This window comes from Pseudomonas sp. (assembly GCF_049300855.1).
Lineage (GTDB): Bacteria > Pseudomonadota > Gammaproteobacteria > Pseudomonadales > Pseudomonadaceae > Aquipseudomonas.
Genome location: NZ_JBAQKH010000038.1, coordinates 1 through 52,560, shown reverse-complemented (window position 1 = coordinate 52,560; position 52,560 = coordinate 1). Strand labels below are relative to the sequence as shown.

Below are 52,560 nucleotides of genomic sequence, written 5' to 3'. Positions count from 1 at the left end.
GGGCTCGGGGTTCCTTCGCTCCGGGATCGATCCGGGCGCAGCGCCTACGGTTTGCTGCGCTGCACCTCCTCTCGCTGTGTTTGGCTGCGCCAAACGGTCGCTGCGCTCCCACGCCCGGATCAATCCCTCCGCTCAGCCTTCCGATGTCGCCTTACAGATCAAAAGCCGCAGCCGAGCTAACGCTCATCCTGTTGAGTGGTGAGGAGCAACAGCGTGCTCGGCTTTTGATTTGCGTTGTTGCTGCCCCTCATCGGAACGCCGCCCGCCCAGCCCTCTCCCGAGGGAGAGGGAGCCGATTTGTGGGCCTTTCAAAATCTGAGTTCAACGGGGTATCGCACGTCGGCGTACCTCTCCCAAACCACTCGGTCAGTCCCCTCTCCCTCCGTGAGAGGGCCAGGGTGAGGGGCTCTTGCTTCAACGCTTCAAAATCTGAGTTCAGCTCGGTATTTCACGTCGGCGTACCTCACCCAAACACCTCGGTCAGTTCCCTCTCCCTCCGGGCGGTCCGACGTTTCGGGAGGGTTAGGGTGAGGGCTGCGATTTGAAGTGTGTTTAAAGAAGTGTCTGAATCAGCGGAACCTTCCCACAAGGTTTTCAGGTTGTCCGTCGGACGTCCGGTCTCTAGCCTGTGTTCGTCGCTGCCAATTCAGTGACCGGGCGTGGAAACCCGAGTAACTACAGAGCGCACAAGCGCCATTCATAACGTATCCTTGCGCACCTGACTGTGTGCACTTTGTTATGGCGGCTGTGCGTGGGAGACCTTGTGTCTGCCGGGTTGCCTCTGTCCCGGGTTTCCAACCTGCGTACAGCTGCCACCTATTCGCTTGGAAACCGAATGGGGGGCCAGCTATAACCGTCATACAGGGTAAATAATCATGAAAAAGCCAACACCCAATCCCCCAGAATCAGACACCAACACCACATCCCCCTACGCCTCAGTCGACAGCAAAAAACTCCACGAAGCCGCCGACCGTGCCCTCGATTTCTATCTCAACCCCACACCTCACATCATGTCCAGCACCAACGAGCCGGAACCCATGTACCTCGCCAACCCCAGGTACAACACCGAATCCCTGCTCGCCAACGCCAGCGAAACCCTAGGCTCGGCCAGCGAAATGCTCATCAACTTCGCTGCCTCCCTGGAAACCTCACAGCGCAAAACCGCCTTGGGCATCGCTCAAGTCGTCATGCTGGGCGAACTTGCGGTGAATCAAGCGCTGGATCACGTCGAGTTGAAGGATGGCTAATTAGATCGTTCCCACGCGCAGCAAAGGAATGCCGCCCCTGACGCTCTGCGTCAAATTCGCAAGTTGGAACGCGGAGCGTCCCGAGAGGCATTCCCACGCAGAGCGTGGGAACGATCAATAACAGAGATTGCGTTTTTACCCTCAGTCCGGAGGCACCATGGATCCCCTGTTTTCCACAACCATTGCAGAGTTCGAAAGCGAAGAGCAGGCCGCCAGCTACGACCGCTGGTTCCGTGCCAAAGTCCAGAAATCGCTCGAAGACCCGCGCCCCAGCATTCCGAATGAGCAGGTAATGGCAGATATGAAGGCGTTGATGGCCGAGCTACGGATCAAACATGAGGCTCGTGAGGCTTTGCGCGAAGAAGCCACGATGCCCCACATTGATCGTTCCCACGCTCTGCACGGAAACGATCAAAACTTGAGACCTCGATCACGTAGAACTGCACGCTTAAGCGCCCTCGCCGTACGCTGGAACTCTTTTTACAGAAAATGACTGCAGGTTCTTAGAAAGAAACACAGGTTCCAAAGTAAACCTCGTCATTGATCATGTAATTGAATGGCTTTTTTTCACCATCCACAAACTCCATTACATTCAGGGCAGTGACGAGTGTCCCAGGAAATTTTTGAGAGGCTGTAATTGCAGAGACAGCCTTGAAGGAGTTTTCAGAGCTTCCGGGATCGATAACCTTTGGTTTTGAGTTCAATGAGTTTTTCAGGGTGCCGATGGTTGCTCCTGAGGCTCGATCAACAGTGAATTGTCGACCTACGAAGACTTTGTTGAGTAGTTCGTAAGTAGATCCGACATCACCTGTGGCCTGCGAAACCCGCTCTATCGTGCAGATATAATCATCCGTATCAGTTCCGGCGTTAGCGTTGCTGCTCAGTGAAAATAGGAGCAATGGACAGAGTAGGGTGAGTAGAGGCGCTCTCATCTTTGCTCCTTAATATTTGGTTTGACGAGAATAGATCACCCAACCATTCCCCGTTTCCTTTTGAAAAGTAGCTGCACAACATTATCTGTTCCCAATAAAAAACCGCGCTCCTGAAGGCAGCGCGGTTTTTTGTTGATGAATGGCTTAGAAAGAATCGCGTCTCGGATACTCCTGACGCGCATGCAGAACGTTCACGATCTCGATCCGATCCGTCACTCGGTAGATGATCAGATAGCTGGAATTGACTACGATCTCCCGAGTGCCGGTGATCCGGCCTGATCGATAGAGATAGGGATGATCAGGAAGATAAGCTATGGCCTTTCCAACTGCCTTCAAGATCTCTTTGGCTGCTCCAACATTCCTTTCGACTATGTATTCGAGCACTGTTACCAGCTTCGCCCGTGCTTCGGGCCTCCACTCAATCGGCCTCGAAACCATTGTCTTTTGCCTTGATCAAGGCATGTATCTCGGCCATTACTTGTTCATGCGAAAGATTCGGACGCGGATCATCGAGAGACGCTTGTACTTCCGCCCTGAACCAGCGGTCATAGCTCGCAGCCTGTTCTTCAGGATCAAGATCCGAGACGACTGGGCATAGCGGGTCAATCATCTTTGGGTCGCTCATGGCACCTCCGGGATCAATGCCTGGAAGTCTATTCGGTAAGGGGAATGTTGTCGTGGTTGTCTGGATGATTTGCACGTCGGTCGAGCTCCGTAGGGTTCAGGTTGTCCCGAAAAATCCTAGTCGCTGCGCTTCCGACGGCCAACCGCTAGACGTGGTAGGAAAACGTGCAGCTTTTCCATAAACCATTCATTTTTCTGTAGGACGTGGCGCGTCTGGGCTTTAAACAACGCGTGTCGTTGATCGGTCCTACGGACACAAAAAAACCGCGACCCCCCTCACCAGAGAATCGCGGCCCATCAACACCCAACCCCTACTGCTGCAACACCGTCGCCTGGTTAGCCGACCCGAACTGCTGAATATTCGCCGTCTGCGTCACCCCACTCTGATCGACATTGGCAATGTTCCCCGTGCCGCCCTGGGTCACGTACGCCACGTTCATCGTGTCCGCCTGTTTCACCGTGATCATGTTGTCACTGCCATACAACTGCGCGGTATACGCCTGGTTGCCAGACCCGGACTGATCAAACTCAGCACTGTTGCCGGTGCCATTCGAAGAACCCTGCACCAGGTTGCCCGTGCCGCGTTGATCCGAGATCAAGATGTTGTCGCTACCATTCTGATCAAAATACAGCTCGTTATACGACTCCGCCTGACTGACCGTGGTCTTGTTGCCAGTCCCGGTCTGGTGCGTGGTCATCACATGCCCGACGCCATCCTGAGTGAAGCTGGCAATGTTGCCATTGCCCGCTTGAGTGACGGTCGCGCGCTGGTTGCTGCCGAACTGTCCACCCGATTGCGGGCCTTTCCAGTTGCTGGCGTAGACCTTGTTGTCGTTGCCCACGGAGGTGGCGCTGAGCGTGTGGCCGTCGCCGCTCTGGTAGGTGTAGTGGACGTTGCCGTTGCCGACTTGATACAGCGCCAGCGTCGAGTTGACCGATTCAAACTGGTCGGCGTAGATCGCGTTGCTGTTGCCGACCTGGGTGACGGCGGCGTTGGTGTTTTCGCCGAAGCTTTGGTCGACCACGGTTTCGTTGCTGTCGCCGTATTGGTTGACGGTGGCCTGGCTTGCGAGTTGCGCGTCTTGCCAGATTTCGCTGCCGTTGAGGTTGCCGAATTGGTTGATGGTGATGTTGCCGCCGGTGCCGTTGCGCTGGTCGCCGTAGGCGTAGTTGCTTTCGCCGGCCTGGTTGATGCCGATCTGCCCGCCGTTATGGGTGACCTGTTCGGCGGTGCCGTAGTTGGCGGTGCCGTATTGGGTGATCACCGAGCTGTTGCCGCTGCCTTCATAGAGTTGTTCGATGTTGGCTTCGTTGCTGTCGCCGAACTGGAAAGTTTTGCCTTCGCTGCCGTTCTGCGAATCCTGATAGATGAACGAGAAGTTGCCGGTGCCTTGCTGCTGTTGCAGCGCGCTGTTCGGTGAGCCGAAGCCCAACGACTGGCTGGCGTGGGCGGTGTTGAAGGCGCCGACCTGTTGCTGGGTGATGGTGGCGTTGTCTTCGTAAAGTTGTTCGGCGTAACCGGCGTTGTAGTCGCCGACGGCGTCCTGGGTGATCACGCTGCTGGCGTGGTCTTGCACGGCGGCGGCGTCGTTGCCCTGGCCCAGTTGGGTCTGGGTGGCAGTGCTGAACGGCGCCTGGGTCTGTTTCACGTCGGCGATGTTGGCGGTACCGACCTGGCTTTGGTTGGAAAGGCTGTCGTCGGCCATCGCCTGGGCACTGATCATGACCAGGATGGCGGCGGTGAGGGGCGTCAGTTTGAACATGATGAACTCTCCGATGATGTGCAGTGCTTAGCGATATTGCTTGACCGAAACGCTCATGCCGTTGCCCGACTGGGTCACGGCGCTTTGCAGCCCCGCGCCGGCCTGCTCGATGCTGGCGTCGTTGTTGTTGCCGTTTTGCGAAATCTGCGCGCGGTTGTGGCTGCCGTTTTGGGTGATGGAAGCGGCGTTGCCGGAACCGTTCTGGTTGATCAGCGCCATCAGGTCGCTGCCTTGTTGCAGGATGTACGCTTCCTGATTGCTGCCCGATTGCACGATCTGCCCGAGCAGCGACTGACCGTTCTGTTGCAGCAGGGCGACGTTGGCCTGGCCGAGCTGGTCGATCAGGGCTTGCTGACCCACGGGTGGGGGCAGTTCGCCGAGGTCGCTGCTGGTCGGGGCCAGGTCGTCGTTGTCCATCAGGTCGTCGGCGCGCACGCCTGCCGTGCTGCACAGCAGAAGCAGGCAAAGCAGGGCGGCGGTCGGCGTGTTCATGGCTCACATCCTGTCAGGCGTTAACCGGTTTCAATTCAGCCCCAGCCACCCGCGAGTGGCTGGGGATCAGGCTTACAGCGTGGTCACCGAGACCGTGCGCACGGTGCCCTGGGACGAGCGGATCGTCGCGGTCGGGTTGGCCGATGGCACTACCGTCGTGTTGTTCAGCGTCAGCCGCCAGCGTCCGGTGACCGGTACGGTGGTGGTGCCGAGGGTGACCAGCCCGGTCGGGGTGGTGACCTGCACGGTGATGGTGTTGCCGGTGGTCACTGACGAGGTGCCGGTGAAGTCCCAGTTGAAGCGACCGCCGGAGCGTGCCTGCACCGTAGAAGCGGTGACGGTGAACGTTTCCGCTGCTGGCCGTGGCGACACCTGCACGGTGACCGTGGCTGGCGTCGACAGGGCGCCGAAGCTGTCCCGGGCGATGTAGGTGAAGGTCGTGGTGAACGCCGTGGTCACGGTGGCCGGTGGCGTGTAGGTGATCACCGTGCCGTCAGTGCTGACCGTGCCACGGCCGGCGGCCGGTTGGGTCAGGCTGGCGACGCCCAGCGGCACGTTGCCTTCCGGATCGGTGTCGTTGGCCAGCACGTTGATCGGGATCGCCACACCCAGCGTGGCGACGCTGTCGGCGACGGCGGTCGGTGCCCGGTTCGGCGCGACGGTAATCGTCACGGTCGCCGGGTTGGCCGAGGCCAGGCCTTTGGCGTCCTGCGCTTTGTAGGTGAAGGTGGTAGTCAGTGGCGTGTTGACCACGGCTGGCGGCGTGTAGACCACGGCGGCGGTGCCGCTGAGGGCGACGGTGCCTTGGCCGGCCGCGGGTTGGGTCAACGCGGTGATGCTCAGCGGATTATTAGCGTCGGGATCGCTGTCGTTGGTCAACAGGCTGAGGGTGATCGGCACGCCGAAGCTGGTGCTGCCGGTGTCGGCATTGCTGATCGGTGCCTGGTTTTCACCAGTGTCCGGTGCGCTGCCGACCACGACAACCGGCTCGGTGTCACTGCCGCCAGCGGCGGATTTCACCGTCACGGTAGCCGGTGGCTGGGTCAGGTCGGCGACGGTGATGCGCTGCAGGGTGCCGGTTTTCGACAGGCGTCCGTAGCCTTGCGCAACCATGTCCGGGATCGCCACTTCATCGGTCGATGTCGCTTCGATCAACAGGGTCTTGTTGGCCCAGTTGTAGCGCGCAGTCTGCACTTTCACCACGTCGGTGAGCTTGCTCGACACCGAGGTCGGGCGCGTGGTCCCGGCCGGGTTGGTCGCGGTCACGACGACGACTGACGGCAAGGTGCCGTTGCCCAGGCGCTGGCCGAAGAACAGCCCGGTGTTGTCACCGGTCAGGCTGGTCTGGCAAGGCGTTGGTGGTGGGCCAGGAAGCAGCGCCACAGTTTCGCGGAAGCACAGGGTCGAGCTGCTGTCAGCCTTGGCGAACACTTCGGCACGCACACCCGCCGAAGTGCGGCGATAGGTGGCGCGGTCGATGTCGACATGGGTTTGCTGACGACTGTCGAGCACCTTGCCGGCGACGGTGAACAGTGTGGTCTGAATGGTACCCGCGCCGGACGGCCCGACGATGCGCACGAAGTTGGTGTTGAAGGGGCTGCCGGTTACCGCCTCAGTGAGGTTCGGATCGCCGACGAAGGTTTCGACGCCGCCGGTGTCCGGGTTCACTTCAGTGTAGGGGCCGTTGACGCTGCGCAGGAACGGCCCAATAGCGCCGTTGAGCGTGCCGCTGAAATCGCCCGGCGCACCGATGCCGATGTCCTTGGTGATGTTGATCGCGCGCCGCCCTGGGGTGGTGACGTTGACGGTTTCGACGCCATACGGGTGAGTGATGACGTAGGTGCCGGCCACAGGGACGTTCACCCGGATACGAATCCGCGCGAAGCTTTGTTGATCGCCGTCAGCCGGATTTTCCGAGGCAAACGCCGCTTCTATACCGGCCACATAAGCGTCCATGCCAAAGCCGGCGCCGTTGTTGGCGATAGCGGTTTCGGCGAGGAACCAGAAGGCTTCCGGCGGCCAGTTATCGGGGAACACCATCGGCAGGCTGTCATCGAAGATGCCCGGTTCCGGCAGCAGGGTGCACATGTAGGCCGGTGGCGTGGTGACGCCGACGCGCGAACTGGCGGCGCGCGACTGGCACAGTTCCATCGACAGGTTATTGCTGTCCTGATACCACATCGGGAATTTCCCGGTGGCGAAGGTGTAGGGGCCGGGGTCGACGGCGGCGAGTTGCGCATAGGCACTGCCGGTCAGCGAGAGAGCGAGCCCGAGCGCGTTGAGCGCAAAGCGTGGCCACTTGTTCATGATGCCTCCTGATGCGGATCTGGGCATGTGAGCGTTCATTGCACGATGACCACTTCTTCGGTGTCGCTGCCGCCGTTGGACGACGTCACGCGGACCTTGGCCGGCGGTATCGGCGAGATCCCGGTGGCCAGGCTTTTCACCGCGCCGTCGCCGCTCAGCGCACCGATGGCGGCGCCGCTGCCGGAAGTGGCGGTGAGTACCGGTGGCGAGGTTTCGTCACTGGTCGAGGCCACCACGGTCAGTTGTCCGGAGCTCAAGCTGTATTGGGCGCTCTGGATCACCACCAGGTCAGTCAGGTTCATGGGCAGGGTGGTCGGCGTGCTGCTGGCGATGGCCAAGTGGTTGTCGGCGGTCACTTGCAGGACGCTCGGCACGGTCGGGTTGGCCGACGATTGCGCGTACCAGGCACCGGTGGAGTTGGCTTCGGTCATGTTCAGCACCGGGGTGAAACTGGTCACGGCGACGGTGCCGGGCGCTGGTGGTGCGAGGACGAATACATCCTGCTGGGCCACCGGTGCGCTGGTCCCGGCTTTGCGCGAGTAAGTGCTGCGTTGGGTGATCATCGGCGTTGGCCGCACCACGGTGGACAACTTGCCGGAGACCGCGAACGTGGTGGAACGCAGGTCGAGACCGTTCGGGCCTTCGATGCGCACGTAGTTGGTGTTGAACGGACTGCCGGTCACTGCTTCGGACAAGTTAGGGTCGCCGACGAATTGTTCGGCCGCACCGGTCACCGGGTTGGTCTCGGTGTACGGACCGTTGACGCTGCGCAGGAACGGGCCGATGTCACCCTTGAGCGCGCCGTCGTAAGTTTTCGGCGTGCCGATACCGATGTCGCGGGTCATGTTGATCGCGCGGCGACCGGGGGTGTCGATGTTGAACACGTCGACGCCATACGGGTGGGTGATGACGTAGGTGCCGGCAGTGGGCACGTCAACACGAATGCGGATTCGGGCGAAGCTGACTTGATCGCCTTCCACCGGTTCTTCGGCGGCGAACGCGGCTTCGATGGCGCTGACGTAGGTCAGATCAATCCCCCGTGCGGCATCGACGAGCGTGGTTTCACCGGTGAACCAGAACGCTTCATCGGGGAAGTTGCTCGGGAAGACGATCGGCTGGGCGTCATCGAACACGCCGGGGGTGGGCAGTAGCGAACACATGTACGAAGGTGCGCCGGGAGCACTGGGTACTCGGGAGCTGAGCGCTTTGGACAGGCACAGATCCAGCGTGCGACCGTGAGTGTCCTGATACCAACTGGCGAAACCGCCATTGGCCGGTGCGTACGGGCCGGGGTCAACGGCAAACAAAGCGGCCTGAGCAATGCCCTGGGCCAAGGCGCTCACGACCAGGACAGTCGCGGTTTTGGACAGTAAAGGGTGCATGAGTTAATCCCTCTATCAAAGTACCTGTCCCTTGGGGATGGGTCAGTTGCAGAGGGCCTGTACACCTTCCATGCCAAGGTGCGGTGGATGGGCGGGAGATGGCCGGGTTAGAGGGGTTGGCGGGTATGAAAGTGAGATTTTTGCTCAGCGGGGAAAGGGCGTCATTCCCCAGGATTGGGGAAGGTGGGGGGATGACCACTGAACATCTGTCGGATAAAGAACCTGTGGGAGCGAGCCTGCTCGCGAAGGCGGACTTCCTGTGATGAAAATGTCGACTGAACTGCCGCCTTCGCGAGCAAGCTCGCTCCCACAAGTTTCTTCGGTGAACACCAGATGTGTGAACGACCGAGAACCCTGTGGGAGCTGGCTTGCCAGCGATGACGGTGGATCAGTCGACATCCTCGGCACAGACAAACCGCCATCGCTGGCAAGCCAGCTCCCACAAGGTTCTTTGGTGTTCGTGGGGGCGGTGTTATCGGGTCGATATCCCCGCATCCGGGCAAACCCCCATCCGTGGGCTATAACCCTATAGGGACGTAAAGAGAAGTCGCCGCCATGAACATGCAGTCGAAATCGCTACCGGTCGAGGAGGGCAATCTACGGTTGGGCTCGCGCAAGCAGCCGTTCAACCTGCTGGGCTGGTTTTCGCTGATCAGCATGGCGGTGATCGGCACCGTGGCCGTGGCGCTCGGGGCGGTGTCGACGCGGTTCGTGATCGAAGAAAGCGTGCAACGCGATGCCTTGCTCACGGCGCAGTTCATCCAGGCCATTGCTGCGGCCGAAGTGCGCCACGTGTCCATTCCCAACATCCGCACCATGGGCGAATTGCTCGATCCACGCCAGGACAAGGATTTCCCCGATGTCGACCCGCAGGCCCGGGCCGGTGCGCGGGGTGAATTTCTCGATCACATCGAACACTTGCCGGACGTGATCCTCGCCAACATCTATGCGCCGGACCGCCAGGTGATCTGGTCGACCAACCCGGTGCTGATCGGTACCAGCATCCATGCCGATGAAGACCTCGATCGCGCCTTCGACGAAAAGATTCCGGTCTCCGCCAGCTACCACGACGTCGACAAGGCCCGCGAGGAACAGAAGTTCATTATCCCGCCGGATTACATCTTCATCGAAAACTACATCCCGCTGTTCGACGCCGAGGGCCAGAACGTCACGGCGATGGTCGAGATCTACAAGGAGCCCAAAGACCTGATCGCCCGCATGGAACGTGGGCTGACGCTGATCTGGCTGGCCACCGCGCTTGGCGGCGGGCTGATTTATCTGGGTTTGTACTGGATCGTGCGGCGCGCGGCGATTCTGCTCGCGGCCCAGCAAAAGCAACTGATTGCCAATGAAACCTTTGTCGCGTTGGGCGAGATGTCTTCCGCCGTGGCGCACAGTTTGCGCAATCCACTGGCGACCATCCGTTCCAGCGCCGAACTGGCGCTGGAGTTCGACGCCGGCCCGGCCGAGAAGAACATCAAGGACATCATCGGTCAGGTTGACCGCATGTCGAAATGGGTGCGCGAGCTGCTGCAGTCACTGCGTCCGCTCAACGATGAGCCGGAACCGGTGAACCTCGTCGCCGCGCTGCACGAGAGTCTTGTCGCCTTCGAGCAGCAGATTGCCAAGGCCGGCGTGCAGGTGGTGTTCCATCCACAAAATACGCCGATGGTGCTGAGCCAACCGGTGCAGTTGACGCAGATTCTCAACAGCCTGCTGGCCAATGCGCTGGAGGCGATGGACAAGGGCGGCACGCTGACCGTCAGCCTTGAGCCGAGTGATGAACGTGGTGTGTGCGTGGTACTCAGCGACACCGGTAAAGGCATGAATGAGGAACAACGCACCATGGCCTTCCGGCCGTTTTTCACCACCAAGTCTGGCGGCCTCGGTGTCGGCCTGGTGCTGGTCAAACGCATCATGGAGCGCTTTGGCGGCGGCGTGACCCTGGACAGCCGCGAAGGCGAGGGCACCACCGTGCGTCTGGCCTTCCAACGCGTCCCCTGATAAACACATTCCCCCTGTAGGAGCTGCCGAAGGCTGCGATCTTTTGATCTTGATCGTTCCCACGCTCTGCGTGGGAATGCCTCAAGGGACGCTCCGCGTTCCAATGGGACGCAGAGCGTCCCGGGCTGCATTCCCACGCAGAGCGTGGGAACGATCAACGGGGCCCGAGCCTTCGTCAGTTGGTACGCAAGTTTATAAACGCCGCAAAAATTTATGAACTTCCCCCATCAGTGGGTGTCAAGCCCCGGTCACCGGGGAGTGGGGAAGCCCACAGACCTTGCAAGTCCCTGTTACAACTGGAAATAATTTCTTGGCGCACTAGTTGCAAAACACCATCACCCCTTCCTTGATGAGGCGGCTGGTGATGGACAGAACAACGCGTAACCCAAGTAACACCTTTCTGCTGACGCCCCTGAGCGTCTTTCTGATGTTGACCCTCGGCACCATGGCCGGCGTTCGCGCCAGCCCGATCGATGACGAGCGACAGCCTGAAACCTCCGATCCGTCGGCGTACTACGACGAGCCGGCAGACGAACCGACGGCGCTCAACGCCATTCTGACCCTGCCCGAGGCCAACGAAGATTCCTTCGACTTGCCCGACGGCGTCAAAGGCAACCGCGCTGAAACGCGTATCGAAAACGTCCTGCCACCGTCCGTGCAGACCAGTTTCAACTACCCCACCAACGGCAAGCCGAGCCCGCTCTATGGCGCGCAGCCGTTCACCCAGCAGTTGACCCTGTTCGAAGAGTTTGGCCCGGAAAAACTCGACCCGACCACCCCGGCCGCGCCACTGCCATTTCCGCCGGCGGCGATTGGCCCGGCCCCCGCGCAGGACCCGAATAATGTCGCCCGCAGCGCACCACCCGGCACCGCCCTGGATGCATTCCTGCGACAACCGGGACTGACGCCATTCCCCAGCCAATTCTCTAACGTGGTCGACCGCAACCCGTGGCAGGCGCAGATCGAAGTGTTCCTCAACCGGCACATCGGCTCCTCCGCTGAAGGTCGGCCGCCAGGAAAAGGCTGGGCGCACCAGCGCTGGAACGAGTTCTACCCGCAAGTCGCCTACAAAACCGCGCAAACCGGTGCGCGCCTCAATGGTGGCTTGCGTGACAACGTGCAAATGCACCATTACGCCGTGGGCGAGTTCGGCCCCGGTGGCCTGTACCACAACGTCGCGGGTGTGCCGCTGACTGACGGTACTGCGAAAGGCGTCGATCCGCGTTTCCACCCGAACATGCCGGTGCAGAACCACAACGCGGTGTGGACCTTCGACGGCACGCTGCCGCCGAAACTGTTGATGGTGCGCTACGGCCAACCGGTGATGATGCGTCACTACAACGGCTTGCCGATCGACCCATCGGCCAACCGTGGTTTTGGCCTGCACACCATCAGCACCCATGAGCACAACGGTCACGCGCCGGCGGAAAGCGACGGCTATGCCAACGCATTTTTCTTCCCCGGCCAGTTCTACGACTATCGCTGGCCGATCCAGCTCGCCGGTTACGACAGCATCAACACCAAGGCCGAAGACCCGCGCGCGGCGTTCCCGTGCGCACCGGGCGAAACCCTGTGGGTCAACGATCTGGCCCCCGCGAAGAAGACCTGCGACAACGGCACCATCAAGATTCGTGGCGACTGGCGCGAAACCATGAGCACCCACTGGTTCCACGACCACATGCTCGATTTCACCGCGCAGAACGTCTACAAGGGCAACGCGGCGATGATGAACTACTACAGCGCCCTGGATCGCGGTAACGAGTCGGTGAACGACGGCGTCAACCTGCGCTTGCCCAGCGGCAGCGCCTTGCCGTGGGGCAACCGCGACTACGACGTCAACCTGGTGTTCGCCGACAAGGCCTGGGATCAGGAAGGTCAGTTGTGGTTCAACCCGTTCAACACCGACGGCTTCCTCGGTGACCAGGTCCTGGTCAACTGGCAGTGGAAACCGACGCTGGACGTGCGCGCACGCAGTTATCGCTTCCGCATCCTCAACGGCTCGGTGTCGCGCTACTTCAAACTGGCTTTAGTGCGCGAAATCAAAGGCAGCGGCGGCGAGTTCCAGGGGCCGAAAAATTCCGGCCTGACGTACAGCCGCGTGCCGTTCCACATGATCGCCAACGACGGCAACATCATGGAACACAGCGTGCCGTTCGACGGCTCGATGGATCTGGACGCCGATGGCGATAAACAGAACCACAACGCGATCCTGCCGACCCAGGGCATCGCCGAGCGCTTCGACATCATCGTCAACTTCTCGAAAAACGGCATCAAGCCTGGCGACAAGCTGTTCTTCGTCAACCTGCAGGCCCACGACGACGGCAAGGGACCCAAAGAAGTCATTCCATTGGGCGATATCCTGTCGGAGAAATACCTGGCGGTGATCAAGCAGACCAGCAAAGGCCCGCAGTGGGACAAGGGCGATCCAGCGGTGGGCAAGGTCTTGCAGCTCAACGTCAAAGCCTATACCGGTCAGGATCTGGCGATGAACCCGGCAGCCTACGAACCGGCGAAACCCGGCAAGGCTGAAGGGCTGGTGATGATTCCGCTGAAGCTCCATCGCGACAACGCCGCCGATAAAGCCGTGCTGGCCAAGGCCCGCCACCGCACCTTCACCTTCGGCCGTTCCGACGGCACCGATGAAGCGCCGTGGACGGTCAAGACCGATGGCGGTTTCGGCTTCCACATGGACCCGCGTCGGCTGAACGCCTCTACCCAGTTGTCCAGCGGCCCGACCGACGCCGGTGTTACTGGCTTCGGCACCCTGGAAGTGTGGAACATCAAGGCCGGCGGCAAGGGCTGGAGCCATCCGGTGCATGTGCACTTCGAGGAAGGCATCATCCTCAGTCGCGGCGGCAAGGCACCGCCAGAGTGGGAAAAATGGGCGCGCAAAGACGTCTATCGCATCGGCTCGGAAGCGGATGGCCTGGACAGCGTGGAAATGGCGATCAACTTCCGCGAGTTCGCCGGAACCTACATGGAGCACTGCCACAACACTCAGCATGAGGACAACTCGATGCTGCTGCGCTGGGACCTTGAGAAGCCCGGGCAACTGCAACTGATGCCAACCCCACTGCCAAGCTGGGACGGGGTGCGCTACGTCAACTCCGCCGCGCTGCCGACCTTCCGCAACGGTGACGGCATGGGCCCACAAGTGGTGGTCAAGCCATGAACCGCCGCCACGGTGACAGCCAACCCGTGCATACCCCGCGCTCCCGGGCGCTGGGCATGCACCTGGTGCTGATGCTGGTGGTCTGTGTGCTCGCCAGCCGCGTGCTGCTGGCACACCAGGCCAGCGTCGGTGAGCCGCCAGCGTCCAGTGAATCCGCCACCCCGTGGGGTGGCGACTATTTCCCCAATACCCTGCTGACCGATCAGGACGGTCGGCAGGTGCATTTCTTCGATGACCTGATCAAAGACAAAGTGGTGGTGATCAACTTCATCTTCACCTCGTGCAGCGACTCCTGCCCACTGGAAACCGCACGCTTGCGTCAGGTGCAGAAACTGCTCGGCGATCGGGTTGGGCAGGACATCTTCTTCTACTCGATCAGCATCGACCCGCTCAGCGACACCCCCGAAGTGCTCAAGGCCTATTCGCAGCGCTTCAAGGTCGGCCCCGGCTGGAAGTTTCTCACCGGCGAATTCGAGGACGTCACCGACCTGCGCAAGAAACTCGGGCTGTTCATCGAGGGCGTCGACAACGGCCGCAACAAGGATCACAACCTCAGCCTGATCGTCGGCAACCAGACCACCGGGCGCTGGATGAAAGCCTCGCCGTTCGAGAACCCGTGGATCCTCGCCGATCAACTGGCCAACACCTTGCAGAACTGGAAGCAGCCAAGCATCGAGGAAAGCTACGCCAACGCCCCGGACATTCGTCCGCCGAGCAATGGCGAAGAACTGTTCCGCACCCGCTGCGCCTCGTGCCATAGCCTCGGCCCGCAGGACGGTCAGGGCATCGGCATGCGCAGCATCGGCCCGGACCTGATCGGCGTGACCCGCAAACGTGACAACAAATGGCTCAATCGCTGGATCCGCGAACCGGATCGCCTGCTCGCGGAAAAAGACCCGATTGCCCTGCAACTGTACGAACAGTTCGAGCGAATTCCGATGCCTAACCTGCGCCTCGACGAGCAGTCCGCGCAGTCGATCATCGACTTCCTCAACGATGAAACCGAGCGTCAACACCCGTCCGCCAAAGCCTTGGCCGACGGCGCTTTGACGCCAGTAAAACCGGGCGATCCAGCCGCGACGGTGAGCCAGATGCGGTAGCGGCGAAATAGCATCATTGAACCGTGTGTCGCGGTCAGAGCCACCTACACTGATGGCTGTAACTGGCCCGATACAAAAACTCCAGGGCACTCCCATGCAGCGACTGGAAGCACAAAAAACATCTGCGCCGGACACGCCGGCGGCAATGGGCAAGAGCTGGCGCGAACAGTTCAATCTGCTGCGCTGGTTCTCGCTCGCGAGCTTTTTCATCATTGCCGCCGTGGCGGTGGGGCTGGGTTACATCTCGACGCGTTTCGTCGTCACCGAAAGCGTTGAGCGCGATGCGTTGCTGACCGCGCAATTTGTTCAGGCCATCGGCGCGGCGGAAATACGCCATGCCGGTATCACCCCGGCGCGAACCATGGGCGAAATGCTTGACCCGCGCCAGGACAACAACTTTCCCGATGTCGATCCGGGCGCCCATGCGGCGGCCCGCGCCGAGTTTCTCGACCACGTCGAGCACTTGCCGGACATTCTCCTGGCCACGGTGTATGCGCTGGATCGCACGGTGATCTGGTCGACTAACCCGGAACTGATCGGGGTCAAATTCGAGGATGACGACGAGCTCGACGAGTCGTTCGAGATGAAGGTGCCGGTGTCCTCCAGCTACCACAAAATCGACGATGAGAAACCCGAGCAGCAATTACTGCGCGAACCGAAATACCTGTTCATCGAGAACTACATTCCGATGTTCAACGCCGACGAAAGCAAAGTCATCGCCATGGTCGAGATCTACAAGGAACCCTCGGATCTGGTCGACCGCATCGATCGTGGATTTGCCTCGATCTGGGCGGCGACGTTTTTTGGTGGCGCGGCGATCTTCCTCGCCTTGTTCTGGATCGTCCGCCGCGCGGCAAAACTGCTGCAAAGCCAACAGCAACAACTGATAAGCAACGAAACTTTTGTCGCCCTCGGCGAGATGTCCTCGGCGGTCGCGCACAGCCTGCGCAATCCCTTGGCAACCATTCGCTCCAGCGCCGAACTGGCCCAGGAAGTGGCCAGCCCCGGCGCACAGCGCAACATCGGCGACATCATCAGCCAGGTCGATCGGATGTCGCGCTGGGTCCGCGAATTGCTCGTTTCGCTACGGCCGATGAATGACGACGGTGAGGCGGTCGATCTGGTCATGGCGGTCGAGGACACCCTTGGCGCGTTCGACGCGTTGATCAAACGCAGTAACGTCGAAGTGCGCTTCACCGCACAAAACTGCGCGCCGGTCGTCAGTCAAAAGGTGCTGCTCACGCAAATCCTCAATAGCCTGTTTGCCAATGCCCTGGAAGCCATGCCCAAGGGCGGTGTGCTCAGCGTCGAATTCGAATCGCCGCAGCCCGACAGCGTGCGCCTGACCGTGAGCGATACCGGCAAGGGCATGAGCGCGCAGCAGCAACTGTTGGTGTTCAAACCGTTTTTCACCACCAAACAGGGCGGCCTCGGGGTTGGCCTGGCGTTGGTCAAACGAATCATGGAGCGTTTTCAGGGCTCGGTCGTCTTGACCAGCAAAGAGCAGGAAGGAACCCGCGTCAGTCTCAACTTCAAAGTGGCATCGGGAGGGGAATATGGAACACAGCATTCTGCTGGTCGAGGATGACGAACTGCTGGCCGAAAATATTCAGACCTACCTGGAGCGCAAGGACTTCGAGGTGACGGTCTGCCATTCGGCTGAAGACGCGCTGGAGCAATTGGGCAGCTTCATGCCTGACATCGTGCTGACCGACAACTCGCTGCCGGGCATGAGTGGCCACGACCTGATCCAGAAGCTGCGCATCAGCGCGCCGGATCTGAAAGTGATCATGATGACCGGCTACGGCAACGTCGAAGACGCCGTGGTGGCGATGAAGGAGGGCGCCTTTCATTACGTGACCAAACCGGTCGCGCTGCAGGAACTCAAACTGCTGCTCGACAAGGCGCTGGCCACCGAACGGATGGAGCGCACGCTGTCGTTCTATCAGGAACGCGAGGCGCAGAAATCCGGGGTGCAGGCGCTGATCGGCGATTCGGCACCGATGCAGTACCTGAAAAATACCATCGGTCAGTTGCTCGACGCCGAGCGGCGCATGGCCAACACCGATCTGCCACCGGTTCTTGTGGAAGGCGAGACCGGCACCGGCAAAGAGTTGGTGGCCCGGGCGTTGCACTTCGACGGCCCGCGCAGCAAGGGGCCGTTCATTGAATTCAACTGCGCATCGATCCCGTCGAATCTGGTCGAGTCGGAGCTGTTCGGTCATGAGAAAGGCGCGTTCACTGACGCCAAGGATCGCCGGGTCGGACTGGTGGAAGCGGCGGATGGCGGCACGCTGTTTCTCGATGAAATTGGCGAGATGGATTTGCTGTTGCAGGCGAAGATTTTGAAGTTGCTGGAGGATCGCACCATTCGCCGGGTTGGTTCGGTGAAGGAGCGCAAGGTCAATCTGCGGGTGATCAGCGCGACCAATTGCAACCTGGAGCAGATGGTGCAGCAGGGCAAATTCCGTCGTGATCTGTTTTTCCGCTTGCGGATCATTTCGATCAAAGTGCCGCGGTTGTATGCGCGTGGCGAGGATATTTTGCTGTTGGCGCGGCACTTCCTCGCCAGTCACGGCAAGCGCTATGGCAAACCGAATCTGCATTTCAGCCAGCAGGCCGAAGAGCTGCTGCTCAGTTACACCTGGCCGGGCAATGTGCGCGAACTGCGCAACATGCTTGAGCAGACTGTGTTGCTGGCGCCGAGCGACACCATCGCCGCGCATCAGCTCAACGTGTGCATGAGCCTGGTCGACGAGCCGCCGCTGCATATTCATGAAGCACCGATGCACTACGAACCGCGTCCGGCGAGCAACACTGAATCGATGAACCTGCCGGAAGTCGAGCGCGACATGGTGCGCAAGATGCTCGACAAGACCGACTGGAACGTCACCAAATCCGCGCGCCTGCTCGGCCTGAGCCGCGACATGCTGCGCTACCGCATCGAAAAACTCGGCCTGGCCCGGCCGGATAAACGCCAGTGGTAAAAATGCAGATGTCCACGTCGATACACCCCCCCCTGTGGGAGCGAGCAAGCTCGCTCCCACAGGGTTTTGTGGTGTCTGGTTAATACTTGGTCGTCAGAATCAATGCTGCTGCCGACTCAAACACTCCAGCAAACAACCCGGATCCAGCACCTCGTCATTCACATAAATCCCGCGCTCGGCATCGTACGTGCGGATAAACACCCGTACCGTCGCATCCGCAACGGTTGGCAATTGCGAATCGTAGAACTCGTGATCACCCGGGATCACCAGAAAATCCTGTGGCGCGGTATCGTCGTAAGGCTTGGGCGGCGTGGAACTCAGTGAATACGGGGCAGGGTGGGCGAAGGGCTGGTTGGGCCCGTAATAATTGAAATTGCTGTCCAGCGCTTGCGCCTGAGTGGCAGCAAGCAGACAGCCAGTCAACAACAGCCGAGCGAGCATATGCATGGCGGCACCTGCGAGTGCGGTTTTCCCCAAGGCTATTAACTATAGCTGCCCTGCATTCAAGCAACCGGGTGATTGATCACGTGCCCCGGTTGTACACAAAGATCAATGCCAAGGGCATGGATGACTTTCAAAACCGTGTCGAAACGCGGTTTTGCACCCGGTGCGAACGCCTTGTAAAGACTCTCGCGACCCATGCCTGACGTTTTGGCTATCTGCGTCATTCCACGCGCCTTGAGCACATAGCCGATTGCACGAAGAAACTCTTCGTTATCCCCGTCTGCGAGTACCTGAGACAGGTATTCGCTGATGGCTTCGTCACTGTCCAGCAGTGCTGCCATGTCGAAATTTGTCAAAGTCTGGCTCATGGTTAAACCTCCTTAGCCATTTTTTGTGCGCGTCGGATGTCTGCGCTCTGTGAGGACTTATCGCCTCCAGCCAATAGAACGATGATTGCACCGTTACGCACCGTGAAATAAACCCGAAAGCCCGCACCCACATCTACGCGCATTTCCGATACGCCATCACCCACCGATTTAACATCGCCGAGATTTCCTGTTGAGGCCCGATCAATGCGACGTGCGATGGCTACTTTTGCCCGCAGGTCTCGAACAGAACGGTGCCAAGCCTGGAAGGCTGCTGTTTGTTGAATAAGATAATCCATTGCTTGACTGTATCCAAGTGGATACTTCTGCGCAGTCAGCCAAGTCGTCCATCAAGCCTTGAAATATCGTTGATATTTGTAGGCAATAACTTCCTCATTTGTAGGAGCTGCCACGAGGGTTGGCTTACAAGTTTGCAACAACCGCAATTACCGGGCTGATCTAGACTCGGATCCGCTCAATCACGAGCATCGTCCGGAGTGCGCCATGGAAGTGCCCAACAATAAAACCGCCATCGAGAGCAATCGACAGGCGTGGAACGATTCCGCCCGCCATCATCAGGAGTCGCCTGACTGGCAGGCGTTGCTCGGCGAGGTCGCGCAGGCGGATTTCTCTTGCCTTGATGAGACGTTGAGCGGGTTGCTGGAGGTCGACGGCAAAGAGGTGATTCAACTGGGCTGCAACAATGGCCGGGAGAGTCTGTCGCTGTTTGCGCTCGGTGCCAGAAGCGTGGTCGGTGTCGACCAGTCGGCGGCGTTTCTTGAGCAGGCCCGCGAGCTGAACAAGCGTTCACCGCACAACGCCGAGTTCATCGAAAGCGATATCCATCATTTGCCAGCGTCCTTGCACAATCGCTTCGATGTGGCGCTGATCACCATTGGTGTTTTGAACTGGATGCCGGACATCGGCGAGTTTTTCCGCCACGTCGCCTCGACCCTGAAACCGGGCGGCAAACTGGTGATCTACGAAACCCACCCGTTTCTGGAAATGGTCGATCCCGACGCTGAAGATCCGTACCGGCTCGCCAGTTCGTACTTTCGTGCCGAGCCGTTTGTGCAGGAAGAGCCGATTGTCTATGTCGGCAAGGTTGAGCAGCAGGCGGCGAAGTCGTACTGGTTTGTGCATAACCTTGGCGCCATCTTCAGCGCTGCCATTGCGGCGGGGCTGAACATTGCGCACTTCAAGGAATATGCGCATTCGAACCGGGAAGAGGTGTATGACCAGTATTTGAATCGAGAGGCGCAGATGCCGATGTGTTTTACCTTGGTCGCCAGCAAGGTCTGAATGTTCATTGCCTTACTGGCCCCTTCGCGAGCAAGCTCGCTCCCACGTTGAATGTGTGCATGACGCAGATCCAGTGTGGGAGCGAGCTTGCTCGCGAAGGCGGCCTCATGACCGCCACAACCTTTCAGAGTTGAATCAAGCCTGCGCCGCCGCACTCACCACCGGCCGCCCCGGTTTGCGCAGCGGTTCCAGTCGTGAACCCTCATACCGCGTTTCGCGGAAAAACTTCCAGCGACCGAACAGGCAGTAAACGTGCATCACTCGGCCCTGCTCGTGGTAACCCATGCGCAGATGCAGCTTCAGCGCCGGAATATTGTGAGTCTCGCAAACATCCACCACCTTGTCGCAACCCTGCGCCGCCATTGCCTCCCACAGCGCCACCTGCACGTCCACCGACAGGCTGCTGCCGAAATACGCGCGGGTCATCTCGCCGCCAAACTCAAAGAATTCACCGGGTTTGACCGGGAAGGTGCAGCCGTAATAGTGCCGGTCGTGATAGTCACGAATGCTGCCCCAGATAAATGCAACGGCGTGGTCATCCTTATCGAGGTACATGTGCCCGGTGTGACCCTCGGCCGCCAGCTCCGCCATGGTCTCGACACGATCACCAAAATGCTTGGTAAACGCGATGGCATTTTCCGGCGTGATATCGACTTTGCGCAGCCCGTCGTAGGGACGCAATTTGTGCGGCGGCACCGGGCTGACCAGGTCGCGCTCCATCCACAAGAGTTCCCAATGGAAGAACACGTAGCGTTTCCACAACGTGCCAAACGTGCGGCCGAGGCCTTTTTGCCGGATGCGTTCTTGTAGTTTTTCGATGACGCTCATGATGCCCTCCGTGGCCGTAGCCCGGGTGTTGTGGATGGTGCTTTTGAGGGTATAGATCACCCTTGCCAATTCATTTCAAAGTGCCATCTTGGAAAGTATTGCAAGGTATGTAACTCAATCGAGTGCTGTAGCACCGCGTAGAAATTCCTTGTTCAGATCGGTGTAGGAAACCCGTGGAATACCCGCCAGCCGCAGCTCTAAAACGCGGCTCAGGGATTGCTCGGGGTTGAGATAGGCATCACCAAAATCAGCGCCGAGTTGCGTAGGGTGCGCGACGACTTCCAGCACGCCGTCGGTCGGCGCGCTGTCGTTGCGCAAGTCGATTGGCGTGCACACATAATCAGCGGTGATACCGGCCAAGCTCTGCAAACGCCAGTTGAGCAAACCCTTGAACACGCGCTTGGGCAAATTGAGGTTTTGCCCCAGGTTGCGCGCCAGCCGAATCGGCACCCCTTGATGCGCGGCAAACCGCGCGACGATCTCGCCGATCGGCCAGATGTTGTGCACGTGCTGATGCGAATCGATGTGGCTGGGACGTACACCGTGATCGACGCAACGCTGCCACTGCGCCTGCAACTCTTCGCGCACCGCGTCACGATCCTCGCGGCCCAGCCAGAAGCTGTGGCGTGGCAGGCTGAGGTCGAACACGCCGAAGTCATCGCAGAAGGTGCGCCGGGCCACAATTGCCTGACTCAGCGGGCGTCCGTAAGTCAGGTTGAAATGCAGCCCGACCCGGCCCTGCAAGGTCGGATGCCGCGCCATGGCACACGCGGCTTCAAACGCCGGCATGTTGGCCATGGCGGTGGCAGAACTGATGACCCCGGCCTGAAACGCGGCGAAGATCACTGCGTTTTCGTTCGGGCTGAGGCCGAAATCGTCAGCGTTGACTATGACTTGGCGAGGCATGTTCGCCCTCCGTGGTGATCGCGACAGGTTTCAGTGCAGGTTTGGCTGGTTCCGCACGGCGTGCCCGCCACGTTTGTACGTGCGGTTTGAGCCGATGCCACAGACGCAAACCCAGGCCAAGAACCAGGCCACTCGGCCGCCAGGAATAAAAACTCCAGCGCCAGTGCTCCAGTTGTCCGGTCATGCGCTCGTGCAGTTGATGGCTGGAGTTTTCCAGGCTGACCCGCGAGGCATCGATCCAGCGCCAATGTTCGTCCAGCCCCCAGCGAATCCATTCCTCCAGCAACACCCGGCCGCTGCCCAGATCGGCGTATTGCGGCAGGAAGGCGAGGTTGTAATCGTAGAGCCGACCCTGCTCCAGCAGGCCGAGGCGATAGCTGATGCAACGGCCGTTCAGTTCCAGTGTCACCACCCGCACCAAACCTTGGCCGGCGAGGGCAATAAAGGCGCGCTCGATCAACTGGCGGCTGCGCTCGCTGGCAAAAATCCCCACGCCTTCGTCACCTTTCCAGCTCACCGCTTCGACTTCGCTGATGGTTTGCAGCAATGGGCCCATGCTCAGCGCATCGGGAATGATTCGCCGCACCTCGGCCCCGCATGCGGCAATCCGTTTGCGCGCCCGGCGCAGCTTGTAACGCGGGTCGCCGGAGACTTCCTGAAGATCGGCCTCAGTGATCAGGTGCACCGGCACCCGACAACTCAGGCGTCGCTCACCGGTGGAGCTGCGCGCCATCCACTCGGTCAGCGCACTCTCCTCACCGGCAGGTTCGGACAATTCATTGAGTTGCAGCAGTGCGTGGGGCAGCCGTTGGCGAATCACGTTCAGCGCCTGACGCATGTCTTCGCTGCCAAGCAAAGACAGCAGCGCCAAGCGATCGGCCAGCGGATAACCCAAGTGATGCAGCACGCGAAACGGCACGCCGGCAAAGCGCTCGCGACTCGCCACCAGTGGCAGGCACAGACGCAATTCGTCCGCTTCCCACCCCAGCAGAATGTGCAAACGCTCATCCGCGCCAAGGGCCTGCTCGGCCGCGCACAACCAACCGAGGTGGTTGAACGGCGTGTGATCCGTCACCCGCAGGCGCAGCGCTTCATACGCTGCTTCCGGGAAATCGGCAGCGCACATTGATGTGCGCCATTCGAATCGCATCACCATAGGCTCAGGCCGCCGTGGCTGTTACGGGTGGACGGGACGGTTTGCGCAGCGCATCCAGACGCGAGCCGCTGTAGCGACTTTCGCGGTAGAAGCGCCAGCGACCGAACAGGGTGTAGACATTCATGATGCGGTTTTGCTCGGTATAGCCCATGCGCAGGTGCAGCTTGAGCGCGGGGATGTTGTGGAACTCGCAGACGTCGACAACCTTGTCGCAACCTTGCGCGGCCATGGCTTTCCACAGCTCCAGTTGCAGATCCACCGACAACTCGCTGCCCCAGTAGGCGCGGGTCAGTTCACCACCGAATTCGAAGAACTCGCCGGGTTTCACCGGAAACATGCAGCCGTAGTAATGGCGGTCGAAATAGTCCCGCGAACTGCCCCAGATAAACGCCACGGCATCACCCTGATCGTCCAGGTGCATGTGCCCGGTGTGACCCTCGTTGGCCAGTTCGGCCATGGTGCCGACGCGGTCGCCGAAGTAACGGGCGAAGGCGCTGGCGTTGTCTGGCGTAATTTTCACCACCCGCAACGGCGGGTACGGTTTGAGGCTGTGCGGCGGCACCGGGCTGACCAGATCGCGCTCCATCCACAGCAGTTCCTGATGGGAAAAGATGTAGTGTTTCCACGCTTTCTTGACGGTGGCAGTGAGTCCTTTCTGCCGCAGATTTTCAGTCAGTTTGCTCAACATGTTCATGGTCTTGGCTCCTGATGACGAGGCATCGCGCGGCCAGAAACCCGCGCGGCTGAACATCAACGGACGGTTCATGAAGCGTTCCAGCCGAGGGCGAACAGGGTTTGCCCCGGCAACTCGAAACGCACACGCCCGTCCTGGCAGGTAAATGGCGCGTCGCGACTGCGATTGTCAGCGCCGAAGTAGCGCAGGGCGCCGTTGTTCAGCGGGCACTTGGCGCCGCTCAAATCGACCCGTTGCAGGCGCGTGCCTTTGTTGACGCCGAGCAAACCACGCTGATCGTCGCCGGCCATCGCCAGCACATCGACTTCAAAAGAATCGTTCTCCAGCCACAACACCCGATGCAGCCAGTGCTGGGCAATGAACTGCTGGGCCAGACCGACCGGTTTCAGCTCGAAACGATCGCCGCCCAAGACCCGCAACATGCCCTTGGGATACTGCGGCTCATCGGCGGCCTGGAACCAGTTGAGCATGCTCAACAAGCCGTCCTGCGAAGCGTTGATCACCACCGACGCCCACCACAGAGCAGCGTAGTGGGTGTCCTGATCGTAGGGGCTAAGGCTGGAGCCGCTGGACATGTTGGTCTGGTCGAGCAGCAAGGCTTTGCGCGGCTGACCCTGGCTGTCGAGGCCAACCAGTTCGGCGGCGCGGCGCACGCTGTCGCGATAAACACGCGTGGCGAGCAAATCGCGGATCATCCATTCGTGCCACGCCAGCGCGTCGACCTGATCAGCGGATTCGCTGAGCAAACGCCGCGCCCAATCAATCCCGCGCTTGTCTGCCGCGTTGTTGGCGAAAGGCCCGTTGACCAGCCGCGAACTGGCCGGCATGGCGATGCGCACGCCAGCCTTGGCATTCGCCGGATCGCTGCGCACCTGCCGCGCCATGCTGGCGAAAATCGCTTGATACTGCGCGTAGCTCGAATAGTTGAGGTTCGGCTCATCGGCAAAACCGATGTAGTGCGTGCCTTTGCCGCCCAGCGTACGCGTGCTGGTCAGCCACGCATCGAGGCCGCTGTTGCTTTGCACATCGGCGCGCAGATCGGCCTGACGCTGACTGCCGGCCAATAGCGTGATGTCCTGCCTGATGCCGAAGCGCTCCTGATACACCCGGCGGAACGCATCTTCGAACTGCGGATTCTTCGCCGTCACATCGACAAAGCTGTAGTAACTCGCCGCCGTCGGTTTCAGCGCATCCAGCGCGGCATGACTGGCCGGTGGCGGCATCACGTAGGGCAGGGCGATGCCCAGATCCGGCGTGCGCCCAAGGAGTTTGTCGTGCAGGGTCAAACGAGTTTGCCCAGCGTCTTCACGCAACGGTTTGAGTTGCTGCGCAGTCTGCGCAAACAGATTGGCCGTGCCATCGAGCCAGAACGCCGCTTTGCCGCTGCCCTGCAAACGCAGGCGCCAGACCTGTTCGCGTTCGCTGACCGGCAGGGCGACCTGATCGAACTGCCAATAGGCGCGATAGGGTTTCAGCGCCAAGGTCAGTTGTTGATCATCGCCGACGCGCTGCGCCTGCAAGCCGCTGACGCCACCATGAAACTTGCCCGCCAGCACTGCGTGTTCACCCGGTGCGACTTTGAAATACAACTCGTCGCCATTGTGCGTGTCGGCGCTGAAATGCACTTTCGCCGGGGCGAACAACGCGACCGTGCGCTCGTCGTGTTCGACGCGGTAATTACGAAAGCTGTAGCCGGGAATCTCCAGCCGATAACTCGCCGCCCCGGGCAGCAATGGCCAGCTCTGAGTGCCCCGTACTTCGCTGGCCTTGATGAACCGATCAGCCGCCAGTTTGCCCTGACCATCGAGCAGATACAGATGCTCTTCATTGGCCTCGGCCTGCCACGCCGGGGTCCAGCGCACCGTTACCGTGTCCGGGCGATCCGCTTGCAGGTACAGGCTGCCGTCACGGATCTCGCCCCAACGCATCGACGCGGCAACGGCGTCCAGCGACAGGCCGAGACCGAGCAGCAGGGCCAGGCCTTTCATGCGGTTTTCCGCCGTTGCAGCATCAGCCACATCGGCGTGACGTCGCGAGGGAGAATGATCAACGTTTGCCAGAACGGCACGCCGCTCAAACGGCAGTACAACACCAGCATCGCCACGGTGACGGCCAGATAGGCAATCGACGAAGCGGCCGCTGCACCGACGATGCCGTAAGCCGGAATCATCACCAGGTTCAAAGCCAGATTAAGCAGAGCGCCCAAACCCATCAGCAACGACACAGTGCCGGGACGATTCTTGCCCAGCAGATCCAGACGCAGAATGCTCGCGTAGCACAGGCCCAGCAGCCCCGGCAGCAAGGCGAGCAGCGCTGGATATGCAGGTTGGTACGCTGCACCGAACAAGGTGACGATCAGCCACTCGCCAATCACCGCCATGGTCAGACAGGCGCCGAGCATCACCGTCGCGGTCAGGCGCAGCGCCAGCGGGGTAACCTTGTCCATGCCTTCATCCTGTTGCAGCAGGCGTTTCATCAGCGGTGTGGTCACCGCTTCCGGGACGATCAGCAGCAGTTCGGCGGCCGCGCTGGCCATGGCGTAATGACCGAGGGCGGTGCTGCCGAGCAGGGCGCCAATGAACAGATAATCCGAGCGCAGAATCACTTGCTGGAACAGCAGATCGGGATGGCTGCGCGCGCTGTAGCGCAGCAGTTCTTTCTGGCTGGCGCGGTCCCATTGCAGTTGCAACGGTTGCGCGCGTTTGAGCCAGACCCAACCGACCAGCACCACCAGACTGATGCCGGCCAGCCAACTGATCAGCGCCGCTTCGAGGGCGGCGCTTTTCCACATCCAGAACAGCGCAAGAAACAGCAACAGCGGCGCCAGCGACTCGACCAGACGCAAGGCATTGAACGCGACCACGCCACCGGAGGCGTTGTGCAACGTCAGCAAGCCGCTTTTCAGTACCGTCAGCGGCACCGCCAGCAACAACAGCCAGGCGAGCAAGCCGAGTTGTACCGTCACATCCAGCTCAGTGCCGAACTCACGCACCAGCGCCACCACCAGCAAGGTTAACAGCGCCGCCAGCAAACAGCCGAACACCAACACCTGACTGAGCAACAACCCCATCGGCCGCTGCTTGGCTGCCTGATAACCGACCGCCGAATTCAGCCCGCCACTGGTGGCGGCGCTGATCAGGTCCGGCAGCGTGCTGAGCAAGGCAAACAAGCCACGTTCACTTGGTCCGAGAATCCGCGCCAGCAGCACATTGCGCAGCAAACGCAGGGCGATCATCGCCAGTTTGGTGCCCATGCTCAGCGCCAGATGCTTGAGGTAGTTGCCTCGGCTCATGGCCGCGCCCCGCGAAAAATCCGCCACGACAGCAATTCCGGATTGCGTGCGGTGCGCTGGCTGACGCCGAAGCGCGGCAGGTTCAGCGGGTCGCCTTCGCCACGATAAATGCCGGTGCCGGTGCCCAGCGCAAACGGAAAGTCGTGATTGGCAATCTGCGCGCGCACGCGTTCATCGTTGTCGCCATTGGGGTAGCAATACACCGGCAGCGGCCGGTTGCAGCCGTTGTGCAGGGCATCGCGGCTGCGGCTGATTTCTTCGCTCAGGCGCACATCGTCGAGGCCGGTGAGAATCGCGTGACTGGCGCCGTGCGGGCCGAAACGCACCAGCCCGGAAGCCTCCAGCGCGCGCACCTGATGCCAGTCCAGCGCCTGCGGTTGCGACTCTTGCGGGCATTCATCGGTCAGCCGTTCCAGCTCCTGCGGATCAATCGACTTCAGACTTTGCAGGTAATGCAGGAGCGCCAGGCTGCGACGGTCGACGTCGATGTCATCGAGCAGCACCGGCAACGGGTGATGCAGCGTGTGCAGGCATTCGATCAAATGCATCCGCGCCTTGTCGCCGTGGCTGCCCCACAGGGTTTCGCCGAGGCTTTCCCACCAGAAGCGCTGACGGCTGCCGATGAAATCGGTGGAGAGGAAAATGCTCGCCGGCACCTGATGTTTTTGCAGCAGCGGGAAGGCGTTGACCGCGTTGTCGCGCCAGCCATCATCGAAGGTCAGTGCCACCCGTGGGCGCTCGGTGCGCAGCGAATTGGGCTGAAGGATTTCCATCAGCGGCACGCAATCGAAATGCTTGCGCAGCCACACCAGCAGATGCTCGAAGGCTTTCGGCCCGACGCACAGTTCGTTGCGATGCGGCAGGTCGGCGGCGCGGTCGTTGGCCAGCACCCGGTGCAGCATCAGAATCACCCCGGCGCCCTGCAACTGGTTGCGGCCCACGGAAGAGTTGAGATAGAGCCAGCCACTGGTGCGTTTGAGTAATTGTTTGATCGCCATGGCTTCGGTCCTCTTAACGGTTCTGTTCAGGATTCCACTGGGCATACCGCTGACCGCGCAGGAACTGCCACAGACCGAGACTCATCCCGGCGAGGGTGACCAGCAGAAACGCGGCGAGGCGGAAGGGCTTGGGCAAGCGGTGTTGCGAATCCAGCAGGCCGGCAATCGCGATGGCGTAGCCGAACAGTTGTGCGATCAGGGCCAGGCGATAGAAACCGTGGTCGTCCCACAGCCAGAAGTTGCTCAGCAACAGCGGCAACAACAGGATCGGCGCCAGGCGGCGGATCAGTTTGTGGCTGATCAGGGCAATCGAGTACAGACCATATTTCAGCGGATTGAGCAGCTCGCGGCGCTGCGCGAGGCTTTGCAAACCACCGACGGTGACGCGCTGACGGCGGCGGAATTGCTTGTCCGCCTCATCGACGCCGTGGTCGATCACCTGCGCCTCAGGCACATAGACGATGCGTTTGTGCGCGACCGGTGCGCAGGTGCTGATAAAGAAATCGTCGTTGACCTCGGCCGGCACGTTCTGGAACAACTCGCGGCGCAAGGCGAGCAGGGCGCCGTCGGCGGAGACCATGCAGCCGGTGCGGTTCTCGACCCGGCGCAACCAGCCTTCGTAATGCCGATAGAGGCTGTCGCCGACGCTCAAGCCAGCGCCAGTCACGGGGATGACCATGTGCCCGGCACAACCACCGACGTTGGGATCATTCAACGGCGCCAGCAGGTAACCGAGGGTCTCGCGCGACCATTGGTTGTCGGCGTCGGTGAACACCAGAATGTCGCCGGTACTCAAGGCGACGCCGGCATTCAGCGTTGCGGCTTTGCCCTGGCGCGGCAGGTCGAGCACGGTGATACGCGGGTCAACGACTTTGTGCGCGCAGGCCACGGTGTCGTCGGTCGAACCGTCACTGGCGAGAATGATCTGCAGCGAGGCCGGCTGATAATCCTGGGCCAGCAACGTACGCAACTTGTGTTCGATGTGCCGTGCCTCGTTGTGCGCGGCAATCACGATGCTGACGTTCAATGGCGGTGCCGGTGTGTGACGCCAGGCCGGGAACAGCGGCGCCAGAATCGTCAGCAGCAGCGGGTAGCCAATATAGGCGTAGACCGGCAGCAACAGGCACATCCAGAAAATGAATTCAGCCACGGGCAGGCCTCCTGGCGTTCCAATGACACAGACTCAGTATGAACGCGGCGCCGGCCAGGTGCAGACGCACCCAGTGCAGGCCCCACAGTTGCAGGGTCAAGCCGATGTCCCGATGTTTGGCACTTTGGCGCAGGCTGAGGACGAGCCCCGGTATCAATGTCAGCGTGACCATGACGATCGCGTGATGGGGAAAGCCATCGAGCAGCGCCGAGATCGCCAGAAAGTCCAGCAACCACACCAACAGCGACAGCATCGGGAAACGCAGCAAACGCAGGCTGAAACCGTGGGTGCGCAGCAGTTGCAGATGGCTGCCCTGACGCCACAACTCCTTGCCCATCCACTCGCGCCAGTTCATTTCGTAACCCCAGTGCAGGGCGATGTTATCGTTGATCGACAGCAGCCGCGCGCCCTGTTCATGCAGGCGCAGGGTGAATTCCTTGTCCTCGCCGGTGCGCAGGCTCTCGTTGAAACCACCGACCTTGTCGAACCAGCGCCGACGCATCAGCAGGTTGGCACTGGGCAGCCAGTCAACAACGTGGGACGCCTGCGACGACACGCGTGTGGTGCGGCGTTGCCAGGCGGTGGCGTACCACGGCGCTTCGGCGGGGGTGTGCAGATCAAGGCCGAAGACATCGGCCTGACCGCTCGCCTCAATGTCGAACAGCGGCTTGAGCCAGTTCTCCGGCATTTCAATGTCGGCATCGATGAACGCCAGCCATTCACCGGTGGCGATGGCTGTGCCGCGATTGCGCAGGGCGCCGATCAGCAATCCCGGCAATATCAGCACCTGCGCGCCGAACTGGCGGGCAATGTGCGGGCCCTGATCGGAGGAGCCATTATCGACCACGATCAGCTCACACTCGACATTGGCCGCATGCGCGGCTTTCTGCGCAGCGAGCAAGGTGCGGCCAATGTGCCGCGCCTCATTGAACATCGGAATAACGATGCTGATCCGGCTCATGCTGTGGCCTCCGTGGTCCGTGGTGCCTGCTCGGCTTTCAGGCGCAGGACGCTGGTCAGCGCGAGCATGATCCACACGTACTTCTGGTTCGGCGCGCTGAGAAACATCAGGAACAGCGTCAGCGACAGAAAACTCACACCGAGGTGGGTCATCAGATCTGTCTGATACGAATTGCCGCGCAACATCCACGCCGCCCGTGCGCGAATCAGGTTGTACAGACCGAGGCCGAGCATGCCGACGAACAACAACCCGGCAGGCACGCCCAGCTCACTGAAGATTTCCAGATAGGTGTTGTGCGCCCGGCGATACAGGTCGCCGATCTTGCGGTTGGCCGAGAATGCCTTGGCGTAACCGGTGGTCGCGTAATGCAGCGGGAAGGTGCCGGGGCCGGAGCCGAGCAGCGGGTTCTCGCGGATCATCTGACTGCCGACGACGATGTACGAGGCGCGGCGGCCGAGGGATTCGTCGTTGTGACCCTTGGCGCCGGCGCTCAACACACTCAGCGACTGAATGCGCGCGAGATACCCGGCGGGCATTGCGTAAATCGCCAATGGAATCACGATGGCCGCGCCGAGCATGGCGAAACCCAGATGCCGTGGCCGAATACGGGTCAGTTGCGTGCGGTAGTGCCAGCAGCCGATCAGCAGGCTCAAGGCCAATACCACCAGACCCGAGCGCGATTCGGTTTTGGTCATGCCGCCCAACAGCAGCAGGCAGCAACCGCCCCAGAACAAGCGGTGCAGCAGGTTCGGGCTGCGGATCACCAGCAACAGCCCCATCGGCACAGCAAAAGCGATCAGCAGGGCGAACGCGTTGGGGTCTTCGAGCAAACCCGCTGCACGGCCCTGATCCTGGAACTTGGTCGAGAACATCGCCATCGCGCAGGTAGTGCTGACGGCGAGGGTGACCAGACGGGCAAACAGATCAAGGTTCAGCTCGCGGCCGATCAGCAGGGTGATGACAAACAGGATCAGCCCGACACTCAACTCGCGAAGGTGCCCGAGCGACATGCCCAGGTCATCGGTGTTGAGCAGGCTCAGGAAGTACAGCACCATGAACCAGATCAAGTAGCGCCAGATATTGCTGCGCAGGCGCTCCGACGGAATCTGGTGCAGCGCCAGTTGCAGCATCAGGATCACCGCCAGCGAAGCACCGATGAGCTTGCTGCCGGAGAACGACGTGTCCTTGAAAAAGCCCTCGAACGGCACCAGTGCGGCAATGCCGAGCAGGCCCCAGGTCGGCTTGCGGTACAACACCGCAAAACCCACCAGGCCCAGCACCGCCCCCGGCGCCAGAAACGGATAAGGGCTGGCCAGCAAACCGATGCAGACCAGGCCGAGCAAACTGACGATCGAGAGCGGGAAAATCATGCGCGTGTCTCCCGTGCCGTGCGGATGTACAGCTGCGACCAGCGTTCGGCCAGGGCCTTGAGGTCGTAGCGATCCTGTTGCGTGCGTTTTGCGTTGTCGCGCAGTTGCCGGGCCAGTTTCGGCTCGCTCAGCAACGTGTCGAGCTGGCGGGCGAGGGCGGCGCTGTCGGTGGGCGTGGCAAGTAAACCGTTGTGCCGATGTTCGAGCACATCGGGAATCCCGCCGACCGCGAAGGCCACCACCGGCACCCCGGCCTGCATGGCTTCGAGCAAAATCATCGGTGTGCCTTCGGTGCGCGAGCTGATCACCAGCGCATCGAGTTGTTGCCACCACGGTTGCATGGCGATCTGGTAACCCGGCAAACGAATCCGTTGCTGCAAACCGGCGCTGTCGATTCGCGCCTGCAACGCCTCGCATTCCGGGCCATCGCCGAGCATCACCGCATCCAGTTGCGGATGCTGATGACACAGCGGGATCAGGGCATCGAGAAACAGATCCGGGCCTTTCTCACTGCTCAAGCGACCGACGTAACCGGCCAGCCAACGTTGCCGATCGGCGTCCGGCACCATCGCGGCAGCGGCCGGCAGACCATTGGGAATTACCTGCAATTTTTCTGCTCGCACGCTGGCCTGACGGTGCAGCGTGGCGATGCTTTCCGCGACGCAGACGACGCGATCCACCGACGCCGTGCGGCACAGTTGCAGGCTCAGCCAGGTGTAGAACTTCTGCTTGCGGCTGCGCGGCGTAAAACCGTGCTGAGTGATGACCAGCGGCAGGCGCAACAGCGTCGCCCCGACCCAACCGAACAACAGCCCTTTGAAATTGTGCGTATTGATCAGCGGCTTTTCACCGCGACGCTGACGCAAGTGCCGCAGCAAATCCCCCAGCCCGGCACAGCCGCGACAATCCACCCCGGCCTCACGAAAGCGCGCGATCAGTTCTGGCGGCGCGTCGAGGAACAGCACCTGATGCTGTCCCGGCGTCGCCAGACAATGATCCAGCAACATCCGCTCGGCCCCATAGAAGCCGCCGCTGCTGAGCAAATGAATGATCGGCAGCGCGGCAGTCGGGGAGGATGCGCTGCTCAATTGCGCACCCAGTGCAGGAAGCTTGGCACTGTCCAGTTCTTGTGCGGATTGCTCGGCAGCGCGTTCTGGTCGTTGATCACCAACAGCACCGGTACGCCCAGTTCGTGGCTGATTTGCGCCGGGTGTTTGAAGCGGTGATCGAAGAACTCACGCACGTAGACCAGAGCAATCGCCAGCAACAACCCGGTGAACAAACCGAACGGAATGATCAGGCCCGGTTTCGGGAACGCCGCTTCGGTCGGTTCGAACGGCGGGCTGAGCACCCGGGCGTTGGACAGATCGTCGTTGAGCGCGCCGGTGGTGCTGCTTTCGGCGAAACGCTGGGCGTAGGTCGAGAACGCGGCGTGCAGTGCGTCGATTTCGGTGTCCATCTGCCGCAGCTTGCTTTGCGTTTGCTGCAACTCGTGGATGCGGTTCTTGAACTCGGCGATACGCGCGGTTTTCTGCTCGATCACTTGCTTGACCACCGCCAGATCGGCGGTGCGTTCCTGGATGCGGTTGCTCACCACTTTGAGGAACTGGCCACGGGTGCGGGCAATCTGCTCGCGGGTCAACAGCATCGGTTCGCTGCCAGGCTGGAACACCGCCAGGTCATTCATGTAGCGGCTGACCTGGGTGGTCAGTTGCTCGCCCATCTGTTTGATTTCCCGATCTTCGAACGCCACGTTGTCGACAGTGGTGGTGAAGGTGTAGGGGAAGGTGTAGTCATTGAGCTTGTTATTGCTCGCGGCGGCCAGTGCGGTTTTCAGGTATTCGAGCCAGCGCTGGCTCTGCAACAGGCGATCCTGATACAGGTTCAGGGCTTGCTCTTCGGTGTTGATGGCGTTGAGGCGGAAGGTGATTTCTTCCTTCGGATCCGACGAGCCGACACTTTCCAGCAAGGCTTGACGATTGCCTTCCAGGCCATCGAGACGCACTTGATACAGGTGTTTTTTGCTCTCGTAGAAGGACTGCGGCAAGTCGATCGACTGCAAGGCCTGACGGCTGAACAGATAGTTCTGCAGCAGCGCCGAGACAAACGTCGTGCCCTGATGCGGATCGGGGAAGCTGTAGACGATCGAGATCACGTTGGAGCCGGGCAGGGTCTCGATTTTCAGGCTGTCGATGGCTTGTTGGGTCAGCGCGTCGAGCGCGGTGTCGCGCACCGGATCGGTCTCGAGCCCGAGCAGATTGCGCAGCGGGTTGATCACGTACTGGCGCAGCGGTGAAGTGACGTAACGCTTGAACGGCTCGGCCACCAGTTTGCTGAAGATGCCCGGCGAAGGTGTGTATTCACCCTTGTCGCGCAGTTCGCTGATGGTCTGGCGGATCAACGCCGGCGAACGGAGGATATTGCTCTCGGTTTCCATGTCCGCCAGCGATGGCGGAATGAAGGTGGCGTTGTCCACCGTGAGCGACGTGGTGGCGTCACCCTGAGAGAGTTTTTTCGACTGCACGATGACCTGCGCGGTGATATCGAAGCTCTGTTTGAGCACCAGCGGCAAGAGCAGGGCGATGACTGCAAAGATCAGGAAGACCCGTTTCACCAGTTGCTTGTTGGCGAAGAAGATCCTGAAGAACTCATGCAGGTAGTTTTCCTTTGGATTCATGTCGGTCACCTGAGAGTCAGTTGTTGTTGCTGTCTTTGTTGTCGACGCGGTAGCCGAAGCTGAACCCGACGCCCTGGAACAGCACCACGTCAGCCAGTTGCCGGGCGAGTTCGCCGGCGCTGGCCAGTTTGGTTTTCGGCACGTAGAGCATGTCGTCCGGTTGCAGATACGCGATCTGCGAAGCATCGCCGGACAGCGCTTTCTCGACGTCGTAACGCACCGCCTGCACCTGATTGCCGTTGCGGCGCATGATCACTACCGAATCCAGACGTGCCTTGACGTTGGTGCCACGGGCCAGGGTCAGCGCTTCCAGTACCGAGACCGGCCGGCGTATCGGGTAGGAGCCCGGCTGGCCGACTTCGCCGAGCACGTAGATCTCGTTGCCGGCGGTGGATTTCAGCAGCACATCGACGGTCATCCGGCCCGGCAGTTGCGCGTACTTCTTGTTGAGGAAGGTTTCCAGTTGATTGACGGTCATGCCTTGCAGCGGCACGGCGCCGATTTCCGGGAAACTCGCGTAGCCGTCAGTGCCGACGGTGATTTCGCGGCTCATGCCGGTGGCCGGGTGATTCAGCGCGCTTTTCAGGTTTTGCTCATTGGTCAGCGGGCTGATGATCTGCACGGTCAACTGATTGCGGTTGGGCTGGAACAGTTGCTTGCGCTGATAGGCGCGCTGGATTTCCTCGCGCGCCTGATCGCTGGTCAGCCCGGCGATTTTCACTGAAGTATTGGCGCCCGGCAGTTCGATGGTGCCGTCGGGCAGCACCAGCTGGTTGCCGTTGAGTTGGCTGGCAGCGGTGAAGTTCAGGCCGATCTGGTCACCCGACTGCACGCGGTACGCGTCCGAGCCGCTGGTGCTGATATGGAAGATCACATCGAGCACATCCTGCGGACGCAGGGTCTGCTCGATCTTCGGCATATCGGTTGCCTGAGCGTTGGCCGGGCTGGCGGTGAGAATATTCACCGGCATGTTCTGGGTTTCGGAGGTGCTGGAGCAACCTGCAAGCGGCAGCATCAGCAGCACAAGAATCTTGGCGTTCATGGCGTCATCCTTCGCGTTCGCTTAGAGGTTTTTGTAAAGCCATTTGGGCATGTAGTACTTGCGCCGGTTGAACACGCTGCCGACCACTTTCGCGCCAGCCTGAGTCAGGCGTTGCACGGCGGCCTGGGCGACTTCCCAGCGGGTGTCTTCGGCGCGCACGACAAACACCACGCCATCGACCTGAGTACTGATGACCAACGTGTCGGCGGCGGAGTACACCGCATCGCCGTCGATCACCACGAAGCGGTACTGGCTGCCCAATTGATCGAGCAACGGGCTCAGGCGCTCGGCGGTCAGGTGTTCCATGGTGCGGATCGGCCGGCCATTGGGCAGCACGTGGAAGGGCAGGCTCGACACCTGCACCACGCAGTCCTGCAACAGCGGCGGGTTGTCCGGGTTGAACAGCAGGTCGCGCAGGCCGCGCTCCTTGCTCAGGTTCAGTTGCTGAGTGAGGTTGCTCGCCGATTGGCTGGCGTCGACCAGCAACACCTGGCCGCTGCTCATTTGTGCCAGTTGGCTGGCCAGCGCCAACGCACTGGTGGTGGTGCCCGCGCCGGGGTTGGCGGCGGTCAGGAACAGGATCCGCAGATCAAGATCCAGCACGGTCGAGGTCAGGTTCGATTCGCTGGGGTTGGCAATGCTCAGGCTTTTGTTGGTTGAACCGTCCATTAGCTTGCTCCGTGGCCGCTGAATACTTTGAAGGGGGTTTTCAACAGAATCTTCAGATCAAGCAAAAGGCTCTGCTCGGCGATGTAGCTGAGGTCCAACTCAACGCGCTGGTCGAAGTCGATATTGCTGCGCCCGGAGATCTGCCAGAGGCCGGTCATGCCGGGGTAGATCGCCAGACGGGCGAGGTGACTGTCCTTGTAGCGGTAGGCGTTGAACGAGGTCGGACGCGGGCCGACCAGGCGCATGTCGCCGGTCACTACATTGATCAGGTTGGGCAGTTCATCGAGGCTGGTACGCCGCAGAAAACCGCCGATGCCGGTGATGCGTGGGTCCTGGTCAATCTTGAAGTCGATGGCGTCGGCACCGTGCTTGTTGAGGTGGCGCAGCGACTCTTTCAATTCTTCGGCGTTGGCGACCATGGTGCGGAATTTGTACATGCCGAACTTGCGACCGCGATAACCGGTGCGTTTCTGCACGAACATCACCGGGCCTTTGCTGGTGAACTTGATGGTCAGCGCGAGGCCGATCAGCAGCGGCGAAATCAGCAGCAGAATGGTCAGCGCACCGAGGCAGGCGACCACACGATTAGTGCGCGACAGTTGCCATGGGCGACCACCATCGCGGCCGGTGAACCAACCGCGACCCTGGCGGTGAATCGCCGCGTCGAGGCGCATTCGCTGTTCCGGATCCATGCGCTTGTCACGCTGCAATTGTTGGATCGGCACACCTTTTTCATGTCCAGTCATAGAGTCCTCCGCTGATGTTCAGCCGCGAGCGGCGCGTGGGCGATAGGCAGTGGGGTAGTAGTCGCGGAACCAGGCGATGAACCGCCCGAGGCCCTCATCCAGCTCTATCCGGGGCTGAAATCCGGTGGCCTGGACCAGGTCGTCGGTCTCGGCACAGGTGTTGAGCACATCGCCCGGTTGCAGGGGCAAGAGCTCGACAATGGCTTTCTGACCGAGGTGTTTCTCCATCAGGGCCAGATAGGTTTTCAGTTCCACCGGGTGGTGGCCGCCAATGTTGAACAGGCGCCACGGCGCCATGCTGGTGCCGGCATCCGGGTGTTCACGATCCCACTCCGGGTGGGCATGCGGCGGGTGATCGGTGAGCCGGGCGATGCTCTCGATGATGTCGTCGATGTAGGTGAAGTCGCGCTGGTGTTCGCCGTAATTGAACAGTTTCAGCGGCGTGCCGTCGCTGATCGCTCGGGCGAACTGGATGGGCGACATATCCGGCCGGCCCCACGGCCCGTACACGGTGAAAAAGCGCAACCCGGTGCTGGGAATGTCGAACAGATGGCTGTAGCTGTGCGCCATCAATTCATTGGCTTTTTTAGTCGCGGCGTACAGCGACAGCGGGTGATTGACGCCGTCCTTCACCGAATAAGGCGTGTGCTGGTTGGCGCCGTACACCGAACTCGACGAGGCGTAGATCAGATGTTCGACCGGGTGATGCCGGCAGTTCTCGAGAATATTCAGGAAACCATTGAGGTTGCTGTCCAGATACGCCCGTGGATTGTCCAGCGAGTAACGCACCCCGGCTTGCGCGGCGAGGTGAATCACCACTTGTGGGCGTTCGCGGACGAACAGCGCTTCGATGGCCGAGGCATCGGCCAGGTCAACCGTGGCGAGCTGGAAATCGCCGACCTGCTCGCGCACCCATTGCACGCGGTCGTGCTTGAGTTGCGGGTCGTAGTAGGCGTTGAAATTGTCCAGGCCGACCACCGAGTGCCCGTCGCGCATCAGCCGCAACACGCAATGGGCACCAATGAAACCGGCCGCACCGGTGACCAGAATCTTCATGGCCGCGCCCCGTCGGGGGCGATGTGGCGCAGGCCAATGCCGCTGTAGTGCAGGCCGGCAGCAGCCACTTGCTCCGGGTTGTACAGGTTGCGGCCGTCGATGATTACCTTCGAACGGAGTTTTTCGGCGAGCAGTTCGAAATCGACCACGCGGAAGTTTTTCCACTCGGTGCAGATCACCAGGGCATCGGCGTCTTCCAGGGTGTCGTCGCGGGTGGCGCACAGGTGCAGATCGTTGCGGTAACCGTAAAGGCGCCGGCATTCGGACATGGCTTCCGGGTCGTAGGCCTGCACGCTGGCGCCTTCGGCCCACAGCGCATCCATCAGATAACGGCTCGGTGCTTCGCGCATGTCATCGGTGTTCGGTTTGAACGCCAGGCCCCAGATGGCAATGGACTTGCCGGCCAGGCCTTGGGGGAATTGCGCTTTCAGTTTGCTGAACAGGATGTGCCGCTGCAGGTCGTTGACGTCGGTGACGCTGCGCAGCAATTTCAACGGCATGCCGTTGTGTTCGGCGGTGTGCAGCAGGGCGCGCAGATCCTTGGGAAAGCACGAGCCACCGAAGCCGCAGCCCGGATAGATGAAGTGGTAACCAATGCGCGGGTCGGAGCCGATGCCTTTGCGCACCGCTTCGATGTCGGCGCCGAGCAGTTCGGTGAGGTTGGCCAGCTCGTTCATGAAACTGATGCGGGTGGCGAGCATCGCGTTGGCGGCGTACTTGGTCAGTTCGGCGCTGCGGTTGTCCATGAACATCAGTTTTTCGTGGTTACGGCAGAACGGCGCGTACAACTCAGTCATCTGCTCGCGGGCGGCGTCATCGCGGGTGCCGACGATGATCCGGTCGGGACGCATGCAATCGGCGAGGGCGCTGCCTTCCTTGAGGAATTCCGGGTTGGAGACCACACGCACGGTCAGACCGGTTTTGTCGCGGCGCTGCAATTCGCTGTTGGCGGTGGCCAGCACTTGATCCGCCGTGCCGACCGGCACTGTGGATTTGATGATCAGGGTGCGATCGGCCTCCATGTGCGAGGCGATTTGCCGGGCAACGTTGAGCACGTGGCTGAGGTCGGCCGAGCCGTCTTCATCGGCCGGGGTGCCGACGGCGATGAAGATCAGCTCGGCGTGCTCGACCGCATCGCTGGCCTGGGTGCTGAACAGCAGACGGCCGGCCTTGATGTTCTCCTCAAGAGTGCTGGACAAACCTGGCTCGCTAATAGGCGGCACCGCTTGTTGCAGTTGTTTAATCTTGTTCGGGTCAATATCGACGCACAAAACCCGATGACCGACATCTGCAAGTGCGGCGGCTTGAATAAGTCCAACATAGCCCGTGCCAAATACGCTCACGTCCATTTGCGCACCCTCGATAGAGCGAAAAGAAGAAGTTCAAAATGAGACTGTCAAAAGGGGTATAGCGCAGGGTTTGAAAAGCGTGTCAGCAAAATGACATGTTGCACCTGTATAACAGCCCCATTTTTGGGGGCGATTGGCCATCAAGTGCTTGCTATTGCTGGATTTGTCCCGTCCTTGACGCTTTTTTCACAATCCAAAGAAAACGATGGACGGTCGGAAGCCGCGAATTTAAAGGCTTTCAGCAACTTGAGTGTGTCAGATTTGAGTCATCGGTTTTTTGACGCTTTGTAAGAAAGTCAGCCATTTCTTGCGCTTTGATGGCCGGGTGCTAGTGTCAGATTTTGACCGACAAACGATTGACTCAACGCCGTTTGGCGCGACCGGAATTGCCATGTTTCGATATTTGAAAGAACTGCTTTTAATTGTTTATTTGCTGCTTTATTCCGAATATTACATTGAGCGGTTAAATGCTATCGGGCTCGGTTTTGCTGTACTTCTTTTTGGCGCGATGTTTTTGGCGCTAACTTTAGCGTTATATCTAACGGCCTATATAAGGCACAGCCTCATCCGACATTTGTTCGCATTGGCGATGTTCGCTTCGGCGGTGTTTTTTGACGTGTACACCCGCGTCACCGCGGATTACCTGAGCTACAGCAGTTTTGTCTCGCTGGTGTATTCCGGCGGGTTCATTCAGGAAGCGGCGTACCAATATCGGGACGCGATCCTGCAGGGCGCCTTCAGCGGTTTGCTGTTGTTGTTCGGCATCGGTCTCAAACCCCGGCATTCGCTAATCGTGCCGAACGCCTTGCGGGTGGCGGCGCCTTTTGCTGGCGTGCTGCTGCTCAGTGCCGTGCTGTTTTTACGCGCGGGCGAGGGCGCCCGTGGTTTGCCGATCATGTACACGCCGCTGGCCTACCTGAACCTGTTTGCCTATGAAGCACTGCAAAACACTGTCGGCCCGCGTGAACCGGTGACACTGGCGCGCAGCTCGCAAGCTGTCGGCCATGACATCGTGCTGATCATCGACGAAAGCATTTCCGGCAATTATCTGGACATCAACGCGCCGTTCGGTGTGCACAGCAACCTCAAGCAAGCGCACCCCGGCGTCGACATCTTCAATTACGGCTACGCCGCCTCCATTGCCAATTGCAGCGCCGACACCAACGTGACCCTGCGTTACGGCGGCACGCGCGCCGACTACATGCGCATCAACAGCACACTGCCGTCGATCTGGCAGTACGCGAAAAAGGCCGGGCTGCGCACGGTGTACATCGACGCCCAGCGCACCGGCGGCAATCTGCAGAACCTGATGACCGACACCGAGAAGAAGGACATCGACCAGTTCGTGCAATTCGACCAGACCAGCGTGCGCGACCGCGACATGGCGGCCGCGGCGAAGCTGATCGAGTTGCTCAACGATGACACGCCGGAGTTAGTGGTGATCAACAAGGTCGGCGCGCATTTCCCGGTGCACGACAAATACCCGGACGCGTTCATGGCGTACCGCCCGACCTTGCCACGCGGGCAGTTCACCGAGGTGGCGGACACCGGCGAGCGCACCGGTTTCAACGGCCAGCCAGATGACTGGCTGCTGTACCGCAACGCCTACAAAAACACAGTGCTGTGGAACGTCGGCGAGTTTTTCGCGCGGGTGTTCGCCCAGGGCAATCTGAACAATGCGTTGCTGATCTACACCTCTGATCATGGCCAGGATTTGCATGAGCGCGGTAATCCGGGATTGAACACCCATTGCGGTGGCGATCCGGTGGAAGAGGAGGGGTTGGTGCCGTTGGTGGTGATTTCCGGCAGTGATCTGAAGACGCTGGACTGGCAGGCGCAACTGGCGACCAACAAGGATCGCTCCAGCCACTACAACATCTTCCCGACGCTGTTGCAGTTGATGGGTTATGACCTGCCGGGGATCGAGGCGCTGTATGGCAAGCCGCTGACGGTGCCGACGGCGGATGAATTCACCTTCAACTACCGCTTCAATGCACGGCTGGGGGCCAAGCCTGAGTGGAAGCATATTGATCTGGGCAGCATTGTCACGCCGGCGCAGGCGCCCACCAGCGTGGCGGCGGGGCAGTGATTTTCGCGTTGGTCTGCTGGCCTCATCGCTGGCAAGCCAGCTCCCACAGGGATTGAGGTTGTTCACAAATATTGAATTCACCTTAAAACACTGTGGGAGCTGGCTTGCCAGCGATGAGGCCGTTGTGTTCACCGCAAGATTCTGAGCTGTCATCGGCATCCGCTATCCTTGCCCCACACTGACCGATCAGGTGGCGGCATGCTTTACGTTGAAAACGTCTTCAAAAGTTATCTCACCCCTCAAGGCGCATTGCCGGTGCTGCAAGGCGTCGACCTGACGCTGGAAGCGGGCAGCAGCTTGGCGCTGATGGGCGAATCCGGCAGCGGCAAAAGCACATTGCTGCACCTGGTGGCCGGTCTCGACAAAGTCGACAGCGGCAGCATTCGCAGCGGCGAACATCGGCTGGAGGCGATGAACGAAGCGCAACTGGCGAATTGGCGGCGCACAGAAATCGGCCTGGTGTTTCAGCAGTTCAACCTGATCGGCAGTTTGCGCGTCGAGGACAATCTGGCCTTTCAGGCGCGCCTGGCCGGGCGCCATGAGCCGCGTTGGCAGGCGCATCTGGTGCAGCGTCTGGGCCTCGGCGATTTGCTCAAGCGTTATCCCGAGCAGCTTTCCGGCGGCCAACAACAGCGGGTTGCACTGGGCCGGGCGCTGGCCTCGCAGCCGAAATTGCTGCTCGCCGATGAGCCCACCGGCAGCCTCGATGAAGCGACCAGTGATGAAGTGCTGCGCTTGTTGCTGGAATTGCTCGATGACACGCCGACCACTTTGTTGATGGTCACCCACAGCCAACGCGTTGCGGCGCGTTTGGCCCAGCGCGTGGTGTTGTCCAACGGGCGGCTGACGTGATCGTCTTTCAGCAAACGTTACGCGCGCTGCTCAGCCATTGGCGGCGCCATCCGGTGCAGTTTTTCAGTGTGCTGACCGGGCTGTGGCTGGCGACCAGTCTGCTCACCGGCGTCGAAGCGTTGAACAGTCAGGCGCGTGACAGCTATGCACGGGCCAGCCAGTTGATCGGCGGTGAACCGCAGGCCAGCCTCAGCACGCCGAATGGCGCGACATTCGCGCAACAATGGTTCGTGGATCTGCGCCGACAGGGTTGGCCGGTGTCGCCGCTGTTGCAGGGGCGCTTGTTGCTCAAAGGTCAGGACAATCAGCGATTGCAACTGATGGGCATCGAGCCGGTGTCGTTGCCGGCGGACTCTGCGGTGGCCGGGCAGACACTGCCGATCGAGCGCGTCGTCTCGTTATTCACGCCGCCGGGAAGTACCTGGATTTCTCCAGATACCCTGCACGCGCTGAATCTGCGCGAAGGTGACACGCCGCCAACGCTCAACGGCATGAAACTGCCACCGTTGCTCGCACAAAAGGACATGGCACCGGGCATGCTCTTGGTGGACATCGGCGTCGCACAAACCCTGCTCGAACAACCGGGACAGTTGTCGCGGCTGTTGCTGCCCAAGGATTTTAACGCGCAGTTGCCGGCCTCTTTCAAAGGTCAGTTGCAGCTAAAAAGCAGCGGTGAGGAAAACAATCTGGCGCGACTGACCGAGAGTTTTCACCTCAATCTGGACGCCTTGGGTTTTCTCTCGTTTCTGGTCGGTCTGTTCATCGTTCACGCAGCCATTGGTCTGGCGCTGGAGCAACGGCGCGGTTTGTTGCGCACCCTGCGCGCCTGCGGAGTCAGCGCACGAATGCTGATCGCTTGTCTGGTGGTAGAACTGGGGGTGTTGGCGCTGATCGGTGGGTTGTTCGGTGTGCTCAGCGGCTACTGGCTGGCGAGTGTGTTGCTACCGGATGTCGCCGCCAGCCTGCGTGGCTTATATGGCGCGGAAGTGGCGGGGCAGTTGCGTCTGAGCCCTTGGTGGTGGTTCAGCGGCATCGGTCTGAGCCTGCTCGGCGCTTTGCTCGCCGGGGCCAACAGCCTGTTGCGTGCCGCCCGTTTGCCGTTACTGGCGGTGGCCGATCCGCAAGCCTGGCATCAGCAATATGCGCGTTGGCTGCGGCGTCAGGCTTGGCTGGCCGCAGCGTTGGGGTTGATTGCACTGGTGGCGTTGATCTGGGGCGACAGTCTGGCCAGCGGTTTTGTCTTGATGGCCGGGCTGCTACTCGGCGCGGCACTGGCGCTGCCGGTGTTGCTCAGCGCGCTCCTCAATCAACTGCTCGGGCGCAGTCGTTCGGTGCTCGGTCAATGGTTTCTCGCCGACTGCCGCCAGCAATTGCCGGCGCTGAGTCTGGCCTTGATGGCGTTGCTGTTGGCGCTCGCTGCCAACATCGGCGCAGGCAGCATGACCGCCGGTTTCCGCCAGACCTTCACCGATTGGCTGGAGCAACGCCTGAGCGCCGAGTTGTATATCAATCCGAGCAATCCGGCGCAGTCGCGGGAAATGTACAGTTGGCTCAGGCAGCAGCCGAAGGTCACGGCAGTGCTGCCCAACTGGCAGGTCGCCGTGACGTTGCAGGGTTGGCCGGCGGAAGTGTTCGGCATCATCGATCACGCGCATTATCGCCAGCACTGGCCGTTTCTTGATGCGATTGGCGGCGACCCGTGGGCGCATCTGGCGACGGACGATGCGGTGATGCTCAGTGAACAACTGGCCCGGCGCCTGAAACTGCACGCGGGCGAACACCTGGCGATTCCCACGCCAAACGGCACGTGGTCGCCGCGCATCGTCGGCATCTACGCCGACTACGGCAATCCCAAGGGGCACTTGCTGGTCAACATCAATCACCTGCTGCGCGGCTGGCCGCAATTGACGCCGAACCGTTTCAATCTGCGTATTGAACCGCAGGATATTCCGGGGTTGTTAAGCGCATTGCAGACGCGTTTTCAACTCGATGACAGCCGCATCGTCGATCAGGCGCGGCTCAAGGGTTGGTCGGTGCAAGTGTTCGAACGGACTTTTGCGGCGACGGCTGCGTTGAACAGCCTGACCCTGGCCGTCGCCGGTGTGGCGCTGTTTATCAGCCTGTTGACGCAAAGCCAGAGTCGCCTCGGCCAGCTCGCGCCGTTGTGGGCACTGGGCGTGACGCGACGGCAGTTGATGCTGCTCAATCTCGGTCAGACCTGGTTGTTGGCGGTGCTGACGCTGGTGCTGGCGTTGCCACTGGGCATCGCGCTGGCGTGGTGCCTGGACGCGGTGATCAATGTGCAGGCGTTTGGCTGGCGGCTGCCATTGCGGGTATTCCCGTGGCAATTGCTGCAGTTGATGGGATTGGCGTTGCTGGCGACGTTACTGGCTTCGGCCTGGCCGCTGTACTCGCTGTACCGCACGCAACCGGCGGACTTGCTGAGGACGTTTGCCCATGAGGATTAATTTCGTTGTGCTCATGGTCTTGTTGCTGCTCGGTGGTTGCGATCAATCGGCTCCGGAGCAGAAAGGCTTCGCCGGGATGGGCGATCAGGCGTTGGCGTTTACGCCGGTGGTGCCGGGCCGGGTGTTCAGTTTTCCCGCAGATCACGGGGCGCATGAAGGGTTTCGCATTGAGTGGTGGTACGTCACCGCCAATCTCAAGGATCAGCAGGGCAATCAGTTTGGCGTGCAATGGACCTTGTTTCGCAGCGCTTTGAAACCTGTGGCGGAGACTGCGGGGTGGGGCAATCAGACGATTTGGCTGGGACATGCAGCGGTGACTTCCAGCACGGTGCATCACGCTGCTGAACGCTATGCGCGCGGCGGAGTGGGGCAGGCGGGTGTGCGGCTGGCGCCGTTCGAGGCGTGGATCGACGATTGGCGGTTTGCCAGTCAGGCGCAGGACCCCTTGAGCGATCTGCAACTCAGCGCGCGCGACAAGGATTTCGCCTATCAACTGCACCTCACTTCCAGTCGCCCGTTGGTGTTGCAAGGCGACAAGGGTTTCAGTCAGAAATCCGAACAAGGCCAGGCGTCGTATTACTACAGCCAGCCGTTTTTTCAGGCCAGCGGCACCTTGCAGATCGATGGCCAGAGCTTCACCGTCAGCGGCCCCGCGTGGCTTGATCGCGAATGGAGCAGCCAGCCGCTGACCGCCAATCAAACCGGTTGGGACTGGTTTTCCCTGCACCTGGACAGCGGCGAACACGTGATGCTTTACCGTATGCGCGAGAAGGACGGCGCGCCGTATCTGACCGGCACCTGGATCGCTGGCGACGGCCAGACGCAAACCCTGAGTAGCTCGCAGATTCAGCTCACCCCGCAAACCACTGCCAAGGTTGCAGGCAAGTCGCTGCCCGTAAAATGGTCGATCAGCATCCCCGACAAACACCTCGACATCAGCCTCGACGCGCTCAACCGCAACGCCTGGATGAATCTGCGCATTCCGTATTGGGAAGGCCCGGTACGCATCAGCGGCAGCCATCCCGGACAGGGCTATCTGGAAATGACCGGGTACTGACAGCGACCCACAAAACTCTGTGGGAGCTGGCTTGCCAGCGATGGCGCCAGTTAAGTCACCACTGATCAAACTGTCCGGAACTCTATCTCTCGCACAACCCTCTACCCAGAAACCGGCCCCTTCTGGACCCACCCATGAGCGACGACCTGCAACCCCCGGACATGACCACCTGGCAACGTCTGTTCGACGACGAAACCTACTGGCAGCAATCCCCCGACGCGCATTATTTCGATCTGCAGCGCATCGCCGACGACCTGCTCGGCCAGGGCGCCATCGATCTCGAGCAATGGCAACTCCTGCGCGCCAAGGCCGATGACCTGCACAAGGATTCCCCCGCGATCAACGTCGCCCGTGAACTCGACGACCCCGAAGCCTGAGGAGTAAACCGATGAAACCCATCAGCCAAGGCGAACACCCCGACGAACCCCGGCCACCGGGCGAAACCGAACGCGACAACGACGCCCTACGCCCAACCGATCCAAAACAGCGTGAAAACACTGGCAAAGGCACGCCCAGTGGCGAATCCACCGCGCAGGACACCGCCAGGCAGCAAACCTCGCGGTCACAAACCTCCCCGTCACAAACCTCCCCATCACAAACCAAGGCCAAGCCCTGAACAGCGTCTATGCTCAGTGGCACGCCCGGCGTCGAAGCAGCTTCAACGACGGGCGCTGCCATTCATCACAGGGAAAGTATTGCTTATGAAGCTCGACGCACTGGCCAAGGCCATCACCCTCGCAACCGTACTGTCCGCCACCAGCTTCGGCGCCCTGGCTGCCGATATTCCGCTGTCCGCCACTGTTGAAGCCGATCAGGTCACCACCAAAGTGATCTCCGTCGACGCCGCCAACCATCAGGTTGTGCTCGAAGGTGCCGAAGGCAAGCCGGTTCACGTTCAGCTCAGCGACAAGGCGAAAAACCTCGACAATCTCAAGGCCGGTGATCAGGTCAATATCCAGGTACAGCGTTCTGTCGCCGCTTACCTCGACACCGATGTGGATAAAGGTCTGCCTGGCACCACCGAACGTACCGGCGAGTTGCGTAAGGCGCCGGGCAGCGATAACCCCGGTGGCGAGGCGTACCGTCAGGTTCAGGTGCAATTGAAAATCACCAAAATTGATTTGAAGACAAATCAGGTGACCCTGCAAAACCCGGCGGGCGTGTCGAAAGTTCTCGACGTGAAAAAGCCTGAAATTCAAGCCAAACTGAAAAATCTGAAAGAAGGCCAGAGCGTTATTGTCACTTACACCGATATCTTAAAAGTGACCAGTCAACACGAAAGTTGAGTTTTAACTCTACAGAATGACTGCTCTTGTACAGTTTTTGTATTAGAGTAGTCATACTATTAGTTCGGTTTGGTTTTTTTGAAAGTTTCGCGAAAGCAATCGTCGATAAATATCTATTAACTTTTTCGTACATAATTTTTACATTGAAGAATGAGGACATAAGCGCCAACTTCTATTAAAATCCTTCCCGTTCGCCCAGTGTCAGGGCTCTTTACCGGTGCATGGATTGCCAGGCCATTACACTGGGCGAACACCTCTTCGGAGTGGTTGTATACAATTTTTGCAAACAAAAAGGGCGACTTTAAAGTCGCCCTTTTTGTTTGCCGGGAATTTAAACCGAGGCTTGCACCCCGGGCTTGCCCTGTTGCCCCTGAAGGCGCTTGAGCGTGGCCTGATACATTTTCGTCCGCCGGTGATTTTCCCCGTAGGTGCCGGCAGCGGCGACGGTTCCTGCCTGGATGTGATCCAGATAACTGAAAATCTTGCGCGGCGAAAGAAACTTGATGCCGTAGCCCATACCGGACATACGATCTTGCAGCGTGTAACCGGGCACTTGGTCATCCATGCAGAAGTGCAGACCGTGGGACTTCATCAAACGCGCATTCCACAATGTGCAGAAACTTTTCAGATGAGTTTCTTTGTATGGCCTTGGCAGTTTTGAACGCAGGCCCATACGCACTTTCGCTTTACGAACATAGTGCTTGCAGAAACGCGAAGTTAAACGCCAGGTGTCACGAACAATCCCGCGATTGAGTTGTTCGACACAACCGACAGCGGCCATGTCAGCGGTTTTCGTGCACTCGCGCATCATCATTGCAAACACCTCTTTGTCGTAGACAAAGGTATCGGTGTGCAGCAGAAACAGATAATCGGTCTCGACTTTTTCCAGCGCCAGATCCAGTGCCTTGCCATGCGCAATATGACCCGCTTCCTTGCAAGGCGACGGACGCTCGATCAAGTTGATCCAGTCCAGCGAACGCAAGTAATCGAGACTGGCATCCGCCGAATCGTTATCCACCACCCACACCGGAATGCGTTGTGCCTGGACATGCTCACGCAAAAGCTCGAGGCACATTTTGGTGATGTCCGGGGTTTTGTAATTTACCAAGACAAGGCTGAAGTTCGACGCTGGCTGGGTTGGTAAATCAAACGCTTTCATGTCGGGAGGACTCATCTGCGATTCAAGGGCAACAGGGTTTCGTGGCCGTGATCGTAGCGAGGCAACCTTAGGCGAACCTTAATTTGCGGATTGGGCGGTGGGGCAGAGTGTGTCGAAGTAAGTCTGCTGAGCCTGTCTGAAAATGACCAGGGTGCTGAAGATCATTAGCGGCTAAAATGCGCGCCCCTATTACGGTTCAAGGAAGAAACGGCGATCGCCGTTGTGTCACGGATGAAACCACTCTCCCTCTACCACCCAGCCCTCTACTGGCTGCGCGTGTGGCAAAAAAGACTGTTCCGCCAGATCGCCTGGCGCTGTTCCGGCAAGCGCTACGCACGACCCGTCGCGGCGGCCGAGCGCCTGCCCTTTCGCTACCTCAAACACACCTCGAAACTCATCCGCAAACTCGGCGACTCCGACCTCGCCCTGCAACACAACAAAATCATCAACCTCAAACTCGCCGTCGCCGCCATCGACGGCGTCATCATCGCCCCCGGCGAACACTTCTCCTTCTGCCGCCTCGTCGGCCGCCCGACTGTGAAGCGCGGCTACGTTGAAGGCATGGAACTGTCTTTCGGGGAGGCACGACGCGGGGTAGGCGGCGGCATCTGCCAACTGAGCAACCTGATTCACTGGATGGCCATTCATTCACCGCTGGTGGTGGTCGAGCGCTCCAACCACAGCTTCGACCCGTTTCCGGATGAGGGGCGGGTACTGCCGTTCGGGTCCGGGGCGGCGATTTTCTACAACTACGTTGATCTGGTGCTGCACAACCCGACGGATCGGCACTTTCAGCTGAAGTTGAACGTCGGCGAGACACAACTCGAAGGGGAGTTGTTGTGTGATCGGGTGAGGGAGTATCGCTATCACGTGTTTCAAGAGGCGCATCGGTTTGTGCGGGAGGGCGCGCGCGTGTATCGGGAAAATGAGATTTGGCGGGAAGTGCGGGAGAAGGGGCAGGTTGGGGAGTTGGTGGAGCGGGTGAGGTTGTATCGGAATCGGGTGGTGGTTAAGTACGAGGTGGACGAACAGATGTTCGAAGCGAGCTAGTTTTTGCGCAAGGTTTTCGTTGGATTTTTTTAGCCACAAGGAAGTAACAAATGATCAAACGTTTCAAAATCGTCGGTACGGCGGGCACGGTACTTTTTTCAATGTTCATCGCCTGTAATACGTGGGCACAAGCGCCGCGTGATTACTACGACGGTATGAAGGCAGGGAAGTGCGCGCCAAATTCTCAGCGGCTGCATGAACAAGCGGTCGCAGGTGATCTCGACGCGCAGACGCAGTTTGGCAAAGCCATTCAAGAGAACCTCTGCGGGGTGGTTGAGCAGTGGTCACCGGGCATGCCGGAAGCGTGGTTTCGCAAAGCTGCAGAGCAAGGTGATGCCGAAGCGCAAGTCGGATTGGCTGAGGAACTTCGTTGGGATCGAAGCGTTGAGGGTGAAGACGCAAGTGTTTACTGGGATCTGAAAGCTGCGGAGCAAGGTAACGCCAAAGCGCAGTTCAGTTTGGCGCAGATCTACCATCGCGGTGGCCGATCGATCAAAAATCTCAAGGACATGGACAAAGCATTAGCGTACTACCACCAATCCGCCGAAGGCGGATACCCCTCAGCCTACATGCTGCTGGCAAGCCTTTATGAGAAAGGGGACGGGGTTACACAGGACGATGTTGTTGCCGCTCAGTGGTATCGCAAACTGGCTGAAACCGGTGACGATTACGGACAGCTGAACCTCGCGGAGATGATTGCCGCAGGACGAGGTGTGGACAAGGATGAAGCTCTGGCATTTTCCTGGTTTGGCAAGTCGGCCGCGCTCGGCAATAAGTACGCGCAGTATGAAATGGCGCAAATGCTTGAACAGGGGCGAGGCACCGTAAAAAACCAACGTGAAGCGGCCAAGCTTTACCGCAAGTCTGCGGATGCCGATTTTGGCAACGCGCAGTTGGCGCTTGGGAAAATGTACGCACAAGGACGTGGCGGCTTACCAAAAAGTAAATCCAAGGCCGAGTACTGGATGCTCAAAGCAATTGATCGCGGTGCTCCGGGAGCTAAAGAAGAGCTGCAAAAGCTTTGATTTGCTAGGGAAGGGTATCTTGATTTGAAAGAGGGCGATCATGGGGTCGCCCTTTTTTTATTTGGATAAATCAGACTTCTTGTCGCCAAGCAGAGAGTGTGATCACTGTGCCTTCGTCTTTTCTATTACTGATTTCAATTTTGTAGGTGCCGCCACCAATATAGCCTTCGACGAGTGCCTTTCTCTGGTTGCCGCTGATTTCGGCATCCTTTGCATGCTGCTGATAGAAGTCGATGACGTCCGCGTACTCTGTAAAAGTCCGAAGAATGACTTCGAACTCATGTTGTGGACGGCCGGCTATTTTGTCCCAATCACCTTCAATCGGCGTGCCCTCCATCCCCGGCGTCGTGAAAACACCGTGGGCGCCAGCACCTATCAGGTGAGCTCGCTGCGGAAGCATCGCCAGCATGGCTTTGGGAAAGTCGGAAGGTAACTGTGCCGCTGTCCACGCTCCCTGTTCCGGTTTGGTTGCAGCGTATTCAACGCTGGCAATTTTCTGCGCGTTGGCTCGGCGTTCCGGATCATCACTTTCCGCCCATATCGCCATCATCGGAGGCAGTTGTTTACTCCAGCCGATCAAAGATTCGGCATCGGCTTGTTTAGCGCCTTGCGGTTGGAAAATGGTCAGCACGGTTTGCGGGGCATCATTACAGGTCAAAGCCTCCTCACGCGACTTGACCGTGCAGTGGCCATTGACCAGCCCGACAGCGACCAACTGGCCCTTGTCGTTAAGCAACAATGCGCCGCGCTCAAACCCATTGTTGCCATCATCCATGGCAGTAATCATTTTGCTGCCGGCAGGCACACCGTCCGCAAACGTCGACATTTCCGAATCAAGCGCTTCCAGAACTTGCTGCACAATCATTGTGTTGTCGTTGGTGTAGCTACCTGTCTGATAGCCAAAAAAATCAACCAGTGCAGAGCGCACCGCGGGATCCTGATTGAGCTTTGGCGCGCGTTCTGCGGCGGGTTCGTTTGAAAGTAACAGGGCAGTGGTGCCGTCGGGGCGTTGTTCGGAGCGAAGGGACAGTGCAGTCGCATTAAGGGAGAAGGTGAGGGCGAGGAGGATGGAAAATGGGCGATTCAGGCGTTTCAAGGCTACAGTCCTTTGATTGTTCAGTCCGGGGGAGTAGAGGTTAAACAACGAGATTTCTCAGGGGCTGCCTGCGGTTCTCTCGTTTTTTCTAAAGCAAATACCAGGCTTGTCGGGATTAAAGTTTTTAGTCCTCGTTGAGCCACTCGGCATTTTGCACCATGGCTTCTTCTAGCCACTTATCGAAGCTAGCGTAGGTGGCGTGAAGTTCCCAGCCCTCTGACGCATAAGCATGAATTATCAACACCTGGGGCTGCCCAGAAAAATCACCTCCATCAAAACACGCGATGTCATCATTCGCGTTGAATTTGGCAAATGGGATCAATGTGCGTTTTGGATAAAGCTGTTTCAGTGTTTTGTACCAGTTGTTGATTGTACCTTCGTTGTATACCAGCAGCCACCAAGGCTCGATATCTGTTTCTGGTTCAATGGATGCGAATTTTATGAAGTTCGTAGGGTATGGGTAGTCAGGCAGGTCATTGATGTTGAGATGTATTTTCATAAGTGATTAATCACGAGAAGACTACGATTAGAGCGCGAAAAGGTTTGGGTAAAACCACCTTTGGATAAAATAAAATTTGGCCTGCTCCCCGGTTATGTCTTTGCTATTTAAGTTGGTAATTGAACCTATCATTCAGTCCAAAGCTTTCATCTTGAGTTTTCACTCGATCAAGAATGATTAATATTTTTTTGTATGAGTCACCCATTAATTTTTCTGAATGTTTTGAGTTTTTCCAAATTAATTCAATTGGGCGCTCTACGTCGGTGCTGAGCAGGTCCCAAAGAGCATTAAGGTTGTTTCCGTAGTATTGGGTGACCGAAAAAGAAGATGATATCTGTTTATGGAATTCTACCTCGGTTGAGATGGATGATCCATCAAGCTGAATTATCATATTAATCTGCTTCCACTTTCAGTAGGGGGGGCGTAATGATCGCTATTGATAAAGCAGTCTGTCATATGGGCAGTATCCAGGACGGAACCACGTTTGAAACGCGAAACCGTGATCTCTTCCCAGCTCTTTCGGATCACTACAGTTTGGTGTTAGAGCCATCCTTTAATTGTGGTATTTCTAGCAAGCAAAGTGATGAATTTAAAACGGTGTCCGCACTTGTAGAGGCTTTTTACTCGTTTTAAAAACTCAGGCTTTCAGTTTTTTATTAGGTGTTATTCAGGGACGGACCACGTTAAATAGCGAGGAAGAGGAGAGTTCACAAACGGCAGATTATAGATGCAAAAAAAACTGTGGTCTGCCCCTGAGGGATCCCCACAAATCTACTCCAGGCTCTGCGCCTGATGATGCACCTCATCACGCAGAGCTTTCTCCAATGTTTCCCAGTTTCCGCTGCCTCCGAACTCTATGCATCTACACCAATACTCCAGGCCCAGTCGCCACAATGAGAGCACTCGTCGTTCTCTGAGACTGTTGCTTTGATAGCGCCGCTCAAGGTTACTTTTTCGAGCCTGA

At 59.5% G+C, this 52,560-nt stretch carries 47 protein-coding genes and 1 pseudogene; 17 read left to right on the top strand and 31 right to left on the bottom strand.

Going from position 1 to position 52,560, the window contains the following annotated elements; all coding sequences use genetic code 11:
• The first annotated feature begins 875 nt into the window (after window positions 1-875).
• Entirely contained in the window at window positions 876-1,247 is a 372-nt protein-coding gene (locus tag WA225_RS20410) for a DUF6124 family protein (protein ID WP_093439225.1), read from the top strand.
• 157 nt (window positions 1,248-1,404) lie between these two features.
• Window positions 1,405-1,590 (top strand): annotated as a pseudogene (locus tag WA225_RS20405) (antitoxin); the annotation flags it as partial.
• A 160-nt stretch (window positions 1,591-1,750) separates the two neighbouring features.
• On the opposite strand, the gene WA225_RS20400 reads toward WA225_RS20405, so the two are convergent.
• The 7 genes from WA225_RS20400 to WA225_RS20370 form a co-directional block, all read right to left on the bottom strand.
• The gene (locus WA225_RS20400) at window positions 1,751-2,179 is read right to left on the bottom strand and encodes a hypothetical protein (protein ID WP_422609330.1); all 429 of its coding nucleotides are present in this window, start codon (window positions 2,177-2,179) and stop codon (window positions 1,751-1,753) included.
• Between the two features lie 144 nt (window positions 2,180-2,323).
• Entirely contained in the window at window positions 2,324-2,617 is a 294-nt protein-coding gene (locus WA225_RS20395; RefSeq protein WP_081265248.1) for a type II toxin-antitoxin system RelE/ParE family toxin, read from the bottom strand.
• Entirely contained in the window at window positions 2,598-2,804 is a 207-nt protein-coding gene (locus WA225_RS20390; RefSeq protein WP_422609329.1) for an antitoxin, read from the bottom strand. The genes WA225_RS20395 and WA225_RS20390 overlap by 20 nt, the downstream gene beginning before the upstream one ends.
• A 310-nt stretch (window positions 2,805-3,114) precedes the next feature.
• Window positions 3,115-4,566 carry a curlin gene (locus WA225_RS20385; protein WP_422609328.1) on the bottom strand — a complete coding sequence of 484 codons (1,452 nt, stop codon included), beginning with the start codon at window positions 4,564-4,566 and terminating at the stop codon, window positions 3,115-3,117.
• A 27-nt stretch (window positions 4,567-4,593) separates the two neighbouring features.
• Window positions 4,594-5,058: a curlin gene (locus tag WA225_RS20380; protein WP_008077339.1), complete on the bottom strand. Its 465-nt coding sequence runs from the start codon at window positions 5,056-5,058 to the stop codon at window positions 4,594-4,596.
• A 72-nt stretch (window positions 5,059-5,130) separates the two neighbouring features.
• The gene (locus tag WA225_RS20375) at window positions 5,131-7,365 is read right to left on the bottom strand and encodes an Ig-like domain-containing protein (protein ID WP_422609327.1); all 2,235 of its coding nucleotides are present in this window, start codon (window positions 7,363-7,365) and stop codon (window positions 5,131-5,133) included.
• Between the two features lie 35 nt (window positions 7,366-7,400).
• Window positions 7,401-8,747 (bottom strand): hypothetical protein, encoded by a 1,347-nt coding sequence (locus tag WA225_RS20370; protein WP_422609326.1) that lies wholly within the window; start codon window positions 8,745-8,747, stop codon window positions 7,401-7,403.
• A 555-nt stretch (window positions 8,748-9,302) separates the two neighbouring features.
• On the opposite strand from WA225_RS20370, the gene WA225_RS20365 reads away from it, so the two are divergent.
• The 5 genes from WA225_RS20365 (at window position 9,303) to WA225_RS20345 (ending at window position 18,010) form a co-directional block, all read left to right on the top strand.
• Window positions 9,303-10,751, top strand: a complete 1,449-nt coding sequence (locus WA225_RS20365) for a sensor histidine kinase (RefSeq protein ID WP_422609325.1) — start codon at window positions 9,303-9,305, stop codon at window positions 10,749-10,751.
• 364 nt (window positions 10,752-11,115) lie between these two features.
• Entirely contained in the window at window positions 11,116-13,923 is a 2,808-nt protein-coding gene (locus WA225_RS20360; protein WP_422609324.1) for a multicopper oxidase domain-containing protein, read from the top strand.
• Window positions 13,920-15,023 (top strand): SCO family protein, encoded by a 1,104-nt coding sequence (locus WA225_RS20355; protein ID WP_422609323.1) that lies wholly within the window; start codon window positions 13,920-13,922, stop codon window positions 15,021-15,023. Before WA225_RS20360 ends, WA225_RS20355 begins: the two co-directional genes overlap by 4 nt.
• A 94-nt stretch (window positions 15,024-15,117) precedes the next feature.
• Complete coding sequence (locus tag WA225_RS20350) at window positions 15,118-16,611, top strand: sensor histidine kinase (protein WP_422609322.1); 1,494 nt, start codon at window positions 15,118-15,120, stop codon at window positions 16,609-16,611.
• Window positions 16,580-18,010: a sigma-54-dependent transcriptional regulator gene (locus tag WA225_RS20345; protein ID WP_141128649.1), complete on the top strand. Its 1,431-nt coding sequence runs from the start codon at window positions 16,580-16,582 to the stop codon at window positions 18,008-18,010. The genes WA225_RS20350 and WA225_RS20345 overlap by 32 nt, the downstream gene beginning before the upstream one ends.
• 99 nt (window positions 18,011-18,109) lie before the next feature.
• Here WA225_RS20345 and WA225_RS20340 read toward each other — a convergent pair whose 3' ends face one another.
• The 3 genes from WA225_RS20340 to WA225_RS20330 are packed head-to-tail and all read right to left on the bottom strand — an operon-like array spanning window position 18,110 to window position 19,118.
• Window positions 18,110-18,457: a hypothetical protein gene (locus WA225_RS20340; protein WP_242208702.1), complete on the bottom strand. Its 348-nt coding sequence runs from the start codon at window positions 18,455-18,457 to the stop codon at window positions 18,110-18,112.
• Between the two features lie 56 nt (window positions 18,458-18,513).
• A complete protein-coding gene (locus WA225_RS20335) occupies window positions 18,514-18,822 on the bottom strand; it encodes an addiction module antidote protein (protein WP_422609321.1) in 309 nt (102 codons plus the stop codon).
• 2 nt (window positions 18,823-18,824) lie between these two features.
• Window positions 18,825-19,118 carry a type II toxin-antitoxin system RelE/ParE family toxin gene (locus WA225_RS20330; RefSeq protein WP_422609320.1) on the bottom strand — a complete coding sequence of 98 codons (294 nt, stop codon included), beginning with the start codon at window positions 19,116-19,118 and terminating at the stop codon, window positions 18,825-18,827.
• Between the two features lie 205 nt (window positions 19,119-19,323).
• Here WA225_RS20330 and WA225_RS20325 point away from each other — a divergent pair, with 205 nt between their 5' ends.
• Window positions 19,324-20,121, top strand: coding sequence for a class I SAM-dependent methyltransferase (locus WA225_RS20325; protein WP_422609319.1), 798 nt, complete (start codon window positions 19,324-19,326; stop codon window positions 20,119-20,121).
• Between the two features lie 135 nt (window positions 20,122-20,256).
• Here WA225_RS20325 and WA225_RS20320 read toward each other — a convergent pair whose 3' ends face one another.
• The 17 genes from WA225_RS20320 to WA225_RS20240 form a co-directional block, all read right to left on the bottom strand.
• Window positions 20,257-20,949, bottom strand: coding sequence for a GNAT family N-acetyltransferase (locus WA225_RS20320; protein WP_422609318.1), 693 nt, complete (start codon window positions 20,947-20,949; stop codon window positions 20,257-20,259).
• Window positions 20,950-21,063: 114 nt separating this feature from the next.
• Complete coding sequence (locus WA225_RS20315; RefSeq protein WP_422609317.1) at window positions 21,064-21,855, bottom strand: ChbG/HpnK family deacetylase; 792 nt, start codon at window positions 21,853-21,855, stop codon at window positions 21,064-21,066.
• On the bottom strand, window positions 21,827-23,011 hold the full coding sequence (locus WA225_RS20310) for a GNAT family N-acetyltransferase (RefSeq protein ID WP_422609316.1): 1,185 nt from the start codon (window positions 23,009-23,011) through the stop codon (window positions 21,827-21,829). Before WA225_RS20310 ends, WA225_RS20315 begins: the two co-directional genes overlap by 29 nt.
• Before the next feature lie 4 nt (window positions 23,012-23,015).
• Window positions 23,016-23,705 carry an N-acetyltransferase gene (locus tag WA225_RS20305; protein WP_422609331.1) on the bottom strand — a complete coding sequence of 230 codons (690 nt, stop codon included), beginning with the start codon at window positions 23,703-23,705 and terminating at the stop codon, window positions 23,016-23,018.
• A gap of 68 nt (window positions 23,706-23,773) precedes the next feature.
• Entirely contained in the window at window positions 23,774-25,693 is a 1,920-nt protein-coding gene (locus WA225_RS20300; protein WP_422609315.1) for a hypothetical protein, read from the bottom strand.
• Window positions 25,690-26,997, bottom strand: a complete 1,308-nt coding sequence (locus tag WA225_RS20295; protein ID WP_116031413.1) for a lipopolysaccharide biosynthesis protein — start codon at window positions 26,995-26,997, stop codon at window positions 25,690-25,692. The genes WA225_RS20300 and WA225_RS20295 overlap by 4 nt, the downstream gene beginning before the upstream one ends.
• On the bottom strand, window positions 26,994-27,995 hold the full coding sequence (locus WA225_RS20290; RefSeq protein WP_422609314.1) for a polysaccharide deacetylase family protein: 1,002 nt from the start codon (window positions 27,993-27,995) through the stop codon (window positions 26,994-26,996). The genes WA225_RS20295 and WA225_RS20290 overlap by 4 nt, the downstream gene beginning before the upstream one ends.
• Window positions 27,996-28,008: 13 nt before the next feature.
• The gene (locus WA225_RS20285) at window positions 28,009-29,145 is read right to left on the bottom strand and encodes a glycosyltransferase (RefSeq protein WP_422609313.1); all 1,137 of its coding nucleotides are present in this window, start codon (window positions 29,143-29,145) and stop codon (window positions 28,009-28,011) included.
• Window positions 29,138-30,106 (bottom strand): glycosyltransferase, encoded by a 969-nt coding sequence (locus tag WA225_RS20280; RefSeq protein ID WP_422609312.1) that lies wholly within the window; start codon window positions 30,104-30,106, stop codon window positions 29,138-29,140. Before WA225_RS20280 ends, WA225_RS20285 begins: the two co-directional genes overlap by 8 nt.
• Window positions 30,103-31,476 (bottom strand): O-antigen ligase family protein, encoded by a 1,374-nt coding sequence (locus WA225_RS20275; RefSeq protein ID WP_422609311.1) that lies wholly within the window; start codon window positions 31,474-31,476, stop codon window positions 30,103-30,105. The genes WA225_RS20280 and WA225_RS20275 overlap by 4 nt, the downstream gene beginning before the upstream one ends.
• Complete coding sequence (locus tag WA225_RS20270) at window positions 31,473-32,564, bottom strand: glycosyltransferase family 4 protein (RefSeq protein ID WP_422609310.1); 1,092 nt, start codon at window positions 32,562-32,564, stop codon at window positions 31,473-31,475. The genes WA225_RS20275 and WA225_RS20270 overlap by 4 nt, the downstream gene beginning before the upstream one ends.
• A complete protein-coding gene (locus WA225_RS20265) occupies window positions 32,561-34,153 on the bottom strand; it encodes a GumC family protein (RefSeq protein ID WP_422609309.1) in 1,593 nt (530 codons plus the stop codon). Before WA225_RS20265 ends, WA225_RS20270 begins: the two co-directional genes overlap by 4 nt.
• Before the next feature lie 16 nt (window positions 34,154-34,169).
• Window positions 34,170-35,195, bottom strand: a complete 1,026-nt coding sequence (locus tag WA225_RS20260; protein WP_422609308.1) for a polysaccharide biosynthesis/export family protein — start codon at window positions 35,193-35,195, stop codon at window positions 34,170-34,172.
• A gap of 21 nt (window positions 35,196-35,216) precedes the next feature.
• Window positions 35,217-35,864 carry a CpsD/CapB family tyrosine-protein kinase gene (locus tag WA225_RS20255; protein ID WP_008084477.1) on the bottom strand — a complete coding sequence of 216 codons (648 nt, stop codon included), beginning with the start codon at window positions 35,862-35,864 and terminating at the stop codon, window positions 35,217-35,219.
• Window positions 35,864-36,610, bottom strand: coding sequence for a sugar transferase (locus WA225_RS20250; protein WP_064120075.1), 747 nt, complete (start codon window positions 36,608-36,610; stop codon window positions 35,864-35,866). Before WA225_RS20250 ends, WA225_RS20255 begins: the two co-directional genes overlap by 1 nt.
• 18 nt (window positions 36,611-36,628) lie before the next feature.
• Window positions 36,629-37,666, bottom strand: a complete 1,038-nt coding sequence (locus tag WA225_RS20245) for an NAD-dependent epimerase (RefSeq protein WP_422609307.1) — start codon at window positions 37,664-37,666, stop codon at window positions 36,629-36,631.
• Window positions 37,663-39,015 carry a UDP-glucose dehydrogenase family protein gene (locus tag WA225_RS20240; RefSeq protein ID WP_422609306.1) on the bottom strand — a complete coding sequence of 451 codons (1,353 nt, stop codon included), beginning with the start codon at window positions 39,013-39,015 and terminating at the stop codon, window positions 37,663-37,665. The genes WA225_RS20245 and WA225_RS20240 overlap by 4 nt, the downstream gene beginning before the upstream one ends.
• A 391-nt stretch (window positions 39,016-39,406) precedes the next feature.
• On the opposite strand from WA225_RS20240, the gene WA225_RS20235 reads away from it, so the two are divergent.
• The 7 genes from WA225_RS20235 (at window position 39,407) to WA225_RS20205 (ending at window position 46,767) form a co-directional block, all read left to right on the top strand.
• Window positions 39,407-41,104, top strand: a complete 1,698-nt coding sequence (locus WA225_RS20235) for a sulfatase-like hydrolase/transferase (RefSeq protein ID WP_422609305.1) — start codon at window positions 39,407-39,409, stop codon at window positions 41,102-41,104.
• Window positions 41,105-41,302: 198 nt separating this feature from the next.
• Window positions 41,303-41,956 carry an ABC transporter ATP-binding protein gene (locus WA225_RS20230; protein WP_422609304.1) on the top strand — a complete coding sequence of 218 codons (654 nt, stop codon included), beginning with the start codon at window positions 41,303-41,305 and terminating at the stop codon, window positions 41,954-41,956.
• Window positions 41,953-44,424 (top strand): FtsX-like permease family protein, encoded by a 2,472-nt coding sequence (locus tag WA225_RS20225; RefSeq protein ID WP_422609303.1) that lies wholly within the window; start codon window positions 41,953-41,955, stop codon window positions 44,422-44,424. Before WA225_RS20230 ends, WA225_RS20225 begins: the two co-directional genes overlap by 4 nt.
• The gene (locus WA225_RS20220) at window positions 44,414-45,481 is read left to right on the top strand and encodes a lipocalin-like domain-containing protein (protein WP_422609302.1); all 1,068 of its coding nucleotides are present in this window, start codon (window positions 44,414-44,416) and stop codon (window positions 45,479-45,481) included. Before WA225_RS20225 ends, WA225_RS20220 begins: the two co-directional genes overlap by 11 nt.
• 134 nt (window positions 45,482-45,615) lie before the next feature.
• Window positions 45,616-45,858, top strand: coding sequence for a hypothetical protein (locus WA225_RS20215; protein ID WP_150693427.1), 243 nt, complete (start codon window positions 45,616-45,618; stop codon window positions 45,856-45,858).
• An 11-nt stretch (window positions 45,859-45,869) separates the two neighbouring features.
• The gene (locus WA225_RS20210) at window positions 45,870-46,097 is read left to right on the top strand and encodes a hypothetical protein (RefSeq protein WP_422609301.1); all 228 of its coding nucleotides are present in this window, start codon (window positions 45,870-45,872) and stop codon (window positions 46,095-46,097) included.
• Between the two features lie 85 nt (window positions 46,098-46,182).
• On the top strand, window positions 46,183-46,767 hold the full coding sequence (locus WA225_RS20205; RefSeq protein ID WP_422609300.1) for a hypothetical protein: 585 nt from the start codon (window positions 46,183-46,185) through the stop codon (window positions 46,765-46,767).
• A 331-nt stretch (window positions 46,768-47,098) separates the two neighbouring features.
• Here the strand turns inward: WA225_RS20205 and WA225_RS20200 are convergent, their stop codons facing one another.
• Window positions 47,099-47,926: a glycosyltransferase family 2 protein gene (locus tag WA225_RS20200; RefSeq protein WP_422609299.1), complete on the bottom strand. Its 828-nt coding sequence runs from the start codon at window positions 47,924-47,926 to the stop codon at window positions 47,099-47,101.
• Window positions 47,927-48,157: 231 nt separating this feature from the next.
• On the opposite strand from WA225_RS20200, the gene WA225_RS20195 reads away from it, so the two are divergent.
• Window positions 48,158-48,976, top strand: a complete 819-nt coding sequence (locus tag WA225_RS20195) for a VanW family protein (protein ID WP_422609298.1) — start codon at window positions 48,158-48,160, stop codon at window positions 48,974-48,976.
• Window positions 48,977-49,026: 50 nt separating this feature from the next.
• Window positions 49,027-50,001, top strand: a complete 975-nt coding sequence (locus WA225_RS20190) for a tetratricopeptide repeat protein (RefSeq protein WP_422609297.1) — start codon at window positions 49,027-49,029, stop codon at window positions 49,999-50,001.
• A gap of 70 nt (window positions 50,002-50,071) precedes the next feature.
• Here WA225_RS20190 and WA225_RS20185 read toward each other — a convergent pair whose 3' ends face one another.
• From WA225_RS20185 to WA225_RS20175, 3 genes are all read right to left on the bottom strand, one after another.
• A complete protein-coding gene (locus WA225_RS20185; RefSeq protein ID WP_034152551.1) occupies window positions 50,072-51,097 on the bottom strand; it encodes a hypothetical protein in 1,026 nt (341 codons plus the stop codon).
• Between the two features lie 124 nt (window positions 51,098-51,221).
• Entirely contained in the window at window positions 51,222-51,596 is a 375-nt protein-coding gene (locus WA225_RS20180; RefSeq protein WP_422609296.1) for an SMI1/KNR4 family protein, read from the bottom strand.
• A gap of 103 nt (window positions 51,597-51,699) precedes the next feature.
• Window positions 51,700-51,987, bottom strand: coding sequence for a barstar family protein (locus WA225_RS20175; protein ID WP_422609295.1), 288 nt, complete (start codon window positions 51,985-51,987; stop codon window positions 51,700-51,702).
• Window positions 51,988-52,560 lie beyond the last annotated feature (573 nt).

What these genes read in the sequence shown, in the direction of transcription:
- WA225_RS20195 (WP_422609298.1), top strand. Translation starts at nt 48,158, where the DNA reads ATGAAACCACTCTCCCTCTACCACCCAGCCCTCTACTGGCTGCGCGTG.
- WA225_RS20255 (WP_008084477.1), bottom strand. Translation starts at nt 35,864, where the DNA reads ATGGACGGTTCAACCAACAAAAGCCTGAGCATTGCCAACCCCAGCGAA.
- WA225_RS20315 (WP_422609317.1), bottom strand. Translation starts at nt 21,855, where the DNA reads ATGCCTCGCCAAGTCATAGTCAACGCTGACGATTTCGGCCTCAGCCCG.
- WA225_RS20335 (WP_422609321.1), bottom strand. Translation starts at nt 18,822, where the DNA reads ATGAGCCAGACTTTGACAAATTTCGACATGGCAGCACTGCTGGACAGT.
- WA225_RS20240 (WP_422609306.1), bottom strand. Translation starts at nt 39,015, where the DNA reads ATGGACGTGAGCGTATTTGGCACGGGCTATGTTGGACTTATTCAAGCC.
- WA225_RS20210 (WP_422609301.1), top strand. Translation starts at nt 45,870, where the DNA reads ATGAAACCCATCAGCCAAGGCGAACACCCCGACGAACCCCGGCCACCG.
- WA225_RS20330 (WP_422609320.1), bottom strand. Translation starts at nt 19,118, where the DNA reads ATGGATTATCTTATTCAACAAACAGCAGCCTTCCAGGCTTGGCACCGT.
- WA225_RS20375 (WP_422609327.1), bottom strand. Translation starts at nt 7,365, where the DNA reads ATGAACAAGTGGCCACGCTTTGCGCTCAACGCGCTCGGGCTCGCTCTC.
- WA225_RS20205 (WP_422609300.1), top strand. Translation starts at nt 46,183, where the DNA reads ATGAAGCTCGACGCACTGGCCAAGGCCATCACCCTCGCAACCGTACTG.
- WA225_RS20365 (WP_422609325.1), top strand. Translation starts at nt 9,303, where the DNA reads ATGAACATGCAGTCGAAATCGCTACCGGTCGAGGAGGGCAATCTACGG.
- WA225_RS20380 (WP_008077339.1), bottom strand. Translation starts at nt 5,058, where the DNA reads ATGAACACGCCGACCGCCGCCCTGCTTTGCCTGCTTCTGCTGTGCAGC.
- WA225_RS20290 (WP_422609314.1), bottom strand. Translation starts at nt 27,995, where the DNA reads ATGGCGATCAAACAATTACTCAAACGCACCAGTGGCTGGCTCTATCTC.
- WA225_RS20230 (WP_422609304.1), top strand. Translation starts at nt 41,303, where the DNA reads ATGCTTTACGTTGAAAACGTCTTCAAAAGTTATCTCACCCCTCAAGGC.
- WA225_RS20220 (WP_422609302.1), top strand. Translation starts at nt 44,414, where the DNA reads ATGAGGATTAATTTCGTTGTGCTCATGGTCTTGTTGCTGCTCGGTGGT.
- WA225_RS20280 (WP_422609312.1), bottom strand. Translation starts at nt 30,106, where the DNA reads ATGAGCCGGATCAGCATCGTTATTCCGATGTTCAATGAGGCGCGGCAC.
- WA225_RS20325 (WP_422609319.1), top strand. Translation starts at nt 19,324, where the DNA reads ATGGAAGTGCCCAACAATAAAACCGCCATCGAGAGCAATCGACAGGCG.
- WA225_RS20310 (WP_422609316.1), bottom strand. Translation starts at nt 23,011, where the DNA reads ATGGTGATGCGATTCGAATGGCGCACATCAATGTGCGCTGCCGATTTC.
- WA225_RS20190 (WP_422609297.1), top strand. Translation starts at nt 49,027, where the DNA reads ATGATCAAACGTTTCAAAATCGTCGGTACGGCGGGCACGGTACTTTTT.
- WA225_RS20340 (WP_242208702.1), bottom strand. Translation starts at nt 18,457, where the DNA reads ATGCATATGCTCGCTCGGCTGTTGTTGACTGGCTGTCTGCTTGCTGCC.
- WA225_RS20400 (WP_422609330.1), bottom strand. Translation starts at nt 2,179, where the DNA reads ATGAGAGCGCCTCTACTCACCCTACTCTGTCCATTGCTCCTATTTTCA.
- WA225_RS20305 (WP_422609331.1), bottom strand. Translation starts at nt 23,705, where the DNA reads ATGAACATGTTGAGCAAACTGACTGAAAATCTGCGGCAGAAAGGACTC.
- WA225_RS20260 (WP_422609308.1), bottom strand. Translation starts at nt 35,195, where the DNA reads ATGAACGCCAAGATTCTTGTGCTGCTGATGCTGCCGCTTGCAGGTTGC.
- WA225_RS20275 (WP_422609311.1), bottom strand. Translation starts at nt 31,476, where the DNA reads ATGATTTTCCCGCTCTCGATCGTCAGTTTGCTCGGCCTGGTCTGCATC.
- WA225_RS20355 (WP_422609323.1), top strand. Translation starts at nt 13,920, where the DNA reads ATGAACCGCCGCCACGGTGACAGCCAACCCGTGCATACCCCGCGCTCC.
- WA225_RS20215 (WP_150693427.1), top strand. Translation starts at nt 45,616, where the DNA reads ATGAGCGACGACCTGCAACCCCCGGACATGACCACCTGGCAACGTCTG.
- WA225_RS20235 (WP_422609305.1), top strand. Translation starts at nt 39,407, where the DNA reads ATGTTTCGATATTTGAAAGAACTGCTTTTAATTGTTTATTTGCTGCTT.
- WA225_RS20350 (WP_422609322.1), top strand. Translation starts at nt 15,118, where the DNA reads ATGCAGCGACTGGAAGCACAAAAAACATCTGCGCCGGACACGCCGGCG.
- WA225_RS20360 (WP_422609324.1), top strand. Translation starts at nt 11,116, where the DNA reads ATGGACAGAACAACGCGTAACCCAAGTAACACCTTTCTGCTGACGCCC.
- WA225_RS20200 (WP_422609299.1), bottom strand. Translation starts at nt 47,926, where the DNA reads ATGAAAGCGTTTGATTTACCAACCCAGCCAGCGTCGAACTTCAGCCTT.
- WA225_RS20300 (WP_422609315.1), bottom strand. Translation starts at nt 25,693, where the DNA reads ATGAAAGGCCTGGCCCTGCTGCTCGGTCTCGGCCTGTCGCTGGACGCC.
- WA225_RS20395 (WP_081265248.1), bottom strand. Translation starts at nt 2,617, where the DNA reads ATGGTTTCGAGGCCGATTGAGTGGAGGCCCGAAGCACGGGCGAAGCTG.
- WA225_RS20410 (WP_093439225.1), top strand. Translation starts at nt 876, where the DNA reads ATGAAAAAGCCAACACCCAATCCCCCAGAATCAGACACCAACACCACA.
- WA225_RS20265 (WP_422609309.1), bottom strand. Translation starts at nt 34,153, where the DNA reads ATGAATCCAAAGGAAAACTACCTGCATGAGTTCTTCAGGATCTTCTTC.
- WA225_RS20390 (WP_422609329.1), bottom strand. Translation starts at nt 2,804, where the DNA reads ATGAGCGACCCAAAGATGATTGACCCGCTATGCCCAGTCGTCTCGGAT.
- WA225_RS20370 (WP_422609326.1), bottom strand. Translation starts at nt 8,747, where the DNA reads ATGCACCCTTTACTGTCCAAAACCGCGACTGTCCTGGTCGTGAGCGCC.
- WA225_RS20295 (WP_116031413.1), bottom strand. Translation starts at nt 26,997, where the DNA reads ATGAGCCGAGGCAACTACCTCAAGCATCTGGCGCTGAGCATGGGCACC.
- WA225_RS20175 (WP_422609295.1), bottom strand. Translation starts at nt 51,987, where the DNA reads ATGATAATTCAGCTTGATGGATCATCCATCTCAACCGAGGTAGAATTC.
- WA225_RS20320 (WP_422609318.1), bottom strand. Translation starts at nt 20,949, where the DNA reads ATGAGCGTCATCGAAAAACTACAAGAACGCATCCGGCAAAAAGGCCTC.
- WA225_RS20345 (WP_141128649.1), top strand. Translation starts at nt 16,580, where the DNA reads ATGGAACACAGCATTCTGCTGGTCGAGGATGACGAACTGCTGGCCGAA.
- WA225_RS20180 (WP_422609296.1), bottom strand. Translation starts at nt 51,596, where the DNA reads ATGAAAATACATCTCAACATCAATGACCTGCCTGACTACCCATACCCT.
- WA225_RS20385 (WP_422609328.1), bottom strand. Translation starts at nt 4,566, where the DNA reads ATGTTCAAACTGACGCCCCTCACCGCCGCCATCCTGGTCATGATCAGT.
- WA225_RS20250 (WP_064120075.1), bottom strand. Translation starts at nt 36,610, where the DNA reads ATGACTGGACATGAAAAAGGTGTGCCGATCCAACAATTGCAGCGTGAC.
- WA225_RS20245 (WP_422609307.1), bottom strand. Translation starts at nt 37,666, where the DNA reads ATGAAGATTCTGGTCACCGGTGCGGCCGGTTTCATTGGTGCCCATTGC.